Raw genomic sequence first — 57671 nt, 5'->3', positions numbered from 1 at the left:
CTTCTGCTTCCGCGGCTTCATATCCACCAACTCAAAATCGATGGTGTGTTCCTCCATGCTGACGCGGGAGATGCGTACTTTCACTTCATCGCCGAGGCGATAAATTTTGGACGTACGCTCTCCGATCAGCGCATGCTGCGCCTCATGGTAGTGATAATAATCGTCGTGCATATCGCTTAGTCGAATCAAGCCCTCAACCGTATTATCCAGCTCGACGAAAATCCCGAAGTTCGTCACGCTGCTAATAATGCCCTCGAACTCTTCACCGACTTTATCCATCATGAACTCAGCCTTTTTCAAGGCTTCGGTTTCCCGCTCAGCATCGACAGAGGCGCGCTCACGCTCGGAAGATTGCTTAGCAATATCCTCCATTCGCCCAGCCAAATATTCTAAGCGCTTATCATCCAACGTACCGGTTTCCAGCACCTCACGAATGACACGGTGAATAATCAAATCCGGATACCGCCGAATAGGAGACGTGAAGTGGGAATAAAATTCCGCCGCAAGCCCGAAATGACCCAAGCTTTGCGCGTCATAGCGCGCCTGCTTCATAGAGCGAAGCATAACGGTGCTAATGACCGTCTCTTCCTTCGTTCCTTTAATCTCTTCAAGCAGTGATTGAAGCGCACGCGGATGCACCGTATTTCCTTTACCGCGAACCACGTAGCCGAAGTTTGTAATGAACTCCATAAAATGCGCCAGCTTCTCCGCATCCGGGTCCTCATGAATCCGGTATAGGAATGGAACCTTCAACCAGTGGAAGTGCTCTGCCACCGTTTCATTGGCCGCCAGCATGAATTCCTCAATAATCATCTCCGCGATGGTACGGTCTCTTTTGATAATATCCGTTGGCTTCCCGTTCTCATCGACCAGAATCTTCGATTCCTGAAAATCGAAGTCGATAGCTCCGCGATTCATCCGACGGCTGCGCAGCTTCATCGCCAGCTCTTCCATCAGCTTGAAGTCATCCATCAAATAAGCGTAACGCTCAACCAGCTCTTCTTCTGCTTCGCCGGTTAGCAGCTTGCGCACATTTGAATAGGTCATACGCTCGCTCGTCTTGATTACGCTCGTGAAAATATCATGCCGGACGACATTCAAGCTCGGATCAAACTCCATCTCACAGGACATCGTCAACCGATCGACCTGCGGATTTAGCGAGCAGATCCCATTAGATAGCCGGTGCGGCAGCATCGGGATAACCCGGTCCACCAAATACACGCTGCAGCCGCGATTATAAGCCTCTCTGTCAAGCGGAGTGCCTTCCCGAACGTAGTAGCTTACGTCAGCAATATGCACGCCCAGAACATAGTTTCCGTTCGGCAGACGCTCTACATTGACCGCATCGTCCAAATCCTTGGCATCTTCACCGTCAATCGTCACGATACGTTTATTGCGCAAATCGCGTCGTCCAACCAGATCGCTCTCCGAGATCACCTCAGGCACTTCCATCGCTTGTTCCATCACTTCATCAGGGAACGCTTCCGGAAGCATATGTTTACGAATAATGGAAATAATATCGACTCCCGGATCATTTTTATGACCCAAAATTTCGATAACTTCCCCTTCCGCTGCTGCGCGGCCTTCAGGATATGAGACGATATTGACGACGACCTTATGTCCGTCCATCGCTCCATTAAAAGCATGCTTAGGAACAAAAATATCCCGTATCACTCTTTTATCGTCGGGAACAACAAAGCCGTATCCGCCTTCATGAGCTTGAAACAAGCCGACCATTTGCGTGTTAGCCCGAGTAACTACCCGAACAACCTCACCTTCCAGCTTGCCGCCATGCGTGCTTTTGGAAGTAATCCGAACCAGAATAATGTCCCCGTTCATCGCACCAGCCATATCATTGGCATGAATGTACACATCCGGGTGGTCCCGATCCTCAGGAATGAGGAAACCGAAGCCTTTAGCATGAGCCTGCAGCTTGCCTCTCAGCAAGTTCATCCTTTCAGGCACGCCGTATCGCTCTGTCCGTGTACGCAAAATCAGGCCTTCATTTTCCAATTCGTTCAACAGCTTAAGGAATTCCTTGAAATCCTGCGCACTGTCAATATGAAAATGCTTTTCCAACTCCTGATATGTCATCGGCTTGTAAGCCGTTTCCTTCATAAAATCCAAAACCGATTCTCTTGTAATCAACATTTCACCTTCCTTCTCTCTTTTATATAGTTTTACCCAATTCTCTATTAAGATAACACCGCACCGTCACTTGACCTGCCTAATGCACGCTCCAATGCCTCATGATGCTGCACCGTCATGACAAAACGATGAATATCCTCATATACCCTCTCCCGCTCTTCATCGAGCAGCACAGCATGGGAGGAATTCGGATAATAAGTAAGCTGCTTCATTTGCGACGAAACGTGCTGATAAATGTAGGCTGCGCTTTTGGGACGAACAACGCTGTCCAATTCCCCCTGTGCGACAAAAATCGGAGCATGCACTTTTTCCAGACGGGATTTGACTAGCTTCAGCAGCTTTCGCAAATCGACGATGCATGGAATGGGCATTTTGGTATATGTACATGCTTCTTCAATAATATGTGCGGCAACGGTAGGTTTTTTCTCAATATATTTCACTACGTACTTCAGCAGAACGGCCATCATCGTCTTGCGGCTCTTCAAGAACATGGGTGTCGAAACGGAGATAACTCCTTCCAGCCTTCGATCCATGGCCAGCATCATCGCCAACAAGCCTCCCATAGAATGGCCGATGACGATCACCTTCTTGCTGTTACGGTTTTTGATCGCATCATAATGCTTCACCACATGACCGGACCAATCGCGCCAGCCCGTTGTAATCATGTCCTCAGGCGACGTTCCGTGGCCTGGGAGCAAAATTCCATCCACCGTGTACCCTACATCATGTAAATAATAACCGAGCCGACGGAATTCCGCCGGTGAACTGGTAAACCCATGTATCATCATTATATGAGTCGAAGCACGTTCCCCGTGACCCTGTAGAAAAAAAGGTTCCGTTGTTTTATCAATGCGGCTCATGACCCGACCTCCGAAAACTTTGCTTGAACAAAAAAACAGCAGGAGTATCATTCCCCTGCTGCATGTGTTTTATGTTACCCTAATTTTACAAAGTAAGCAGCGACCAGCGACAGAATGAAGAATGCTGCTGCCAATCCGATCGTCAATCGCGATAAAAACAACTCCAAGCCGCGCGCCTTTTGCTTACCGAACAGATGCTCCGCACCTCCGGAGATGGCACCGGACAACCCTGAGCTCTTCCCTGGCTGAAGCAGTACAACCGCGATCAAGCCGAGAGAGGCGATGACCAGTACGATTTTCAAAACAAGTTCCATGTTTCCACCTCCTGCGAGCAATCATTCCTGATGAAACAAAGGCTACGGTATAGCCATAATAAGACCCTAAAATAGACAGCATTTGTATTATATCACAAACTTGTCCTACTGGCAAACATACACACCTTCTGTAGCTAACGGTACTCATTGAATCGAGGCTGCTCCGGTTGTCGAGTCGGCCTTGGCTTCTTGCGTTCCATAAAGGCAACAATCGCTTTCTTAGCACACCATAATCCAAAGAGACTGAAAAATACAGCCCAGCCTATAGCCGGTATAGGCGTAACTCTGCTTAGGTTTGCCGCATCACCTGCCGATGCCGGATTCTCAAGTGCGTACACGATAAGCGAGATCGGACCGACGACCGATTCTTCCAATGTTAGAAACGCCAGCAATAAGTAGTAGAAATCCGTCAGCCAGCGTGGAGATAAAGCCAGCATAATAATGTTCAAAGCGATAAAACCGACCAGCCACATGACGCCGAACTCGTTACGAACGAATAAAATGAGGGATAGGATGGCAAGCACCGTAATGACTTGAAGCCCTAGCCTCTGTCTGCCTCCAGCCCGCATTTTAAATAAGAAGACGGCGAACAAGGACGCTGTCATATAGCCGGCAAGAGACACCGGAATGGAGCTCCAATTGTTCATGATTTGTGAATAGGTAACTCCGCTGTGATTGGCGTACAGCTCAATGTACATGACCTTGCCCGAAAGCGCCAATGTAACTACAGCATGCCCAAATTCATGAATCATTGTATCTAAGTTGCGAAAAAAAGAAGAAAAGGGGATCAACCGTGTGAGAAAGGCTGACCCTATTAAAAATAATACAGTCTTTAACCCGTTGCCCAATGATGATCCCCCCGGAGGTGGTTGTATGAAAAGCCTAAACCACGATCGAAACCTGTGCTTTCGCCTGCGAATGCGACACTGCCTTCGGCGTCTGTTGAAAACAGGTTTTTTAATAACTTACCTTGCGGTAACAACCTGTTTTCAAAGGCCGCACGTAAACTCTCCGACAGTTGTCCCATTCTCCAGCTGAAGCGTTTCGATGAGAAAAGACTGTTCATACAACCCATTTATTATTAATTAAGCACAAAAGACGGATTTAAAACCCGTCTTTTGACTAAACCAAGTACTACTATCTTATTTGAAGTTCTTCAAGTTGTAGAACGCTTTTTTACCAGCGTATTGAGCTGTACTTCCCAATTGGTCTTCGATACGAAGCAATTGGTTGTATTTCGCTACGCGGTCTGTACGGGAAGGAGCACCTGTTTTAATTTGACCCGCGTTTGTAGCCACTGCGATGTCAGCGATAGTGCTGTCTTCGCTCTCACCGGAACGGTGGGAGATAACAGCTGTGTAACCAGCGCGTTTAGCCATTTCGATAGCATCGAAAGTTTCAGTCAAAGTACCGATTTGGTTCACTTTAACCAAGATGGAGTTAGCGATGTCTTGCTCGATACCTGTGGACAAACGAGCAGTGTTAGTTACGAACAAGTCGTCACCAACCAATTGTACTTTGCTTCCCAATTTCTCAGTAAGCAATTTCCAACCTTCCCAATCGTCTTCGGAGCAGCCATCTTCGATAGTGATGATTGGATATTTTCCAACCCAGTTAGCCAAGAAATCTACGAACTCAGCGGAAGTGTAGGATTTGCCTTCGCCTTCCAGGTGGTATTTACCGTCTTTGAAGAACTCAGTCGAAGCAACGTCCATACCCAAGAATACGTCAACGCCTGGTTTGTATCCAGCACGCTCGATAGCTGTCAGGATGGAAGTGATAGCTTCTTCGTTGGAAGCGAAGTTAGGAGCAAAGCCGCCCTCGTCGCCAACTGCTGTGTTCAAGCCTTTTTCTTTCAATACGGATCTCAGGCTGTGGAAAATTTCCGCGCCAGTACGAAGAGCTTCTTTAAATGTAGGAGCGCCTACTGGAAGCACCATGAACTCTTGAACGTCAACGTTATTGTCAGCATGAGCGCCGCCGTTGATGATGTTCATCATAGGTACAGGAAGTTGTTTTGCATTGAATCCGCCCAAGTAAACGTACAGAGGGATGTCCAAAGCTTCAGCAGCTGCACGAGCTACTGCCATGGAAACCGCCAAAATTGCGTTAGCACCCAATTTAGCTTTGTTAGGAGTACCGTCCAACTCGATCATTTTGTTGTCGATAGCTACTTGATCCAAAGCGTCCAAGCCGATCAATTCAGGAGCGATTGTATCATTAACGTTCTCAACAGCTTTCAGAACGCCTTTACCCAAGTAACGGGATTTGTCGCCATCACGAAGCTCAACCGCTTCATAAGCACCAGTGGAAGCACCGGATGGAACGATAGCGCGGCCTCTTGCGCCGGACTCAAGATAAACTTCTACTTCAACCGTTGGGTTACCGCGGGAATCCAATACTTCACGAGCATAAACATTAGTAATCATTGTCATGACTTCGAACACTCCTTAGTCTTTGTAGGATTTGAATTGAATTAAATTAAAGTTTTACCGGTCATTTCCTCCGGTTGCTGAACTTCGAGAAGTTTCAGCATCGTAGGGGCGATATCCGCCAAAATGCCATCGTTTCTTAGTGTAACATGTTTATTGGTCACAATAAAAGGCACCGGGTTGGTCGTATGCGCCGTATTGCGCGTACCATCCGGATTCGTAACCACATCGGCGTTTCCGTGGTCAGCTGTGATCAAGGCTACACCGCCTTGAGCCAAGATCGCTTCTACAACTTTGCCGAGGCATTCGTCCGTGGCTTCAATGGCTTTAATCGTAGGCTCCAGCAATCCGGAGTGGCCTACCATGTCCGGATTTGCAAAGTTCAGGATGATAACATCCTGGCGTCCGGATTCAATTTCCTTAACGGTTGATTCAGCCAGCTCGTATGCACTCATTTCCGGCTGCAAATCGTAGGTTGCCACTTTCGGCGAATTGATCAGAATGCGAGTTTCGCCAGGCAGCTCCACATCGCGGCCTCCACTGAAGAAGAACGTAACGTGCGGGTATTTTTCCGTCTCAGCCGTACGCAGCTGCTTCAGGTTGTTTTGTGCCAAAACTTCACCTAAGGTGTTATCCAGGTTCTTCGGTTTATAGGCTACAAAGCCATCTACGCTCTCACTGAACAGCGTCAAGCAAACGTAGTGCAGATTCGATGGGCATTTCGGTCCACGATCGAAGCCGCGGAAGTCGCTGTTCGTGAATACTTGAGACAGCTGAATGGCGCGGTCCGGACGGAAGTTGAAGAAGATAACGGAATCGCCTGATTCCACCAACCCTACAGGGGTTCCGTCAGCTTTCACGATCACCGTCGGCATAACGAACTCGTCAAATACCGATTTTTCATACGACTCAATGATCGCCTGCATTGGATCCGTGTAGGTTGGGCCATCGCCGTATACCATCGCTCTGTAGGATTTCTCCGTACGCTCCCAACGTTTATCGCGATCCATTGCGTAGTAGCGACCTTGAACCGTAGCGATTTTACCTACGCCAAGTTCGTTAATTTTGGACAGCAATCTTTCCATGTACGATTTTGCACTATCTGGAGCCACGTCGCGGCCGTCCAGGAAGGCATGAATGTACACTTCTTCGAACTGTTCCTTTTTGCATACTTCCAGCAGAGCGAACAGGTGCTCGATGTGGCTGTGAACGCCGCCATCAGACAGCAAGCCATACAAATGGAGCTTTTTGCCGTTCTGCTTCGCGCTACGAATCGCGTTCAAGATCGTCTCGTTATCGAAGAATTCGCCATCGCGAATCGATTTGGAGATACGAGTCAAATCCTGATATACCGTACGGCCTGCACCAATGTTCAAGTGGCCAACTTCGGAGTTGCCCATTTGTCCTTCAGGCAATCCTACCGCTTCACCGCATGCAGTTAAGGTCGTGTGTGGATACTCCGCCCAGTAACGGTCGTAGTTCGGCTTTTTCGCTTGCGCAACGGCGTTGCCCGTCACTTCACCGCGAAGGCCAAATCCGTCAAGAATAATCAGTGCTACCGGTTTCGGTCTGGACATCTTACTTCGCCCCCTCGACGAGTGCTATGTAGGAAGCCGGCTCCAAGCTCGCTCCGCCTACGAGAGCGCCGTCGATATCGGACTCCTGCATATATTCGCTGATGTTGTTTGGCTTCACGCTGCCGCCGTATTGGATGCGAACCGCATCAGCTGTAGCTTGACCGTACAAGCCTGCAACCAGCTCACGGATGTAGCTGATAACTTCGTTAGCATCTGCTGCCGTGGAGGATTTGCCCGTCCCGATCGCCCAGATCGGTTCGTATGCGATAACGACTTGAGCTGCTTGCTCAGCGCTAAGACCTGCAAAAGCCGCTTCTGTTTGCACTTTGCAAACGTCTTTCGTTTGACCCGCTTCGCGCTCTTCGAGCTTCTCGCCCACGCACAAGATCGGAGTCAAGCCGTGCTTGAATGCTGCTTGCACTTTTTTATTCACGATTTCGTCCGTTTCCGCAAAATAAGCGCGACGCTCGGAGTGTCCGATGATAACATAGTCTACGCCAAGATCCTTCAGCATGACGCCGCTAATTTCGCCTGTGAATGCGCCATTATCTTCGAAATGAAGGTTTTGCGCGCCGACTTTCAGCGTCGTTCCCTTTACAGCCTCAACAAGAGCAGGCAAGTTAGTGAATGGAGCGCAGATTACGCTATCCACGCCATCTACTTCTGCTTTGCCTTTGACTTCGTTAACGAAAGCTACCGCTTCGCTTACGGTTTTGAACATTTTCCAGTTACCAGCAATGATCGGTTTACGCATATTCGTCACTCCTTGTAGTTAGAATTCCGATGGATACCCTCAGGCAAGCCGGTGGATATTCACCGGTTAATTTGAAATTTCTTATTTATCGTTCAGAGCTACTACACCCGGAAGAGCTTTACCTTCCATGAACTCCAGGGAAGCGCCGCCGCCTGTGGAGATATGGTCCATTTTATCACCCAAGTGGAACTTTTCAACTGCTGCGGCAGAGTCTCCACCGCCAATAACGGTGTAACCAGCTGTGTTAGCGCAAGCTTCTGCAACCGCACGAGTACCATGGGAGAATGGCTCGATTTCGAATACGCCCATCGGTCCGTTCCATACGATCAGCTTGGATTCAGCGATGGTTTTTGCATATTTCTCACGAGTTTTCGGTCCGATGTCAATACCTTCCCAGTCAGCAGGAATTTCGTTGATCGAAACTTGGCGAGTGTTTGCCGTAGGGCTGAAATCGTCCGTTACAATGATATCTTCAGGAAGCAGGAAGTTAACGCCTTTTTCCTTTGCTTTGTTGATGAAGCTGAGTGCCAAGTCGAGTTTATCGTTGTCTACCAACGATTTACCGATCTCAAGACCTTGTGCTTTCAAGAACGTGTAGGACAACCCACCGCCGATGATGATATTGTCTGCAATGTTCAACAGGTTTTCGATAACATCGATTTTATCTTTAACCTTAGCGCCGCCTACGATAGCTGTGAAAGGACGCTCAGGATTGTTCAATGCTTTACCCAATACATCGAGTTCTTTCTCCATCAGAAGACCGGAAACAGCCGGCAAGTGATGCGCGATACCTTCTGTGGAAGCATGGGCACGGTGAGCAGCGCCGAACGCATCGTTCACATACAAGTCAGCCAGCTCAGCGAACGATTTAGCCAGTTCTGCATCGTTCTTTTCTTCACCCGCGTAGAAACGCACGTTTTCAAGCAACAGCACATCGCCTTCGTTCAATGCCGCTACTTGCGCTTTAACCGCGTCACCAATAGCTTCATCCGCTTTAGCAACCGGCTTGCCCAACAGCTCAGCCAAACGAACGGCAGCCGGAGTCAAGCGAAGCTCTTCCACAACTTGTCCTTTCGGACGTCCCATGTGGCTCGCCAAAATAACTTTAGCGCCTCTTTCCGCCAAATATTGAATCGTTGGAACGGTTTCGCGAATCCGAGTATCGTCAGTGATTTGTCCGTTTTCCATCGGAACGTTGAAATCTACCCGTACAAATACTCTTTTGCCTTTTACTTCTACGTCACGAACGCTTTTTTTGTTCATTTCTCCCGCGCCTCCTCTATGTTTTACCCGTAATCCCGTATCTACCCACACATAAAAAATGTGGTAATGACTGATTATCGTTTCGAAATGGCTTCGCAATAAAGCAAGAAGGGATGTACTTTAGAGCGTCAGCGAGGTTCCTTTGAGATTGTATTCATACCGATATGAAGTCTAATTCAAAGAATACATGCTCAACAGAACCCGAAAGTACATCCCTTTTGCATCAAAAGCGCGAAACGTTTTGAAACTTTTTCAGTTCATAACCACAATTTTTCTAGCTTACAGACCTTTTTTCGCGATGAAGGATACCAAGTCAACTACACGGTTGGAGTAGCCCCACTCGTTGTCATACCAGGAAACCACTTTAACCATGTTGTCGCCAACTACCATAGTCGACAATGCGTCGATTGTGGAGGAAGCTGGGTCGCCGTTGTAGTCGCTCGAAACAAGCGGTTCTACGGAGAAGTTCAGCACGCCTTTCAAAGGACCGTTAGCTGCTTCTTGCAATGCTGCGTTCACTTCGTCAACCGTTACGTTTACTTTCAATTCAGCAACCAAGTCAGTTACGGAAACGTTTGGAGTAGGAACGCGGAATGACATACCGTTCAATTTACCTTTCAACTCAGGAAGCACCAAGGAAACTGCTTTAGCTGCACCTGTAGTGGAAGGAATGATGTTCTCAGCCGCTGCACGAGCACGACGAAGATCTTTATGTGGAAGATCAAGAACGGATTGGTCGTTAGTGTAGGAGTGAATAGTAGTCATCATACCTTTAACGATACCGAACTTGTCGTTCAATACTTTTGCAAATGGTGCCAAGCAGTTCGTTGTGCAAGAAGCGTTAGAGATGATTGTGTGGCTTGCTGCATCGTATTTATCTTCGTTAACGCCAAGAACGATAGTGATATCTTCGTCAGTAGCAGGAGCGGAGATAATTACTTTTTTAGCGCCGCCTTTCAAGTGAAGGGAAGCTTTTTCTTTCGCTGTGAAAATACCTGTGGATTCAACAACGATTTCAACGCCGTTAGCGCCCCAAGGCAGGTTTTCAGGGTTACGCTCAGCAAATACTTTTACCGCTTTACCGTTAACGATCAAAGCACCTTCAGTAGCTTCTACTGTACCATTGAAACGGCCGTGAGTTGTATCGTATTTCAACAAGTGAGCCAATGTGTTAACATCTGTCAAATCGTTGATTGCTACTACTTCTACCTCAGGGTTATTAAATGCTGCGCGGAATACGTTACGACCGATACGTCCAAAACCGTTAATACCTACTTTAGTTGCCATGTGAAATAGCCTCCTAATATTTAGTCATTTGGATTTATGTCAAGACAGGATAACCTGTCAAGATGTCAATGTCTGAACAATGACTTGCGCTGCCGCTTCGTCAATGACGAGAATATCTTCTCTGCCAAAACGCAGCACCGCCGCGATCGCTTCGCCTTTGCTTTTGCCTCCGGCTACGCCAATCACACAGTCCATTTCTTGAATATCTTCAATTCTTAGCCCTACGGTGGGCATCTTATGAAGAATCTTGCCTCCGCGGTCAAAATAATAACCGAACGCTTCCGCCAAGGCACCGTCGTCTTGCAAACTGGACGTTGTTTCCGCGTCCACCTTTCGCCGTCTGGCCATCACCATAGCTTCACCTATACCGTGGATGACAATCCGGGCTTTGCGGATAAACTGGATAATTTCCAATATGGTGCTGTCCTGCATCAAGGTTTGATACGCTTCCTCGCCCAAATGATCCGGAACATGTAGGAGCCGATACTTGGCACCTGTCTTCTTAGCCATAGTTGAAGCAATCGTATTCGCCTGCAGCTCCACGCTTTCGCCTAGCCCGCCTCGGGCCGGTACGAACCAGCTGCCTTTGAGCGAAGTGGAAGAAGATAAATGATAAGCGACCTCAGCCATGGTAGAGCCTCCGGTTACCGCAATCACTTCATCCTGGGATACATACTTGCGAAGCACGGCGGCTCCGGCGCGTCCCAATTCCTTCTTCGTATGAGGGGAAGTATCTGAATCCCCAGGCACGATAACAACCTGCTTCAAGCCAAAATGCGCTCGTATCCGTTCTTCGAGCTCCGTCAAACCGAACAAGTCTTTCACTAACGGCTCGATCTTCTCGAGAAGCTGTCTTCCTGCCTCGCTGATCTTCATTCCCGATGCATCAACCTCTAAGAGGCCTTGGGCTTTCAGAAAATCGACCTCAGCACGCAAGATGCGCTCTGTCGTGTTCAGCGATACCGCCAGCGTTCTGCGACCGACGATACCGGATACCATGATGTGGTGCAAGATGGTATACCGTTCTTTCAGCGTGTCCAGCAAGTCCGGCAGAAGCTGCTTTTGAATATCGAGTATATCTCTCATAAAACACGCTCCCGCTGACCATTGGACTTTTTTCGTCCCAGTACTACATTTTTAGTCCCACAACTTCCAAAAAAACAACTAAGCTTTCACTTAGCTGAGTTTATTATATAAAATCTGAAAACCATTTTCAACTAAAAAAACACAAAATGGACAAAGAAAATGGTTCTGCCACAAAATCGGCCGATTTTTGCTCTAAGACAATCGTGTGACCGTAAGAAGCTCATCCTGCGTCAAAGCCTGTGCCCGCTGCGATAACGACCATTTCATCTCACGAAATTCCTCTTTATCTTCCTCCGTCATTGTACCTTCGCGTCCCTTTGCCAGAAAGTCATAAAACTTCATAGGCAAGAAGTCATCCTTCAAAGCTACCTCAACAGAAGCGCCCTCCGTAGTAGAAATCACATAGGCATAGGACTGTGCACGGTGCGGGTCATACTGAGCAGCCGGATAGTCGACATTCACCTGGTAGGCTCCGCGTGTAACGGCTCTCGTCACATATTCAAACGCATCCCGGAAGCCCGGACCGGCGTGACCAGATACGATGCTGATCGATTTTCTTTGCGGGATGTCATCACCGAACAACTCGGCAAACGCCGCCTGCAAGGAACGAAACCCTACTGCGACCGCCATAAGGGCCAGCTCTCCGTGATACTTGCGAATATCCTCGAAACCAATTTCCAAACAAGTTCTATCATCCATTACTCGAACTACAGACATGATGATGCCTCCTTATTACTTATAGATATTTTTTTAAGATTAGCTATGTCTTCCTCGATCCATGCCAAGTAGCCATCAAGGAATGTTTCGACCTTCGGAATAAACCCTTGTCCCATATGGTAATCTGGGTCCAGCGTCGTCATATACAGATTCCCTCGATGGGTTGTGCGGTCCACGTAAATAATCGACTCGCCGATTTCATTGACGAGAACCCGCTCCGCCTCTTCATGAGGCAGGAATACCCCGTGATAGTGCCATTTGGCGTCATCCACTGTAATATAGCGGAACAACGGATGGTCATCGTTAACTGCGTACAGCGGAAGATCCGCGCCGGGATTGACCCACCAATGGAAATTAGTCGGATAAAACTTCCACTTTACTCCCGAAACCCAGGGTCGATCGAAATCCCCAAAGCTGATCAAATGTCCTCCGCCATCCAGATACTCCTGAAACTTCGGAGCGTGCTCCACAAGCAAATCCTGGTTCATCCGGGTCAGCACAATGACATAATCGTAAACGCTGAGATCGGCCTTATGCAGATCCAACACATAAATGACGTCGGTAAATCTGCTTTTGTATTTATCGTTCTTATGATGGAGAAAAAAGTGCTGGTAGCTGACCCCGCTGTACAAAACTGCGCTCTTCATCGCCCATTAGCCCTCCTCTCAGCATCGATCCAGTCGATGAGCTGAAGTCCAATCCGGCGTGCGGTTGTCGTATCCCCTAACCCATATCCGAGAAGATCGGTTCCCGCACCCGCAAGAATCGTTCCCTTCGTGGTACTGCGGTCAATATACACGACGGTAGCCCCTTCGTTGTCCTTAAGTACGACTTCGGCACCTTCCGGAGCATCGAAGTACCCCCGCGAGAAAAACCCCTTCACACCGCGTCGGTAATTCAAATCATATTCAGTCACGCCTTTAAAAATAAGGTGTTCTGTATTAACGAGTACAGTCCTTGCATTAATACTGAGTGGACTGCGCTGCCACAGTGTCTTGTTCGGAAGCCAGGGAAGAAACGTCTGTGCAAACGAGATGACAATCCGGCCCAAGTCCAGAAAATCTGCGACACGTCCACGATGCTTATACAAAAATTCCTCATCGATATTGTTTGGTATGATTAGTGCCTCGTAGCTTTCCAGCGAATGCTGCTCCAGCTCATATAGTGGGACTCTCTCCAGTCGTTCGCGAAAAAATTCATGCTGATATACTCTGCCTGAGCTGTCCATATAGGTGTCCAGATAGGCGATATTTTTAGATTGATTCAATGGATTCTACCTCCTCCAAAGTGCTGCGTTCGGGTACTTGCATCTCCGCTCCTGAACCGCCTTTGAATTTGAAATCATAAGAGCAGGCCTGCAGAAGACGCTTCGTATAGGTCGAATGCGGGGAACCCCACACCTCTTCACAAAGGCCAGACTCTACAATTCTGCCGTCTTTCATTATGGCCAGCCTGTCCGCGAAGCCAGGCAGCGTCTCTAGTCGGTGCGTGATGAACAGAATGGACATCCCATACTCGCGCTTCAGCCCTATCAGAAGCTGCAAAATATCAAGCTCCGTCATGGGATCGAGCGCCGATGTGATCTCATCCGCTATAAGCAAGGTCGGCCGAACTGCCAGTGCACGGGCGATAGCAATTCGCTGCTTCTGTCCTCCAGAGCACTCTGCTGGGCTCCGATCGGCCAAGCTTAGAGGGAGCTGCACTAGCTCCAGCAGCTCGTCTACCCGCTTCATCGCCTCCGTCCGTTTCACCTTGTGCAGGAGCAAGGGTTCGGCAATAATATCCTTAACCTTCCAGTAAGGATTCAGGGAACGGTCCGGGTTCTGAAACACCATTTGAACATGACGCCAGTAATCGGGCTGACGCCCGATAGGCTGCCCTCTCCAGGAGATGCCCCCTTCATCCGGGCTTCTCATGCCAATGATCATTTCAGCGAGCGTGGACTTGCCTGAGCCGCTCTCCCCGGCCAAAGCAAAAACTTCGCTTTCTGCCAGGGTCAAAGAGACCTCTTTTACGGCATAGGCTTGGGCTGAGCCGCGGCCGAACTGCTTACTTATTTGATGGATCTCCAGCATCCGTCCTCACTTCCTATCCGTGGATCTATCGCAGTGAGCTTAGAAGCTCCCTGCTGTAATCGGCTTCCGGATCGTTAAGCCACTGTTCACGTGGTGAATGCTCCAGGAGCCGGCCTTCCTTCAAGACCATGACGTCATCCGCAACGTGAAGGGCAGCTCTGATGTCATGAGTGATGAGGAACAAGGTCATGCTGTGTTCCCGCACCTTAGCGGCAAGCAGCTCCAATATTTCGCGCTTCACGATCGGATCGAGCGCTCCGGTAGGCTCGTCCGCAATAAGCACAGACGGCTTGTTCACGAGCGCCAATGCGATTGCGACACGGCTCAGCATGCCCCCGCTTAGTTGATGCGGGTAGCAATCCAGCATCCGCTCGTCCAGCTGTACCTCGCGGAGCGCCTGCGCCGCTTCCTGGCGTTTAGCCGCTGCGGAAGCGGAAACACCGTCCCGGCCCTGCATCACTTCCCGAAACTGCTGATCTATCGTCAGCAGCGGATTGAAGCTCTGGCGCGGGTCCTGGAAGATGAACGCCGCATCATGCCAGCGGCGCATCGTATCCCCGCCGCCATAGATCCGCTTGCGGCTGACAAAGGCCTCACCCTGCACCGTGTGCCTCGGCTGCAGGCCATAGAGCGCCCGGGCCAACGTGGTCTTGCCCGAGCCCGACTCGCCGAACACCGCCGTGATGCTTCCGTCGGCGACGGTGAACGTCGCCGGCAGCAGCACGGTCCGCTCGCCGTAGGCGACGCTAAGCCCGATAGCCGCGACCGGCACATCGGGGCTGAACGCTACAGCAGGCTGCTCAGGCTTGTTGGCGCTGCGGCTGATCCTCTCGCTCCTCGGTTCACTTCCGACGGAGCTCACAGCTCCGTTCCTAGCCCGAGCCGATTCTCCCAGCAGCGCCAGCCCGACGGTAACGAGCAGCAGCGATAAGGCTGGCGGCAGAACCGTCCACTGCCAGACGGATGTCATCCACGTTTCATTTTGCTGAAACGCTTGCTCCAGCATTTTGCCCCAGGTTGCTTGATTCGGGTCTCCAAGACCGAGGAAGGACAAACCCGCTTCCATCGTTACCGCCTGGCGGAACGACATAATAAATTTGGTTCTGAGCAGCGGCCCGATGAAGGGAAGCAGATGCTTCCGCAAGATATAGCCGGGCTTCGCCTGAAACAGCTGCGCTGCCTTAACGAATTCCCGTTCCTTCAGGGATAATACGGAAGCTCTTATGAGCCGCATATAGCCGGGCCAGCTCAGCAGCCCGAGCGTCAGTATGAGCTGCACAATGCCTCCTCCTGTAAATGCCGCTACGAGCAGCATGAGCAGCAGAGAAGGGATAACGAGCAGCACATTGGCAATCCCGTTAATAACGGGATCCAGCCTCTTTGAATACCCGGCAGCAAGTCCAAGTGCTCCACTAAGACTAGTACTTAATATAGAGACCAAGAGTCCGATCAAAAACGTATTTCGGGCCCCATAGATCCATTGGCTGAATATGTCTTGGCCCAACGAATTTGTACCGAGCCAATGAACTCCCGAAGGGGCACTCAGCCGTTCTCCGTCGAAGGCAATCGGGCCGAACCGGGCAACCATGGGGCCGCCAACGGCTAGTAAAACAAATAGCGTGAGTACCACAATGCCTATCCATTTACTTTTATTCATCTCTGCTCACTCCGCCTTCCGGTCCGGATTCGCGGATCGAGCCAAGGATACAGCACATCCGCCACCACGTTCAGAAGCAACACGAACACCGTCAGCAGCAGAAACAAAGCATGCAGCAGCGGATAGTCCCGCGATAGAATCGCTTCCTGCAGCAGCTTCCCGATGCCAGGGTAGGAGAACACGGTCTCTGCCAGCACGGAGCCTGCCAATAGACCGCCAATCCTAAGCATGATCATTGTGACCATCGGCAGCAGCGCATTGCGCAGCACATGCCTTATGACGATAGCTCTGCTCCTGACACCCTTAGCCCGGGCAAATTCAACGAACGGCTCGCGCAGCACGCGGATCGCCTCGTTGCGCATCAGCAAGTACAGGCTCGCCAGATGAGCCACCGTCAACGTAACAACCGGCAGCAAAGCATGCTTCGTAATATCTAGAGCCCGCTCCCACCAAGCATCTGGCTTGAAGAACGGAGTCGCAGCTCCGCTCAGCGGGAACCAGCTCCACTGGACGCTGAAGCCGATCAGCAGCAGCATACCTACAAGGAATTCAGGCACCGCTCCGAGCCCAACCATGGTGAGCAGCAGCCCTCGATCCGTGCGGCTTGTATGCTTCCAAGCGGACAGCAGCCCAAGTACCAGGCCGATGAATATAGAGAGTACAGTAGCCGATCCAACGATCAGCAGCGTCCATGGAAGTCGATCTATAATGACTTCGAACGCCGGTGACTTATAGGTCACCGACAATCCGAAATCGAGTGTAAACACGCCTTTTACATAGTGCAGAAACTGAAGCCACATCGGTTCGTCCAGACGGTAATAACTAAGTATCGCTGCCTTTTGCGCCTCGCTCATTAGAACTGCGCCGTTATCGCCGCCTTGGATGTAATCAATCGGTCCTCCCGGAAGCAACCGAGGAAGGAAGAAATTCAACAATAGGACGAACAAAAGGACATTAATATAAGTAACGGCTTGCTTATTTACGGCCATCGATGAAGGCCGCCTTGTTATCCCACAAAGGAATGCCGTCTGCTATACCGCCGAAGGTGTTGAACCAACCGTTAAAATCGCTTTTCTTATACATCAAATAGAATGGACGGTGATATAAGACCAGTGTCGGAAGCTCATCGGATAGAATGGCTTGCATTTGGTTCACTTCCGCCTTACGTTTGACCGGATCCAGCTCCTGCAGCTGCGCTTCGGCTAGCTTTTGGAATTCCTCATTCGTGAACGACTTGCCTCTAGCTGCATAAGCATTGCTTGCAGAACCCATGAACCACAGTCTCAGGAAATCAGGGTCACCGCTTAAACCGATATGTCCGGTAATAGCCATATCATATTTATTTTCGCCCATTGCTGCTGTGAAGGTCGCCGTATCAACCTGTTGGATGTTAAGTGTAATACCTACTTTTTTCAGCATTTCCTGCATCATTTGCGCTTCTTTGGAAGTTGAAGATACCATCATATTCAGCTTGAGTGCTTCACGCACTCCGCTAGCATTTTTGGCATAACCCAATTGATCCAGCATTTCATCGGCTTTAGCCGTATTATAGTCGTATTTCAATACATCTTTGTTGTACCAGGTGGAATCTGGCGGAATGATTCCCGCACTGCCGACAAGCGGCTCTCCGCCTACGATCTTCTTCGCCATTTCGGAACGATCCAGCGCATAAGCGATCGCTTGGCGAAGCTTTTTATCCTTCAACTGCGAATGGTCGAGATTGAACACGACACGCACCGCGCTGCCGGTTTGATTGTTTTTCATAACATCGAAGCCTTCTTTTTGGAGCTGCTCGGCCTCAGGATAATTCAACGTCGTTCCAGCTGTGATTTCATTTTTTTGCAAGGACAACACTTTATTCTGAACATCCAGATAAGCTACATCCTTTACATTGACTTTGCCTTTGAAGTAATTATCATTGGCTGCAAACAAGTACTGTCCCGACTTCTCATCATACTCCTTCAGTGTGAACGGCCCCGTTCCAACGAGTGCGCTTGGGTCGCGATAAGCTACCGGCTTGTCCACCTTCTCCCATACATGTTTAGGAATGATAGGCATAATGCCGACCAGGTCGCTTAAAAATGGTGCGTATTTATTTTTCAACTTGAACACGACCGTAGTATCGCCAGTTTTCTTTACCGAATCAATTTGAGTAATATCCCCCGTCCAAGGGAACGGATTTTTCTTATAATAGTCAAACGTGAACACAACATCATCAGCCGTAAAAGCTATCCCGTCATGCCACTTCACTCCTTGCTCAAGCTCGAACGTATAGCTCAGCCCGTCATCCGATTGCTTCCACGATTTAGCCAACCAAGGAATGACACCTTTATCGTCTTTCCAGGTTAATGTATCGAACAAGAAGCTATTATGTAGATAGCCACCCGGACCCGAAGCGCTAAATGCAAATGGCGACGGATAGCCGCTTTTTTGCCACCCAATACGGATGGAAGGTTTCTCCATAGCTGTAGCTGCTTGATTCTCTGCTGGCTTATCCGACTTCGATGCAGATGGCGTGCTTGCCGTGCTGCAGCCGGATAAAATGACAATGGTACTTACCAATATGGCTAGGCCCCGTTTCGTTCGGGATAGCATGTAAACCCACTCCTTCTATGTTTGCAATGAAAATATCCAGGATGCTAGAAAGATCATAAATCTATTGATAATAATTATCAATATCAATTAAACTGGTATATTTGTGAAAAAGAAGCGTGTAACATTGTTTGAAATCGGTTTCATAGTGTTTTCTAATATGCGGATTAGGATCACTAATAATCCAGTCTGATTATATGATATTGATAATCATTATCATTTATAGTATACTTCCCTCTGAGCATATTCTATATTTCGGAGGCCGGATACATGAAAATTTTCGAAAAAATGGACACCTTCCTTACGCTTGCCGAATGCGGCTCCTTCACCGAAACAGCGAAGCAGCTGTACTGCTCGCAGCCTACTATCAGCGCTCATATTCAACAGCTAGAAGAAATGCTGGACGCCAAGCTGCTTATCCGATCGGGAAGATCGGTTAGCCTCACTCCGCAGGGAACGATATTTTATGAATATGCGCAGCGAATTACAAAGCTTTTCGATGAGGCCTCCGACCAAATCAAACAGTCGCTGCAAACTCATTCCATTCTATCCATTTATGCCAGCAACTATATGGGAGTCTATGTACTGCCGGATCTATTGCGGAAATTTCACGAGACGTATCCGAAGCAGCAGTTCGAGCTGCACACTTACGGCTATGACGAATTACATAGAATGCTGATGCAGAATAAAATTGATTTTGCTTTTATGCCTTTATACGATGACGATAAATATATCCAATCGGAGCTCAATCGCTATGTGCTGTTTGAGGATCGATTCATGCTTGTCCTCCCAACGGGACATCGCTGGTCCGAGAGGAAGACGCTCTACAGCCGCGATCTTGAGAACAGCACCTTGCTGCTTCCGCAAAGTCGTTTGCTGCAAAGCTGCATCCTTTCCCCTCTCAAAACCATGGGTATCCGATTATCTACCGTTTCGATGAGCAATTTTGAAGTGATAAAGGAAGCCGTCAAGACCGGCCTTGGTATCGCCTTCCTGCCTTATTACGCCGTACGCGATCAGATCGAAAAGGGTGAACTGCTGACCAAGCCCGTCTGCGGTCTTCGGATTGAGCGGAAAAACGGTCTGGTTTATCGGAAGAACAGCTCTCCAACCGAGGTCGAGCGCGACTTCTATGCTTGCGTGCAAACCGGCGTCATGCCGGGATACGACGCCGCTACTGTACTGTAGAACAGCCTGTGAATAACTGGAGGACATTTTTGTTCACAGGGTTGCTTTTTTATGTACAGTAGCATATAATAACTCTTGCTTCTCTTTTTCTGAGAACATTTAACATGCGCCCGTGGTCCAATGGATATGACGTAGGCCTCCGGAGCCTGAGATTAAGGTTCGATTCCTTACGGGCGCGCCATTCTACTACAACTAACCGAACCTCTACACCTTGCTTAAGCGCCAGGTTAGAGGTTTTTTTGCAAGCATTGTTTGACCTTCCTTGACCTTTGTTTGATTTTACGTTATGATGGTTATAGTGTTACCATACATGAACTTTAAGGAGGCTGCAGCTTATGAGTTTCATTCCAATGGTCGTTGAACCGGATGCAAGAGGGGAGCGCGCTTATGATATTTACTCCCGGTTGCTGAAGGATCGTATTATTTTCCTGGGAACTCCAGTCAATGATGTTGTGGCCAATGCAATTATTGCCCAACTGTTGTTCTTGGCCGCACAGGATCCGGATAAAGACATTCACTTGTACATTAACAGCCCGGGCGGTTCCATTACTTCTGGGATGGCCATCTACGATACGATGCAGTTTATTAAGCCGGACGTATCGACGATCTGCGTCGGTATGGCTGCTTCCATGGGTGCTTTCCTGCTCGCGGCAGGCGCGAAAGGCAAGCGTTTTGCGCTGCCTAATAGCGAAGTAATGATTCACCAGCCGCTTGGCGGAGCCGAAGGGCAAGCAAGCGACATCGAGATTCGCGCGAAACGCATTCTGAAAATGCGCGATAAGCTGAATCACATCTTGGCTGAACGTACAGGTCAATCGTTTGAGCAAATCGAGAAGGATACAGACCGCGACAACTTCATGTACGCCGAAGAAGCCGCTGCATACGGCTTGATCGATAAAGTAATTGAGCGCGTGTAATATGTGAAATAGGAAAAAGCCTGCGATGCCGATATTCGGCCATTTCGCAGGCTTTTTTCGTTTTCTTTGTTGCTTTCCCCAATCATTCAGTTCCTATCTGCGTCCACTTGGCCATTACTGGGTTATTCCAATGCTCTTGATCAATTCAAGATCGAAGGGAGCGGGATTCGAAATCCGCTGCAAATATCCAAGCGCCTTCGCTTTGTCACCCTTATCCTCGCGATCAATCCCATTTAGCATCATGATGGCAAGCGCCCTTAACGCATACGGATTATCGCCTTCGGCTTCATATGCCTTGATCGCTCCCTGGTAATCCCCCTGCAGTACCAGCTTGTCGCCAGACAGTTGGCCTTTATCGGAGACGGAGAAAAAAGGAACCTCGGCATTCAAGGAAGTGTAATAGCCTCTGGAGCTGCTAATCCGCTCCCCCTGGGCATTGAACGCATCCACTGACCAAATGAAATGGCCTCCGGGATAGACCACACCCAAAATGCCGGGAGAGCTGAGCCACAGCTCGGTGCTTGTATATGATTTACCCAAGCCGCGCGGATACGTCCGAAGCGTCTCGATGTCGTATTCCGCTTTAGGCTCTGTCCATACCTCTTCCAACTCAATGGATGAGGTTCCTCTGGTAGAACCGTTCTGCCCTGGCTCCAGCGCCGTCAGCGATAGCTTATAGCTAACTGCCCCAGGATACGGCTCCCAACTGAATTGAAGCTTGCCGGAAGTCAGCATTTCCTTGTTCGTAGGCTGGCTCACCTTTACCTGCGGCACAAATCGTAAATCATAATGGGCCGTGCCACCTGTTTGAATGTTCACCGTGTCGGTTCCCTGATCACTAAGATAATAGCCGCTGACCGCCTCCGCCTCAACGCCCACACCAACGTCATACTCATCCGGAGAGACATCGTAAAACCGGAAGGTCCCTTCACTATCCGTCATTGTCATCGGATAATGCCCGAATGGAGGAGACATCCAGCCGTTATCCGTCTTGCGATGGAGTACGACAACTGTGTCTGCCGCTGGTCTTCCCCCTATCAGGACCTTCCCTGTCAAGGAAAGCCCTGAGCCTTCCTTCACTCCGTTCCATGAGGCAAGCAGCTTGGCGTAGTCCGCCGCTTCCTTGCTTTGACTATCTCCCTTGCCGTTATCGGCAATGCTCCTAAAGAGTGATTCCGCCCGCTCATACTCCTTCTGGGCAAAATATATATTCGCGAGCTTCCACCTGGCCTGACCACTCAGTTCATACCTTGGGTATTCCTCGAGCAGCTTCTCCAGCTTCTCTTTGGCATAAGCCAATTGCTGCTGCGAAGCATTCCCTGAAGAAGAGTACGAAGACGAGCGATGAAAAATATAAATGCGGTTATCCGTCGGATTCGGCACTGCCTCTTCAGCCGCCCAGTACAATGCCTGAGGCACTTGATTGCTTCTCGGAAAATAATCTAGAATCACGTCATACTTCTTCCAATCCAGCAGCTTCTGGGGCAGCTCAACGAAAACCACAAGGGCCGAAACCAACAGCAATAAAATACTTAGAGCCAGCGTCTTGTACTTGATCCGGATCACGGGGACCACCCCTGGGTCAAATCCTCTTTCCGGAAGACGTTGCCAGCCAAAGCCACATAACCCTGCTGCTCATCCTTGCCAATGTTTTGCTGTACGGAATGCCTCGCACCGTCAGCTGAACGTTCAGAGGAGAAGGTCGGGTTAGATGGAGAAATGATCCATAGACACAGCACTACGATGAATAGTCCAACTCCCGCGGCAGCAGGTACCGGTATGGCGAGTTCCCGTTCCCAGAACGGTGTCTTTGCCTCACCCAGTCTCCTCATCACATTATGTTTCATCTCTTCGCTAAAGCGCACTTCGGCAAGCTCGGCCTCCAGTTCCTTACGAACTGTATCATTCCCATGCTTCGCCATTATCGTTCCACCCCCCTGTCTCCAGCACTCTTCTCAGCAGCTTCTTGCCACGGGAGAGCTTGCTTTTTACGGTCCCTTCCGATTCCCCGAGCAGTTCCGCTATTTCCCTTGTCATCATATCCCGATAATAATAAAGAACAATGACTTCCCTGTATTTGTAAGGCAGTTGTTGAATCGAGGCCATCAAGGAGTCGTTCACTGCTTGTTCCTCTGGCCCTTTGTCTGAACTGCGCAATTGCTTTTGCTGCTCAAGCCCAAAGAAAACGAGCCGTTTCCATGAAGCCCGACGCATCCGGCTCCTGCACAGATTTACAGTAATCTGCAGCAGCCAGCCTCGCAAAGTTCCTTCACCCCGATACTGCCTGATTTTTTGATAAGCTGCCAGAAAAACTTCCTGGCTGATATCTTCTGCCCAATGAGGGTCTTTGATAAGCAGCGCGGCCGTGCGGAATACTTCATGGCCGTACCGGTCCATCAACGAAGTCAAGCCGGAACCATCCCCCTGACGCATTCGTGTAACCCAATCCTGTTCGGGGTTCATGGCTCCCCCTCCTCTTCACCCTTATAGATGCGGTTCCCCCCATAAAAGGTTGCAAAGTCGAGAAATATTTAACAGCAACAAAAAAACGGACCCCCTTACAAGAAGGGAGCCCGGACGGATTATTATTTATTTATTCTTTATCATCTAAAGGATAGAAGATGAGATCGATTGGGAAGGCCGAGCCTGCCGGAGGTGTAAATTCGATATCCAGCGATTTTTCTTTGCCTGTTGTTTTAGCTAAAATTTGCATGCCGTCAAATGCAGTCAATACACCGGATTGCGGCACGAGATGCATTTCGCCATTAATTTTAAACGGTCCTTTAAACACACCGCCGTAAGCCAAGATCATAATGGCCATTTTCCGCGGCTTATCGGAGTGAATTTTGTAAACCACGCCGTAGTTACCTTCATTTTTTACATTCTGCTTCCTCATCGGGTCATAGCCCGGCTGGAAGGGATCCGTCTCGCCATCGCCGATAATAATTCGGGAAGGTGTTGTAAACGAGCTTGCGTCAATATTCCAGTTCACTTCAGAAACCGGGAACGTACCTCGCACATGACCGGTAAACGGCAGCAGCGGAAGCTGGGTCAATGTGTTTTGCGTAACTTTATCCGTAGCAACAAAGGAAAATTGAATTTCCCCATCCGTTTCTACATCGTAGAACAGGTTTACACCTTGTCCTGGGTAGAATTCCGGCATTTGTGAGTAAATCAAAGTCTGATTAGCTGGGATAACCATTTCGTCGTTGCGCGGATCTTTCATCAAGAACTCAACTGACGCTTCATTACCGATCAAATTGGCATACACAGAAGGCCACACTTCGCCTTTGTTGGTCGTTTTGATAGTCACCGGCTTGTTGGTCGTATTCTTAGCCAAAATGGCCATAGTGACCTTTTCCTTCGTTCCATTCACGTGATCAGCGTACAGTCTACCTTTACCGTTCACCGTATCCTGATATAAAATTCCTTTTTCCGTGAATTCCTCCGGACTGTCACTTACGAGCAGTTTTCTTGTAGAATCTGCTGTTACCTGTTTTGCCAGCTGCGGCAGGTTCCAGAAGTTCCCCCACAGCATGCTCCAATCCGCTTTGATAAAGCTGCCTGGAGGCTTCATGTAGATAGGATATTCAACTGCGCTTAAGTACGTTTCACTGCTTATCGTTATGTTGCGTGTATACGGCTCGCTTTTATTTCCATGAGCGTCCCATACCGTTAGAGTAACGGGATAGGTTCCCGGCGTAAAGAAGGCCTCATTATTGCCGGTCCATTCGAACCTTGCAATCCCTTCCGCATCCGGATCATAGCTTAGATCTACATATTTCACCGGCTCGCCGATCTTGTAGGTGTCTTTGGCAAAAGCGAACTTCGCTACCGGATTCGAATTACCCAAGTTTGGAATGTAAATTCCGGTCGGGGTTTTCGTGTGGATAATTTCTACGCGTCTTAATTCGTCATTATACGTGTAGCGAGCACCCATGTAATCTGCTAACCAAGTCAGCTTGATCAACAATTTTCCTTGAGGACTAATTGAGGCTACAGAGTCGAATGGCTCCATAACGCCATTAATCCATACGGATTTACGGTCGCTGTCTAACACAATATTGAAACCGGGGGTCGTCATTTCAATCTGTCTTGTCTTTTCGTTCCATTCCACCTTCAGACCCATCGCATCCCCCAGAAACTTGGCAGGCACAAACATTTTGTCTTTAATGATCGTAGCTGGGGATTCTAACGTTACCTGTTTGCCGTTCAAAAACGCCTCCGATTTATCGACATAGAGCAGCACGTAGGTCGAAGTCGACGCAACGCCCTGAGCTGATGCCAACGGAGAGAAGAGAACGGTGCATAACAAGGTGATGATCATCATCAAAGACATTTCTCTTTTCATCTGGTTCATCTCTCTTACTCCTTCTAGAAATAAAAATATAAATAAGGACAGCAAAAAACCTTTTCTGCAGAAGACACGTCATTATAGACGCTCCGCTCAAGAAAAGGTTGCGCTTTTCTTTGCATCCCATACCACCCATTGTCTTCCATTGGCGGTGAGAAAACCTCTATCGATGTCTTTCAAGGAAGAACGACCGCGGTCAACGGTTGGTTTCAACGCCAAATAGGAAATACTTTTCGCTACGCTAACGCCTAAGCGAACTTTAGCTTTCCTACGCGGTAAAAAAGCTTCCTTGCGGAAGCCTGTGGCGGTTGTTATTGATTCTCCAGTTCCTCTTTGCTGACCAAAGCGACTAAAGCGTTTACAGCCTGCTCGGCATCCGAACCTTCTGCACTAATGTACACTTCCGTACCTGTACTGATAGCCAAACTCATAATACCCATAATACTTTTGGCGTTGACTTTCTTTTCGTCCTTCTCCACGAAGATCTCAGAAGAAAACTTATTTGCTTCCTGTACGAAAAGTGCCGCTGGTCTGGCATGAAGGCCTGTTTTCAACTTTACGACTACTGGGCGTTTCGACATTCCAACCCATACCCCCTACTTCTTAATAGCAAATGACCATTTGCATAAATGACCATGAAAAAGCGATTTTTCAAATATTATACCATTTATCAACCCGATACACTAGGCGTATCGTAAAATAACACAAAAAATCTATATTTTCCACATGTGTTATGATTTACGAATTTTTTCCGCCAGCTCATCAATTTTGCGCAACCGATGATTCACACCGGATTTGCTGACATTTCCTTTTAACAAGTCACCGACTTCTTTTAAATTCATGTCCGGGTGCTTCAGACGAATTTCCGCAACCTCCCGAAGCTTATCGGGTAAGTTTTCAAGGCCGATTTCCTTCTGAATCAGACGAATATTATCGATTTGCCTTACTGCCGCGCCTATCGTCTTGTTCAGGTTGGCCGTCTCGCAATTGACCAGTCGATTGACAGAATTGCGCATATCCTTCATGATACGCACATCCTCAAACCGAAGCAAAGCCTGGTGCGCCCCGATCAAATTAAGAAATTCGATGATTTTCTCGCCTTCCTTAATGTAGAAGACGAAGCCCTTCTTCCGTTCGATGCAGCGCGCATTCAAATCGTATTCGTTTGCCAATCGGCATAATGACTGGCAATGCTCCTCATACATCGAAGATATTTCAAGATGGTACGACGAGCCTTCGGGATTGTTGACCGAGCCGCCGGCAAGGAATGCTCCTCGCAAATATGCACGCTTGCAGCAGTCCTCTTTAATAATATCTTCAGCAATGCCAGGAGTAAACATAAACCCTTCGGACACGATCTGCATCTCGGACAATATTTCCTGCACCTGATTAGGCACACGGACGATGTAGACGTTATTTTTTTTCAACCGCATTTTCTTACGTACCAAAAGTTCGGTATGAACATTGAATTTCTTCTTCAACAGCGTGTACATACGACGTGCAATAGCCGCATTCTCGGTTGAAACATCCAGAACGATACGCTGATTCGTAAGCTGAACGGAACCGTTCATGCGAATAAGCGCGGATAGCTCAGCCGTTTCACAGCAATCAGCATCGGACTGGATCATCGTCAGTTCTTTTTTCGTTTGTGCGGCGAAGGACATGGTAAATCACCTCTTCTTGTGCATCCAGCTCTCCACCAGTTGATATATGTGATGACTTAGCTTTACAGCGTCATGACGCAAATAAGTGCGAAATAAAACAAGCTGATCGCCAATGACCTTGTATCCGTTCTTCGTTACTTCCTCGAGATCCAATGGGACCACCTTGGCTCCCTTTTCGGCATATCGGCTCTGCACTTGGGCGGGAATTTCTCCGTTATTGACTATAACATAATCGAACAAGTGCTGCCCTACGTGATGGTGTATGGCCTTCAAATGATCGCTTACCGTATAATTGTCGGTCTCTCCAGGCTGGGTCATTACGTTGCAAATAAACATTTTGAGTGCCTTGGATTCCACAATAGTACGGGTTATTTCAGGAACAAGCAGGTTCGGCATAATGCTCGTGTACAAGCTGCCGGGACCGACGAGAATCGCATCCGCCTGCTTCAACGCTTCGATAGCTTCGTCCAGCGGGGCAACATCGGACGGCTCTATAAATACACGCTTAATGACTTTTCCGGCTTTCGGTATTTTGGATTCACCTACGACAATGGTTCCATCGGTCATCTCTGCCTTAAGAACAATAGCGTGATTGGCGGCGGGAAGAACACGCCCCCGGACGGCAAATACACGGCTTAGCTCGCGGACACCTGTGACGAAATCACCGGTAATATCTCGCATAGCTGCCAATATTAGATTGCCCAAACTATGTCCGGCTAATCCTTGACCTTTTTCAAAGCGATATTCGAGCATATTGCCTAGCAGTGGCTCTACATCAGCCAATGCCGTCAATACGTTGCGAATATCGCCTGGAGGAACCATTTCCAGCTCGGAACGTAGGATGCCGGAGCTGCCTCCGTCATCCGCTACAGTAACGATAGCCGTTATATCCAATGGTTTCTCTTTCAAGCCACGAAGCATAACCGATAAGCCGGTGCCTCCGCCTATCACAACGATATTAGGGCGTGCACTCTCGAGACGGCTATCCGTCATTTCTTCACCTCAACCCGATCACGTTCAGAATCACGATGGCTGACCCGAACCGTTTCCGTCTCACTGTTACCCATTACTTTACCAAGGTATTCAGCAATAGCAACGGAACGGTGTTTGCCCCCCGTACAACCGATGCCTACGACAACCTGGCTCTTGCCTTCTTTTTTATATTGGGGAACGAGGAAGTTAAGCATGTCGAGCAGCTTGCTAAGAAACTCCTGCGTCTCGCTCCACTTCATCACGTAGTCGTATACTTCAGGATCTTGGCCTGTATTAGGCCGAAGCGCATCCACATAATGCGGGTTCGGAAGAAACCGCACATCGAAGATTAAATCGGCATCGATGGGAACCCCATATTTAAAGCCAAAGGAAATGACGTTGATAGAGATACCATCTGATTCAAGATTGGTAAACCGTGACACAATCCGTTCTTTCAGCTGAGCAGGCTTCAGATTACCGGTATCGATAACCTGGGTCGCCATTCCTTTGAGCTCCTCCAACAGCTTCCGCTCCTGCATGATGCCTTCCAAAGGAGCACCTGTCGGAGCCAGAGGATGTTTACGTCGGCTTTCCTTGTAACGTTGAACAAGAACCGAATCCGTAGCATCAAGGAACAAAATTTCATAAGTCAGCGTATGGTTTTCCTGTACATAACGAAGCGATTCCGACAAGGAAGTAAAAAACTCTCTCCCCCGCAGGTCGATAACAAGGGCTACTTTACCTATCCGACCTTTGGACTGCTCGATCAATTCAGCAAACTTCGGGATGAGCACGGGAGGAAGATTATCCACGCAGAAAAAGCCCAAGTCCTCCAAGCTTTGCACCGCAATCGTTTTACCTGCACCTGACATGCCTGTAATAATAACCAGTTTGCCTAAGGTATGCATTTCTTCCATGGGATTGCCACCTCCAGGGCGCTCGGAATCCATCATGCTGCCGACGAATCCAAGCTGTTTCATTACTTATTGTGAGAAAGCATTCTACTTATTCTATATTTATATTAAACTATTAACTCTATAATGACCGTAAATTCAAACCAGCGGCGCCAACTACTCCAGCATCGTTGCCCAAGCTTGCAGGTACGATATCTACGCCCTCTTTAGCCGATTCCTGAGCAAACTCGTAAAAATACTTGCGAATAGCATCAAACAAAATATCCCCTGCCTTTGATACTCCGCCTCCCACAATAAACCGCTGTGGGTTCAGCACTACGGACACGGCAGCCATTGACTTGCCCAGATACAGCGCCGCACGATTGATTGTTCTAAGAGCGACTTCATCACCGGATTTGGCTGCATCAAAAACATCTTTAGCCATAATGTTCTCTACTAATGCTAGCGAAGTATGCTCGCCACGCTCTACTGCTTCCTTAGCCATGCGAATAATGCCTGTTGCCGACGATACGGTTTCCAAGCATCCTTTTAGACCACAACCACATTGAATAGCTTCCAGATCCGGAACGACGACCATATGGCCCAATTCTCCAGCCATTCCTTTATAGCCTTGAAAGATACTTCCGTTAATAATAATGCCTCCGCCAACACCGGTTCCAAGGGTATAGCATACGAGGTTCGGGATGCCCGCCCCCGCGCCGCTCCAGGCTTCTCCCAACGCTGCGACATTCGCATCATTATCGATTTTCACGGTTTTACCGAGCTTCTCTTCGAGAATTTGTTTAATAGGCACGTTACGCCAGCCCAAGTTGGGGGATAGCTTAATAAAGCCTTCAGGGATATCCATAAATCCGGCAATGCCAGCTCCGATCCCGGCAACCTGCTCCCATTCATATGGAGAATCCACTACCAGCTTGCGCACATACTGTGCGATGTTCTCCAATACGACGTCGACACCTAGTTCCGTTCCTGTCGGTCCTTCGAAGGTTTGCAGCAGCTTTCCATTTTCGTCGCAAAGCCCTACCTTAATGGACGTTCCTCCCAAATCGACACCAACGTACACTTTCTCTCCCATTATCCTGGTCACCTCATAAACGTTTGATCACGTACTGCTTCCTGTTCCAACTATAAGCCAACCCTATCCACAGGTCAAGAAGCCGAAACGAAAAAACGTGGAACCCTGGTCCCACGTTTTCCTTGCTGTTACAGCGTTTGACTCCAGTCGTGAACAGCATGTCCTTCCAAAAACTTCTCACAGTCAAGAGCCGCCATGCATCCGCTGCCCGCAGCTGTGATGGCTTGGCGATATTTCGTATCCTGCACATCGCCGCAAGCAAAAACACCCTCAACATTTGTTTGCGTCGTTCCCGGCTTAACAACAATATAGCCGTGTTCGTCGATAGTAATTTGACCGCCTAGGAAGTCTGTGTTCGGTCTATGTCCGATAGCAACGAAAATGCCGTCTGCTTCAATAATTTCTTCTGCTCCGGTTTCATTGTTCTTCACTTTCAAACCGGTTACCCCTTTATCACCCGATACAACGGCAAGCGGAGTATTGTTCAGGCTCCATGCCACTTTCGGATTCTCGCGTGCACGATCCTGCATGATTTTGGATGCGCGAAGTTCGCTGCGACGATGCACCAAGCGTACTTCCGTGGCAAAACGAGTCAGGAAGTTAGCTTCTTCCATGGCTGAATCGCCTCCGCCGACAACGATAATTTTCTTCCCGCGGAAGAAAAAGCCGTCACAGGTTGCACAGGTACTTACACCACGGCCGATACTTTCTTTTTCATTCTCGATGCCCAGCAGCTTTGCAGTTGCCCCGGTCGAGATAATAAGAGTTTCCGACTCGATATCCCCCATACCTTCAACAGAAAGCTTGAACGGGCGTTTGGAAAGATCTACTTTGTTCACCCAACCGGTTTTGAACTCAGCTCCGAACCGTTCCGCCTGCTTGCGCATATTATCCATTAGTTCAGGACCCATGATACCTTGAGGAAAACCAGGGAAGTTCTCAACTTCCGTAGTCGTAGTCAATTGTCCGCCCGGTTCAGGACCTTCAATGACCAAAGGATTCAAATTCGCACGAGCCAAATAAATGGCTGCTGTCAGTCCGGCAGGGCCGGTTCCGATAACTATTGCTTTGTACATATTCAGTTCCTCCTTAGGGTCCTCTTCGTAACCGTTTTGTCCAAGTCTTATTTACCTTTATTATCAAAGCTTGAGAACGTCGGGAAAATAGCTTCCATCTTTTCTCGGATACCGCAAGCCTCGTCGATCATTTTTACGTTCTTGCTGATGGTACCTGCAGAAACTTGATAACGATTTGCCAGCTCATGAAATGAGATGGCACGGCGATGCATTTTGGCCGTCAAATACTCCAATGCGGCAGCCCAGCCCTCACCCTTCGTTATTTTCGGCACATTCGGGTACACTCTCGATAAATATTCTACCCATAATGTTTGCAAATCGTACTGCTGTACCATATCATACCTGCGACTCATTTCCTGCATGGCACAGTCCATAATTTCCTGCCATTTGCGCTCCCAGACAGGTAAGTTCGGCGAGAACGGCGAAGCTGGAATCGTCAATTGATTTCCATCCAGTACTGCAGTTACAGGTTCACGCAAGCCAATGTTGCGCAGAACAAAGATGGCTACCTTTTTCAAGTAATCATCCTCATTCGGCTCCTGAATGAACTCCAGCAGCGCTTCCTTCACTTCGCCGTCCCCTATCAAGCCAAAAGCTTGAATAACCTGCAATTTGGTCTCCGTATCCCCGTGGCGCAGTGCCCAGAAGAAGGACGAACGGACCAGAGGATCCCGCTTCATATGATCAGGCAAGCCTTCCGCGGACTTTTCCAAGCCGCGAAATTGCTCTTCAAAAGGAAGATGATAATGGTAGCTAACCGCAGGCTTTACTTCCTCCGTACGCGCCTTTTGCAGTTGGCTTAAATAAAACTTCGGAATTTCCGATCCGGGATCGAATTTATCTGCCTGACGCCATTGACGCTCCGCCTCGTCGTACCGTTTGGTATTATAAGCCGCGACCGCCGTATAGTGAAATAGGCAAGGATCAAGTCCCGCTTCGCCCGTCTTAAGCAGCCTTTTGAACAAACGATAGGCCGTCTCATGTTCGCTTAAGATCCCCATTGTAGTGGCCAGCTTAAACACATGATCCTGATGGAACGGGTACGTTTTGCGCAGCACTTCCAGAAGCTCGGATAAATTCTCCTTATCGCCGAAATGCTGGTAAAATATCGCCAAATTGCACAAGCCGTGCAAATTACCGTGATCCAGCTCAAGCACCTGACGTATCATATCAACGGACTTATCAAAATGCCCCATGTAGTAATAGGCTAAAGCCAAATTATTACGCGCGGCCATGAAATCCGGATGTTTTTTTATAATTTTCTCCAAAATACGAACCGCTTCCGCAAATTTACCCTCTTCCAGCATACTGCGTGCACGATCATGCTCGAACATACCTTCCCGGCTTTTGATCGATGTCAGCTTGGTTGGCCGATCCAGCTCATAGCTGAGCAGCTCGATCATTTCTTCGGATTCCTCGAGGAATTGTCCTGTAGGATCGTTTTCCAGGTAATGAATAATCGCCTTTTCTGCCGATTCGTAGTTTTCCATGTTGGCAAAATTATTCGCCATGTAAAAATAACATTCCGTCATGCTAGGATCGATCTGGTCCAGCACATGCTGAAGAATGCGGTTGGATTCCTCGTAATTCCCCATCTCCGAAAGCAATCCCGCCAAGTTGCAATGATTCACCGGGTTCTCCGGCTCGTAATCTGCTGCCCGACGAAAATACTTTAATGCCTTATCGTAATGATATCGGTCCAAGGACTGAACGGCTCTTTCGAAAAAGAACGTGGCATCCATTTTCATCGGAATGACTTTCTCATGCTGAGTTGGGTTAACACGCTTTTTCTTCTCCATTAAGTAAGGCACCTCCGGTTCCGACTGGAATTCACAAAGGAAACCAGCGTTTTTTGATACGAAAAGTATAGCATAAAGAGCATGAAAACCATAAACCAATTACACCTTAGACTCCACCGTATTTGAACAAGGAGCTGATGGAGCCGCCGTCTTTAATAATCCGAATCGCATTGGATAATAACCCGGCTACAGAGAGCACCTGAAAACGGGATGAGTGATCGTCCGGAATCGCAATGGAATCGGTAATAACGACTTCTCTAATATTCGGGTGATCTAAACGCTGAAGGGCAGGTCCAGAGAATACCGGATGCGTCGCACAGATGAAGACGTCATTCGCGCCTCGTTCCTTCAAGCCTTCGACTACGTTTACAATTGTCGTTCCCGTATCGATCAAATCCTCGAAAATAACCGGTGTTTTACCTTTTACGTCCCCGATGACGTGAGTTACAACCGCTTCGTTATGCGCATAGCGCTTCTTAAACATCATAGCAATAGGAGCTTCCAGCACGTTAGCCAGATTCTCTGCTCTAGTTACACCGCCAGCATCCGGGGATACGACGATCAGGTCATCGATTTCTTTCTTCTTAATATGAGCGCTCAACAAATCCAGGGCAGTCAAATGATCGACCGGAATGTTGAAAAATCCTTGAATCGCAGGAGCATGCAAATCAATTGTGATAACACGGTCCGCACCAGCAGCGTTCAACAGATCCGCAACCAATTTCGCAGAAATCGGTTCGCGTGGAGCCGCTTTACGCTCTTGACGGGAATAACCATAGTAAGGAATGACAAGATTGATTGTTTTGGCCGACGCACGTTTGGCCGCATCCATCATCACCAAGAGCTCCATAAATTGCTCGTTAATCGGATGGGAAAAAGTTTGTACCAAAAACACATCACAGTTCCGAATCGTTTCTTCGTAGCAGCAGTAAATCTCCCCGCACTTGAATCGGGAAAGCTTGACTTGGCCTAATGGAACACCCAGCTCGTTACTGATCCGTTCAGCTAGCTTAGGGTTGGATGATCCGGAAAAGATTTTCAATTTGTCGCTATACATGGTTACAGGTTACCTCCGCTATGGAATGTTTACGTAAATTTTCGTGGGTTGTTTTCCGATGCATCTATAACATCAAAAGTCATTATACAATAAAAATGTCCACAACCCCAGTATACATGAAAATATTCATTTTATAAAAAGGCATTTCCGTGAAAAAAAGGCGATAAAGTGCATAACAATGCGCTTTTTTCCATTATAAGGTGTTTTGTGCAATGATTTTTTTCATTTGCCAGGCTTTCCCTCTATTACACAGAGCAAGGGCATAGGTTTCAGGCTACTCGTTAAACGGTTGGCCTTACACTCCATGCCCTTTGTACTAATATCGGCTTGACACCGGTCAAGAGCCTGCAGCGAGCTTGCTTTTCAGAAAAAATCAGCCCTACTAAGTTGTACGCTGCGCCCTATCGGGTGGTTTCGGTTATTTTTTATGTCTTCTATCCAATTCACGCATCACATCATCCAATGGCAGCTTTGCTTCACGAAGAAGCACCATTAAATGGAATATCAAGTCGCTTGATTCGTACCGAAGCTCATCGTTATCACGGTTTTTCGCGGCGATAATCACTTCGGCCGTTTCTTCGCCGACTTTCTTCAATATTTTATCGATTCCTTTTTCGAACAAGTAGGTTGTATAAGCTCCTTCAGGACGCTCCGCTTCACGCTGAGCAATAACTGATTCCAGCTTAGACAGCATGGCGAAACGATCACTCGCGCCAGCCGCCTCTTCAGAGACCGTCTGACCCTTCACAGGAACATCGTTGTAGAAGCAGCTGTAGCTACCCGTATGACACGCAGGGCCGTTTTGATTGACCTGAACGAGGAGAGTGTCTCCATCACAGTCATATTTCATCGCACGAACCTTTTGTGTATGGCCCGAGGTGGCACCTTTATGCCATAGCTCACTGCGAGAGCGGCTCCAGAACCAAGTTTCTCCTGATTCCAGTGTCAGCTTCAGCGATTCCTGATTCATGTAAGCCATCATCAGGACGTCTTTGCTTGCCGCATCCTGCACAATCGCCGGTACCAGGCCCTGTGCATCCCACTTTATGGAGGCTGTCAGCTCTTCCCAAGAAAGCTCGGCTTGTTGTTCGTTGTCCACGTTACTCATCGCACTTCGACCCCTTTTTGTCTGAGGTTGCTCTTGACCTCATCGATAGTAAGCTCTTTATAATGAAAAATCGTTGCGGCCAATCCCGCATCCGCTTTGCCTTCTGCAAACACATCGTAAAAATGGTCCTTCGTACCCGCACCGCCGGAAGCGATGACCGGAATACTTACCAGCTCCGATACTGCGCGAGTCAGCGCCAGATCAAACCCATCCTTCGTTCCGTCAGCGTCCATACTGGTTAACAGAATTTCTCCTGCACCCAGTTGTTCCACCCTTTTCGCCCATTCCAGCGCCTTGATACCGGTGCCATTGCGTCCGCCATGGGTGAACACTTCCCATTCGCCCCATGCCTCGTTATAACGAGCGTCGATCGCTACGACAATACACTGCGAGCCGTAACGGCGTGCGCCGTCGGAGATGAGCTGCGGGTTTTTGACAGCGGCCGTGTTGATACCGATCTTATCCGCCCCTGCACGAAGCAGCCGCTTCATGTCATCTACGCTAGAGATACCGCCTCCCACTGTAAATGGGATTGTAATCTCGCCGGCGGTTTTCTTAACCACTTCGACCATGGTCGCGCGGCCTTCGACGGAAGCAGAGATGTCAAGAAATACAAGCTCGTCGGCACCTTCTCGATCATAGATCGCAGCCAACTCGACAGGATCGCCCGCATCGCGCAAATTGACGAAGTTCACGCCTTTGACAACCCGCCCGTCCTTTACGTCCAAGCAAGGAATAATACGTTTGGCTAGCATCGGTTCGAATTCCCCCATTCCCTTGAAAATTTGTTTGGCTTTGCTTTGCAGTCATGACAATGATTCGTTCCGTCAGATCTAGCTAGCAGCTACTAACGTTTGCATAGCTCGAGAAAATTACCTAGCAGCCTCATACCGATACTGCCGCTTTTCTCCGGATGAAACTGCATGCCATAAACCTGATTCCGTCCCACAATAGCCGTTACTTGCTGATAGTAATCCGTTGTCGCAAGCAAGTCCGACGACTGCTCCGGTTGAACATGGAAGGAATGGACAAAGTAAACGTGGCCTTCCTCGATCCCTTTGAAGAGAGGACTCTGCTGCACGAATTGCAGCCGGTTCCAGCCCATATGCGGCACCTTGTAGCTGCCTTGGAACCGAACCACGCTGCCGGGCAGCAGGTTCAACCCTTCGTGAGAGCCGTGCTCCTCGCTGCGGCTGAACAGCAGCTGCATGCCGAGGCAGATGCCCAGAAGCGGCTTCCCGGTCTCTGCGAACCGCTTCACCGTTCCGTCCAGCTGCGATTCACGCAGATGCTCCATCGCATCGCCGAAGGCGCCTACGCCAGGCAGGATGGCTCCGTCTGCAGCCATAATCTGCTGCTCGTCGGAGGTGATGACCGCTTCATATCCGAGACGTTCAACCGCTTTGCTCACGCTGTGCAGATTGCCCATGCCATAATCGATAATGGCGATCATGCTACAGCACTCCCTTCGTAGAAGGGACGCCTTTCACGCGCGGATCGATGCTCGTCGCTTCGTCCAGCGCGCGGCCGAGCGCCTTGAATATCGCTTCGATCATGTGATGCGTGTTTTGCCCGTAGTGGACAATAACATGCAAAGTAATGCGGGCTTCCAGCGCGAATTTCCACAAAAATTCATGGACCATTTCCGTCGAGAAGCTGCCGACTTGAGTGGAAGGATACTGCGCACGGTATTCGAAGTGCGGGCGGTTACTGATGTCGATCACGACTTGAGCCAGAGCTTCATCCATTGGGATGAATACGTTAGCGTACCGTTTGATCCCCTTCTTATCTCCAAGCGCATCGCGCAGCGTTGAGCCCAAGCAAATCCCGATATCCTCTACCGTATGGTGGTCATCGATATCAATATCTCCGATGGCCTTAACTTGAAGATCAAATTGGCCGTGCTTCGTAAACAAATCGAGCATATGGTTTAAGAACGGCACATCGGTCTCAATCTCCGAAACGCCAGAGCCGTCTACGTTAAAGTTCAGTTGAATGTCCGTTTCATTGGTCTTGCGGGCAATGTTTGCCGAGCGAGTCGCTTGCTGTTGTTCAGCCACGGGAGTTCCCTTCTTTCTCAAGTCGTATTTGTATCGCCCTTGCATGGGCTTCAAGCCCTTCGTGACGGGCTAATGCAATAATTTTATCCCCGTTCTTGAACAGCGCTTCCTTACTGTAATAAATGACGCTGGATTTCTTCATGAAATCATCCACATTCAGAGGGGAAGAGAATCGTGCCGTTCCATTTGTGGGCAATACATGGTTCGGACCTGCGAAATAATCGCCTACCGGCTCCGAGCTGTATGGTCCAAGGAAGATGGCACCGGCATTCTCAATAGCACTCAAGTACTGGAAAGGCTCTTTCACGATGATCTCAAGGTGTTCAGGCGCAAGGCGGTTAACTGCACTCACACCTTCCTCAAGACTATCAACCGTGAGGATGGCTCCGTAATCGCGAATCGATTGCGATGCGATATCCCGCTTCGGCAGCGTCTCCAGCTGGCGTGCCACTTCCGCCTGCACCGCTTCTGCAAGCGTCTGCGACGGTGTAATGAGAATTGCCGAAGCCATTTCATCGTGCTCAGCCTGCGAGAGCAGGTCGGCCGCAACGTAAGACGCATCGGCCGATTCATCGGCCAGCACCACGATTTCGCTCGGGCCGGCGATGCTGTCAATGTCCACTGCACCGAACACGTAGCGTTTGGCCAACGCTACATAGATATTACCAGGCCCTACGATCTTATCGGCTGCCGGGATCGACTCCGTGCCGTAGGCTAGAGCAGCTACCGCCTGCGCTCCTCCGACACGATAAATCTCCTTGACTCCCGCTTCCGCTGCCGCTACAAGGATGTGAGGATCAATTCCCTCAACACCGGCCGTAGACGGAGGCGTAACCATCACAATCTCAGGCACTCCCGCTACCTGTGCAGGAATGGCGTTCATCAATACGGAAGACGGATAGGCCGCCTTTCCGCCAGGGACGTACAATCCGACCCTGCGCAGCGGGCGGATCACTTGTCCGAGAATGCTGCCGTCTGGCTGCAAATCCATCCAGGACGTACGCATTTGCTTCTCATGGAAGCGCCGTATGTTATCCGCCGCCTCCCTAATGGCTGTGAGGAAGCTCTCATCTACATTCGCATAAGCAGCTTCAATCTCCGCATCGCTAACACGCAGCTCATCGACGGTGATTTTGTCGAACTGCTGAGCGAACCGCCTCAACGCTGCATCACCTTCGCTGCGCACACTCTCAATAATGCTTTTGACTCGCTCGTTTTGCTCCTCCGAGCCATATTCGACTTCACGCTGAAGCGCAAATTCGCTTGCCCGCATCATTTTCATCACGATATCCCCCTCTGCTATTACTTTGAACCAACCTATTTTAAAGATGGCTCCGTCGCACTTCTATTTCCCTGTAGATGCCATCATTTGCTGAAGCTTATCGCATAACACCTGTATCGATTCGTTCTTCATCCGGTAGCTGACCCGGTTGGCAATCAACCGGCTTGTAATCGAGATGATTTCTTCCTGCTCGACCAGCCCGTTCTCCTTCAGCGTTTGCCCAGTCTCAACAATATCCACGATTCGATCAGCAAGGCCGATCAATGGAGCCAGCTCGATGGAACCGTTCAGCTTGATAACTTCCACCTGCTGTCCGCGTTCGCGGAAATATTGCGAAGCCACATTCGGATATTTGGTAGCGACTCGCGGGTTCAGCACAGGCTCCCAATCGGGAAGGCCGATCACCGATATCCGACAGCGAGCAATACCAAGGTCCAGCAGCTCATACACATCACGGTTCTCCTCCATCAGGACGTCCTTACCCACAACACCGATATCGGCAACACCATATTCCACATAAGTCGCTACATCGACCGGTTTAGCCATAATAAATTCCAGCCCGGCTTCAGGTACGGGAATAATCAGCTTGCGGGAATCGTCCATATCGTCCTGAATCGGAAAACCTGCTTCGAGGAACATTTTGGAAATCTGCTTATATATACGCCCTTTGGGCATCGCCACTTTCAATACATCCTGCATATCCATGCTCCTTTATCCAAACTCGATGACGTTATGATACAAAGCTCCGTTGACGGAAAATGTTCCATCTTCTTTACGAACCGCTTCTAATCCGTTCGATGTGTCCGGTATCAAGCGGGTCTCCACCTTTGAACCGTCCTGCAAGCGCAATTCCTGTGCTTTCTTGAACGCAGCCGCACGTTGAGATGCTGTATAGGCTATCAGCACCTTGGCAGGCGATTCAATCGGCTGCTTGCTCACAGCCTCCAGAATCCGGTTCGTTTTCAAGGCAAAGCCTGTAGCCGGTGCCGGACGACCGAATTGGGTCAACAGATTGTCATATCGGCCCCCGCTGCATACCGGGAATCCAAGGTCTGCTGCATACCCTTCAAACGTCATACCCGTGTAATAAGAAAAGTCACCGATCATGGTCAAGTCAATTAATACGTGTTCACTGACTCCATAAGCCTCCAGCACATCCCAAACCTCGCACAAGTGCTCGATTGATTGCTGTGCCACTGGATCGCGAGCGACTTTTTTCGCTTGAGCGCATATTTCTTGACCGCCGCGCAGACGGAGAATACCTTCTAGTTCCTGCTGCACTTCAGCCGCTAGTCCAAGCGACTTAATCGTATCCCGGTATCCCACATAGTCACGATTCAGCAAGCATTCCTTTAACACTTGCTGAGCTTCGATCCGTTCCTGCAGCGTGTCATTGAACAACCCGCTCAAAAATCCTACATGGCCCAGCGCGATTTTGAATCGCTCTACTCCCGCTGCCTGCAAGCTGGCAATAGCCAGTGCAATAACCTCGGCATCGGATTCCGAGGAAGCATCACCAACCAACTCAACGCCTGCTTGGAAAAACTCGGCATCCCTTCCCGCTTCCGCCTCAAAAGCCCGAAACACGTTAGCGTGATAGGACAACCGAATCGGAAAAGGCTGCTCCTTTAATAATGAAGACACCACTCGTGCAATGGGAGCCGTTACATCTGAACGCATAACTAAAGTCGTTCCATTACGGTCTAGCAGCTTGAACAGCTTACGATCCTCTGTAGAGCTGGCCACACCGACAGTATCATAGAACTCCAATGTAGGAGTTATAATTTCCGAATAACCCCAGCGCTCCATGCATTTAAGTACATTAGTTTCAATAGAGCGGAGTTTTGCTGCCGCCTCTGGAAGATAATCTTTAACTCCGGTCGGTTTTTCAAACACTTTTGGTTTCGACACCGATCTTCACCCGCCTAATAGTAACAGTCATCTTTTTTCAACGTATTCGCTTTAGTTCGCTAATATGCTACCATACTACCAAAATAAAGAATGTATTCGTAAGTGTACCACCGAACACCAGTCGCGTCAATGAATACACGGCAAAAAAATGATGAAAAAATCATGGTAAAATCGCTGTGGTCGTATGCTTTTCACCTAGCGCCAAACAACACGAATTCGCGACAATCTTCTAATGCATATTGGAGTAAGCTACCACGTCTTTGTAGGATAATTTCCCGCCGAAAATATCCAGAGCACTTCCGATTGTAATATCCATTTTCCCATCACTTAGGGAACGGAACAGCTCCATATCCTCCATGGATCTGGCTCCACCTGCATAAGTGGTAGGGATCGTCACACAGCGGGATAAGTGACTTACCAAGCTTTGTTGAATACCGGACTGTTTGCCCTCCACATCTACGGCGTGAACTAGGAACTCATCGCAAAATTGCTCCAAGTAGCGTATGTTGTCATGAGTCAGTTCGAAATTGCTGAATGTCTTCCACTGGTTCGTTACAACGTACCACTGGCCATCCTTCTCTTTACAGCTTAAGTCGATAACCAGACGGTCCTTGCCAACCTCGGATACGATACGGTTCAGATTGCCGACATTCAATTCTCCATCACGGAATATATAAGAGGTTACGATAACATGAGATGCGCCTTGCTCCAAATAAAAAGTCGCGTTTTCGGATGTAATACCGCCACCGATCTGAAGTCCTCCTTCATACTGATGCAGTGCTTTCACGGCCGCCTCTTCATTGCCGCCGCCTAACATAATGACATGTCCGCCCAACAACCGATCCTTCTTAAACATCTCTGCATAATAAGCGGAGTCATGCTCAGATACGAAATTTTCTACAACACCCTGCTGGCCGGTGTTCAAGGTTTCCCCCTACGATTTGTTTCACTTTTCCTTGGTGAAGATCAATGCACGGTCTAAACTTCACTATCGCTCCCCGTCCCCTCTTTGGATTGTTCCTCTCTCACATCTTCCTTAATAACACGCAGCGGATTACCTGCAACAAAGCTGTATGGAGCTACATCCTTATGTACCACCGAACCTGCCCCAATAACTGCATGATCACCGATGGTTACCCCCGGGAGCACCGTCGTATTTGCTCCAATCATCACATTCGAGCCGATCCGTACCGTTCCAATCCGGTATTCTTTTATTAAGTATTCATGCGTCAATATGGTCGTATTGTAGCCGATAATGGAATTGCTGCCGACCTCGATTCGCTCCGGGAAAAACACATCCACCATGACCATTAACGCAAAGGAGGTATGCTCTCCCACCTTCATCCCAAGCACATGGCGATAAATCCAGCGCTTAAAGGATAAGAAGGGTGCATACCGTGTCAATTGGATAAAAATAAAATTGCGGACCGCCTTCCAAAAGCTAACGGTTCGATACATTTGCCACAATGAATTCGGCCCCTCGACCGAAAATCTATCGGTTTGTCTCAATCGAACTCTCCTCGACTCCTGCAATTGGTAGCAGTTCCCTAATATCGTCAATGATATAGGTTGGATTGTACTGTTTTAAATAAGCGACGCCTTTCAAGGACCATGCAACACCTACGGATGGAATTCCCGCATTACTTGCTGCCTCCAGATCGTAATGACTGTCCCCTACCATTAATGCTCCTTCAGCGTCAGATCCAAGCTTCTTCAACGCTTTGCGTATGCCTTCAGGGTCCGGTTTCGCCCGTTCCACTTCGTCGACCGTCACGATAGCACCGAAGTAATCATAAATTCCGCAGAGCTTCAATCCCATCTCCGTGGTTACCCTTACCTTGCTTGTTACGACACCCAGTTTGATGCCTGCGGCATTCAAATGACCAAGGGTTTCGCGAACATATGGGAACTCCTTAACCAACGCATCATGTCTTTCAATATTGAATTTGCGGTATTTTTGAACCAGATCGTCAACCGCATCTCTGCCTGAAAAAAACTGCATTTGCTCTACGAGTGGCCGCCCCATATTGGGAATAATATGATCCCGAGTTACCGGTTCCTTCGTCACTCCTTCAAACGTATGCAAAAACGATTGAATAATGAGCTCATTCGTATCAAGTATCGTTCCGTCGAGATCAAATAACATCGTATGAATCATCACTCATGCTCCTTTATCATGCTGTACAATTATAAGCAAGCCCACTGGCTCGTTTTTCTTACTAATGATCCGTCGTAGGATCGGATGGTTTAGTCGAAGAGGATGATTCCACCGTATCCGTTGGACCGCCTTGTTGACCGTCTTGAGTATCTTTTCCTTTCAGACGCTCGATAGGATCCGCGTAACGTACCGAAGCGGCTCCCGTTTTTCTGCGGATGAAAATAAGAATAAACGCCGCGATAACGATCAGCACAGCCAGCAGCTGTGAAATCCTTACATTACCGCCATAAGTCATAAAGCCAGACTCAAAGCCCATCCAAGTCATCGGCGCCCACAAGCCATTCATTAAGGAAGCCAACCAATCTGGACCCGTAAAGTCTAGACTATCTGTTCTAATACCTTCCACGAAGAAACGTCCGATGGAATACCAGATGAAATAGCTCATAAACAGCTCGCCTGCACGCAAGAAAGGTCTTCTACGCAGCACAAGAAGCAGCAATAGCCCTACAATATTCCACACTGATTCATATAGGAAGGTCGGATGGTAGAACTGTCCGTCTATAAACATCTGATTTACAATAAAATCAGGTAAGTGCAGGGAGTTTCTCAAGAAAGCTTCGCTGACCGGTCCTCCATGAGCTTCCTGGTTCATGAAATTGCCCCAACGTCCGATAGCTTGGCCAACAATCAATCCTGGTGCGCAAATATCAGCAATTCGCCAGAACGAATATCCTTTTCTCCGAACGTAAATGACAGCCGCTATAATGGCACCGATCAAAGCGCCATATATAGCGATCCCACCGTGCCACACTTTAATAATTTCGGACAAATTGTCTCTATAATCTTCCCATTTGAACGCTACATAATAAATTCGCGCCCCGATAATGGCTGAAGGAACCCCTATCAGCACGAGATCCATGAAAAAATCAGGGTTCATCCCGAACCGTTTGCCTTCTTGAATAGCTAACAGCAAGCCTACCAAAGCCGCCGTACCCAATATAATTCCGTACCAATGCACCTGCAGGGATCCTATGCCGAACGCGATAGGATTAATGGCCAGCAACATGTTGCTCCTCCTCAATACGAATGATCCAGCATTCTATTTATTCCATATCGTCAATATCTTCGGACAGCGATTCGGTCAGCTTATTCGTGAATTGCAGCGCCGCATTGTAACCCATACGTTTCAAACGATAGTTCATCGCCGCTACTTCGATAATGACCGCCAAGTTACGTCCAGGGCGAACCGGAATGGTAACTAAAGGAATGTCGGTATCGATAATCCGCGTCGTTTCTTCATCCAGTCCAAGGCGATCGTATTGTTTCTCCTGCTGCCATGTCTCCAGCTTAACAACAACGGAAATTTTCTTTATATTACGGACCGCCCCTGCTCCGAACAGTGTCATCACATTAATAATACCGACACCCCGAATTTCAAGCAAATGTCGTATAAGTTCAGGTGCGTTTCCGTTCAAAATATGATCTGCCGTCTGACGAATTTCAACCGCATCATCCGCGATCAATCGATGTCCCCGCTTCACCAGCTCAAGCGCCGTTTCACTCTTACCGATACCGCTGCTCCCCGAGATAAGCATCCCAATCCCGTAGACGTCTACGAGAACACCGTGAATCGTCGTAGAAGGCGCTAATTTATTTTCAAGGAATCCAGTAATTCGGCTGGCCAAGATGGTTGTCGACACTTTGGTACGCAGCACCGGTATTTGACTATCATTGGCGGCAGCCAACAGTTCTATCGGCACATCCAACCCGCGGCTGATTAGAATACAAGGCGTATCCTGCGGCTCGCACAGCTTGCTCATACGGTTCATGCGTTCTTCAGATGAAAGTCCATCAAAAAATGTCAATTCCGTTTTACCGAGAATCTGTACCCGTTCTGTCGGGTGAAATTCATAGAAGCCCGCCATAACCAATCCAGGGCGATACAAGTCAGCGACCGTAATGGGACGTTTGAGACCGCCCTCACCGCAAATCACTTCGAGGTGAAACTCTTCAACCAAGTCAGACACTTTTACTTTTCTAGGCATCTCTGTTCCGTCTCCTTCGTTTTCCCAATAATCCCATCGTATAAAAAATACAAGCATAAATCAACCAACACTAGGGATTTCACATATGTAGTTTTTCGTACAGCTACAATTGAAATTGTCTAAGCTTCTGTATGAACATTTTGGACGCCATTGTCTCTACTGCTGTCTTCCTGTCTTGAACGATCCTGAAATCGCGAACTAATCGGGTATTTTTCACCATAATGCTGCATAATTCTCCCGCTTCCAGATCCTTACGCACGACAAGTCTGGACAGCATAGCAATACCAAGTCCTGCAACAACTGCTTCTTTGACCCCTTGGCTGCTGTTGAATACATAAGAACGCTTCATCCGAATCCCCAATTTCTCCATGAACTGATCGCTGAATGCTCTTGTCCCGGAGCCACTTTCCCTAAGCACCCATACATAATCCTGAAGCAGTTCCGAATCGACACCTTTTTTCGCGGAACACAGGGGATGATCTGTCGATGCAACCAGAACCATATCATCTGCCATAAAAGGAGGCTGTAGCTCAATTTCGGCATGCTCCACTCTGCCTTCAACCAATCCAATATCCAGCTCATTTGCCCGCACCGCTTGGGCAATTTCTTCTGTGTTGGCGATCATAACGCTAATGTCAATCTGCGGATATTGGTAGGTAAACTCTGCCAAAAATCGAGGCAGTACGTATTCCCCGATAGTTAAGCTTGCTCCTACCTTTAACGTACCGGCTACTTCATCCCGCAATTGACGTATATCTTCCTTTGCCGTATCGTATAGCGCCAGCATTTGCTTGGCCTGTTTGTACAAAATAGCTCCCGCTTCCGTTACCTTCACATGCTTGGAGGAACGATGAACGAGCTTGGTACCGAATTCATTTTCCAAATTGCGTATATGCAAACTGACCCCCGGCTGAGAAAGATTCAGCAACTCAGCGGCCCTTGAGAAATGACTCTGTTCAACCACCATGACAAAAACTCTTAATGTATCTACGACCATGACTTGCTCCTCCGATGTCTGCAATGCAATGACATGCCTAACCTACTGGTATTCATTGTATCCTTTTCATAAGACCGGAACAATCCCGTATAAGTCTGGCTTCAAGCATAACAATAACTAATAGTACGCATAGCATATCGGTATTTCACTTTTCAACCTGCTCATCATATAGTTAGAGGCAAGTTACAGTAGAAGGAGTCGATACAACCATGAGTCACGCCCAAGCGCTGTCCTCTCAAAAACAAAGCAAACCGTGGATCGGATTCCTGATCGGTATCGCTTTAACTCTGCTGATAGCTCTGGCAGCTAAATATTTAGCCGGTTTTCCGTTTCTAAGCATTATGGGCCAGTTGGTTATCGCCATATTAATAGGGATCATCTGGCGAGCATCTATCGGCGTACCAACCAGAGCAGTTGCAGGAACCCAATTTTCAAGTAAAAAACTTCTTCGATTAGGGATTATCCTACTTGGTATGCGCCTCAATCTGGTAGACATCGTCCATGCGGGACCGAAAGTATTTCTGCTTGCCGTTATCGTCATTGCCTTTACGTTGAGCGTTGTCTATGGATTGACCCGTTTGTTAAAGGTAGACAAAGGCCTCGGCATGCTGACAGCCTGTGGCACTGCCATTTGCGGAGCTGCTGCGGTTGTCGCCATAGCTCCCCAAATTAATGCAAAGGACGAAGAAACGGCGATTGGCGCTGCGATCGTAGCTATCTTGGGAACTCTATTCACCTTGCTGTATACATTCTTGTTCCCTGTCCTGGGTCTCTCTTCTCTTGGATATGGTGTTTTCTCAGGCGCAACCTTACACGAAATCGCGCATGTCATTGCTGCCGCGGCTCCTGGAGGCAATCAAGCTGTCGATATGGCCGTTATCGTTAAGCTGACCCGTGTCGCACTGCTTGTTCCAGTGGCTATATTGATCGGTATTTGGGCAAATCGTGCCCAACGTAAAGAAGCTGGCTCCACTGCCAAGACTTCTTGGAGATCCATTCCTATTCCTTGGTTTATTCTCGGATTTCTTGTCGTGAGCGGTATTCATTCGCTTAACATCGTACCGGAAGCTGTTGCCAGTGCTTTGGTTACGGCAGCTTACATGTTGATTGCAATGGCTATGGCTGGACTCGGCCTGGGAGTTGATCTGGCTACTTTTAGAAGACTGGGCATGAAATCCTTCGCAGCTGGATTAATCGGATCGGTCTTGCTGTCCGGATTAGGCTTTATATTAGTCCACCTGCTTCATCTTGCTTAGAAGCTATTCAATAAGCAGCTCCCTTGTGGCCCATCTGTTGGGAATAAGGGGGCTGCTTTTGTTTATCATCATCCTTCCGGATTGGTCCCCTTCAACTATCTATGTTACTTGAGTTTCTTTACTTGCAGGCTCGGCTTCACCCATTCTCAGGGCGTACTGACATGCAGATATGAAAAAAGGCCAGTCACTGTGACTGGCCTTTCTGCTATATGAATTAGTTATTTGCAAGGATGGACAAAGTCGTTTGTTGATCGAAGAAGTGAACTTTGTTCATATCGATCGCCAATTTAACGTTTGTACCTTCTTTAAATCCTGCACGGCCATCAACACGAGCAACTACGCTGTTTTTGCCAATACCGTTCAAGTACAAGAACATTTCGTGACCCAGGTTCTCAGAAACCTCGATGTGCGCGTTCACGATTGTGTTAGGGGAAGCTTCCAGGAATACTGGCTCTTCGTGGAAATCTTCAGGACGAACGCCCATAACGACTTCTTTACCAACATAATCACGAAGCGATTTTGCTTTGCCTTCAGGTACTTCTACGTTAACACCGTTTGCTTTGAAGTAGATGCTGCCGCCTTGATCTGCCAAAGAACCTGTTACAAAGTTCATGGAAGGAGATCCGATGAAGCCCGCAACGAACATATTCAACGGGTAGTTGTAGATTTCTTCAGGTGTAGCTGCTTGTTGAATAATCCCTTTATCCATAACAACGATACGATCGCCCATGGTCATAGCTTCTGTTTGGTCATGCGTTACGTAGATGATCGTTGTTTCAAGACGTTTGTGCAATTTGCTGATCTCAGCACGCATTTGTACGCGCAATTTAGCATCCAAGTTGGACAACGGCTCATCCATCAAGAACACTTGCGGTTCACGAACGATCGCACGACCCAAGGCAACACGTTGACGTTGACCACCGGAAAGAGCCTTTGGTTTACGATCCAGCAAATGCTCGATATCAAGGATTTTTGCAGCTTCGCGTACGCGAGCGTCGATGTCAGACTTTTTGAATTTACGAAGCTTCAAACCAAAAGCCATGTTTTGATACACGTTCATGTGTGGATACAAAGCGTAAGATTGGAAAACCATCGCGATGTCGCGGTCTTTAGGTGCAACGTCGTTTACCAAACGGTCGCCAATGTAAAGTTCGCCTTCAGTGATCTCTTCCAAACCTGCAATCATACGAAGAGTTGTGGACTTACCGCAACCGGATGCGCCTACAAGAACCAAAAACTCTTTATCTTTGATTTCAAGATGAAAATCTTTCACTGTCGCTTCTTCAGCACCTGCGTATCTTTTAACGATGTGGTTTAAACGTACACCTGCCATGGTTATTCCCCCTACGAGTTTAGTATCAAGTTATATTGTTATCTTACCGTAGGAATGGATTTGTGACTATGCACAATCTTCACAAAAAAATCACTTTCTTTTCGTTACTTTGTACAATAGCAATGCAATCTTGACCAAAACCGCGTCATTAAAGGTCCGGACATCCAGTCCGGTCTCCTGCTTAAACTTGTCCAACCGGTACAAAAGCGTATTCCTATGAATGTAAAGCTTCTTGGCCGTTTCGCTAACGTTGCAGTCCAATTGAAAAAATTGCTCGAGCGTCGTCATGGTCTCCGTATCGAGTACCGCATCGAGCCGCTTCAGCACGCGTTCGAGAAAGCTCGCTTTTTCCCCCTCAGGAATCAGGTTAATGAGCTTCTCCAGCTGCAGCATCCATGGAAGATGCATATTACTGCCCATGTGATAAGTGCGTCCGAGCATCATCGTTTCTCTTAGCTGCAGCACGGTTGCATAGAGGGATTTGGCAGGCATAATCGGATAGTGAATAGCCAAGTGGCTGTCGCCAACCCATTCGTTTTCAAGCATTTCGTGAAGGCCATAGCCAATAGCAGCCAACGTATCTTCTATGCTGTCTTCTTCTCCAAAGTCCCTATCATCGTTGGTATCCATCGTCAGCATTTTTTCCGAACCGAGTATTAGCCACTCCTTATCCATTAAGGGAACCAGAATCATCTCTGCATCAAAAAATGACTCCAGCAGCTTCTTGAGCTCCTGGTAGCTGACTCTCCGGGATTGCGAATAGTCGCCGTACAATAACAGCGGAATTTTAGTTGAATAAAGCGATAGCTGCGAGACAAGCGAATCCGGCATCTCCGCATGGCTCAATCCTAAGTCTTGCTGCTGCTTGAACCAATCTCGGACCATCCCTACCTTGCGCTCTTCTTCACTTATAGATGCGAGAGGCTTCTTCTCCTGCAATCGATTCGATTCCAGCATGAGCTCCACCAATTGACGCTCCGCTTGATTAACGCGGTCCGCTTCAATACTTAGAACTAACGCATCCGAACCATCCTTATGTAATAAAAAAACAAACTGCTGCTCCTTTTGCAAGCTTTTGGGTGGCGCACCCTTGCCTAATGCTTCGGTATCCGCCTCTCTTAGCCATTGTTCCCATGTCCATCTCGCCAACCTTACGGGTGCATCAAATATTTGTTCAAGCTGCTGCCTTAGCGGTTCCCAGTCCATACCCGAACTCCCAACGTAAGTGTATTTATCTATATAATTCAATCATAGCAAAAAAAGCCACAGCATAAAACAAAAAAAGCTTTTCGGTTCCTTTGAAACCTTTTGTTTAAACCCGTCCCCTCTTCTTTTTCAAACCAATCTTTCTGCAACCAAACCAAAATCCAATATTTCACATACGCCTATTACTTAGAATGGGCTTATACTCTAGGATATTTTCGATGCTATTGGTAATAATTGAATTGTTCGAATATCAACATAAGAAGAGGCTGCCATGTTTCATTTACCCTACGGCAAGACGACCCTACCTCTCTCAGTACCTGACACTCTGCCAATAGATACGATAACCTACCGTATGGCCGAAGAGGACGGATCGCTCCAATCATCACAAAATCGGATTGCACACGCCTTGTCCAAGCCTATTGGCACGGCTAAACTTTCTGAGCTTGCAGTAGGGCGCGATAGCGCGGTTATTATCATCAGTGATGGAACCCGCCTTTGCCCAAGCCATCTGCTGCTTCCGCCGCTTCTGCAGGAGCTTAATCAAGCTGGTATTCCAGACGTGTCTATCGATATTATTATTGCTTTGGGGATGCATCGGAAACACACTCCTGAAGAGATGAAAAATTTGGTTGGATCTTCTGTATACGGACGAATCCGTGTTCACAATCATTCAGCCGCTTCCGAAGATTGCATTCTGCTCGGAACAAGTTCATCAGGTACACCGATTGAAATCAACAGGCTGGCTGTAAAAGCAGACCTTAGGATTGTCACTGGCAATATCGAGCCTCATGCCCTGGCAGGGATTTCAGGAGGTATCAAGGCACTTATCCCGGGCATCGCCTCCCAAAGGTGCATCGAGCATAACCACAGCTTGTCGCAGCACTATAAGGCCGTGCCTGGCGAGCCGGATAATCCGATTCATAAAGATATGGAAGAAGGGCTCCGTTTTCTTTCAGTCGATTTTTTGCTCAATGTTGTAGTCAATCATGAAAAGCATGTACTGGAGGCTGCCGCAGGCGAGGTCATAGCTGCCCATAGAACGCTGATTAGCCGTGCTTCATCCCGTTTTTTGGTTCCTGTCCCGCACGCTTACGATATGACCATAGTCTCTCCTGGCGGCCATCCCAAAGACCTGCAATTGTATCAGGCTATCAAAGCGCTGCGTAATGCATCCACGCTTACGAAGAAGGGCGGTACCATCATCATGGTTGCGGAATGCTCAGAAATGCTGGGGAATGGCGTTTTTCAGTTTTGGGTAGAAACCATGAAAGACCGTCAGAGCATGGTTGAGAAGCTGCAGCAGCAATTTCAGCTCGGAGCCCATAAAATTCTTCATTTAGATGAGGTTCTTTCCAAGCAGCGCGTATATTTATATTCAGCTGTGCCTCGTTCCATCGTCGAACTGCTCGGGCTGCTGCCTACAGACGACATCCAGCAAGTCTTCGACGAGTTTATCTCCACAAAAGGAAAAACCGTTGCACTGATGCCTTACGGCTCTTTAACGTATCCTCAGTTGCCCCAAAACACCGTCTGACGAATGGAGGAAAATTAAGTGCAGCACTGGACCTATTGGACACTGGATCGTATGGTCATTTTATTTGTAGGGATCGCCTTTATCGCCATAGGTGCTCAAGTTACGCTGTCCCATTATCGGCAAAATTTCCATCATAAGTCCATGTGGCTGCCTGTCGTAACCGCTCCATTGTTCAGTCTTACCGGCATTGTACTGGCGCTAATACGAGTCGAATGGCTATTCTTACTGTTTACTGCACTTATGTGGATGGGTGTCGTCATTGGCTCCGTAGGCTTCTACTATCATTTCCATGGAGTCGGCGTAAGAGTTGGAGGGTTTAACATGCGTAACTTTTTAGTCGGTCCTCCCGTCATTCTACCTGTTCTATTCATCGCCATGTGCGCTCTAGGCTTACTAGTTATGTATTGGAGGTGACTCATATGAATCCAAAAATCAGCCGGTACCCAACCTACGATATTATGTCAGCTCAGCATGAATGGGATCAAAATACCCGTTCCATTGTGAACGAAAGGCTGCATACAGGCGGGGATTACTCGTTCTTGTCCGTCATGGAGGCAGAGATGCTTCGAGCCTGGTGTTCCTTTCTGATGGATGACGATCGCGGTGAAATCATACAATTTGTCATTGAACATATCGATCGAACCTTATCTGCAGGCATCGAGAGCGAGAGAAAGTCAGGCGTCCCTAAAGCCGCTGTTCTAATCAGGGCCGGTATGGGGGCGCTTGATGATGCGTGCCAGGTTCTTTATACTGAACGCTTCTTTCATCTTGAAGCAGAGCGACAACAGCAAGTCATGACTTCCGTCAGTGAAGAAGACGCTTTGCCACACGACATGTGGAAGCACGTCCCTCAAAAGGTATTTTTCCAAAAACTGCTCGATCTAACTACCGAAGCGTACTATTCTCATCCCCGCGTATGGTCAGAGATCGGGTACGGCGGGCCTGCTTATCCTCGAGGATATGTGCGTATGCATCCCGGACAATTGGACCCGTGGGAGGCGAAGCCTAAGTATGAAGCGTAAATATGAAGGACAAGAAGTCGATATTGTTATTGTAGGTGCTGGGGCAGCAGGCGGAGTCCTTGCCAAAGAACTGAGTGAAGCCGGGATGAGTGTCGTCGTTCTGGATGCAGGCCCCTTTCTCGATCCACAAAAAGATTTTGCTAGCGACGAACTGTCCATGCAGCGGTTAGGATGGCAGGATACCCGTATCGTTGCCGGCGAAGATCCTTTACAGATGGGCCACAATAACTCCGGAAGAGGCGTTGGAGGAGGCACAGTCCATTTTACAGGCGTCTTTCTCAGGTTTCATGATACTGACTTTCAAGCTAAGACACTCGACGGCATTGCCGAGGACTGGCCTATTCGTTATGAAGATCTAGCTCCATACTACGAAAAAGTGGAAAAAGAAATTGCAGTCGCCGGGCCCAGGCACTTTCCATGGGGCAATTTTCACGGTCCTTATCCCTACCCAGAGCGCGACAGACTAAGCCCCAACGCATTTATGTTTCAAAAAGGCTGTGAAAAACTGGGCATCCGCTCGGCCGTTACACCGTTAGCTATTTTGTCGGCACCCTTCGAGGATAGGCCCCCCTGCATTAATAGAGGGTTCTGCAATCAAGGCTGCATGCCTAATGCCAAATTCAGCACCCTCATCGTACATATTCCAAAAGCAATCCGTGCCGGAGCGGAAGTGCTCGCCGACTGTATGGTAACTCAAATAGTAATGAAAGCGGATGGAAGAGCCGCAGGCGTTAGCTTCATTCATAACGGAACGACGTATGAACAGAAGGCCCGGACGGTTATTCTCTCTGCTTATGTTGTAGAGACCCCTAGACTGCTTTTCAATTCAGCTAATGCCCAATTTCCTGACGGTCTTGCGAACAGCAGCGGATGGGTTGGAAAAGCCATCATGACCCATAGCAGTCACGACGTTTACGCCAAATTTAAAGAGGACATTCGACTGTACAAAGGAACTCCAGTATTGGCTAGTACACAGGATTTCTATAAAACCTCTTCTGAACATGATTTTGTAAGAGGCTATACTTTACACTCTCATGGGGCGCGACCTGTCAGTTTTGCTCGAGGAGTAACTCAATCATCCAGCAGCCCTGTGTGGGGCTCACGTTTGCGGCAAATCATGCTTGACTATAACTATTACGGACGAGCCACTATGGTTGGTGAAGTTCTTCCTAATCCTAACAATCATATTGCATTAAGCAATGAGATAGATGAACACGGACTCCCCAGAGCCAAGGTGACCTTCAGCTATGGGGACAACGATCGTCGGTTAATCCAGCATGCCGTAAATAAAATGAAAGCTATTCTAGAAGCGGCAGGCGGAGAGCCGGAAATGACCGTACCCGATACCGCTCATCTGATGGGGGGCTGTCGAATGGGAAATGACCCTACGTCGTCTGTTGTAAACTCATTCGGGCAAACCCATGATATCCCCAATTTATTCGTTTGCGATGCGAGCCTATTCGTCACATCCGGCGCAGGGAATCCAACGAATACCGTAATGGCTTTAGCGGCCCGAACAGCGGAGTATATCCGAAATAAAGCAGCACGCTTTGAGCTTTGATAGGCCTCTTCCCTTCGTCACAGGGCAAGAGGCTTTTATTTGCTGCGCTGCGCACGAAAGGATACAATAAAAGGGACAAAGTAAACCCTTTTAGGCAGGAGGAATTCTTCATGGCAATTGTAGAATTCACTATTATCCCTATTGGCACAGCAACACCCAGCTTAAGCCAATATGTAGCAGATATTCAGGAAGTCCTTGAGCAAGCGTCTGAGCCAATTCATTATGAAATGACTTCCATGAGCACAATTATCGAAGGGGAGCTGGACGACTTAATGGTGGTTATCCGCCGTCTTCACGAGGTGCCATTCAATCATGGTGCTCAGCGGGTATCTACTGCCATCAAGATTGATGACCGTAGGGACAAGGCTGCTTCCATGGAGCAAAAGATGAAATCGGTAGCAGAGAAAATGAGAAAATAGGCGGATCCACACGGATTCGCCTTTTTTTATTGCTATTCAAATTTGCGTGTTTTTGAAACTATAGAAACAAAAAAAGACCCTTACAGGTCTTATTTGGATGAGTCATGTAGGATTCGAACCTACGACACCCTGATTAAAAGTCAGGTGCTCTACCAACTGAGCTAATGACTCAAAGGAAATGGTGGAGGCTGATGGATTCGAACCACCGAACTCGATGAGAGCAGATTTACAGTCTGCCGTGTTTAGCCACTTCACTAAGCCTCCATATGTGGGCTGATCTGCATCTGCAGAGAGCCTATGGTGGCTCGGGACGGAATCGAACCGCCGACACGAGGATTTTCAGTCCTCTGCTCTACCGACTGAGCTACCGAGCCTTACAAACTATATCTTGTCCAATTTCGTTCATTTCTATTAAGGAAATGGCGGAGCCGACGGGATTCGAACCCGCGGTCTCCTGCGTGACAGGCAGGCATGTTAGGCCTCTACACCACGGCTCCGCATTAGACAAACATGGTGCCGTCGAGAGGACTTGAACCCCCAACCTACTGATTACAAGTCAGTTGCTCTACCAATTGAGCTACAACGGCATATTTATATGGTGGAGGCTGACGGGATCGAACCGCCGACCCTCTGCTTGTAAGGCAGATGCTCTCCCAGCTGAGCTAAGCCTCCATGTGACACAAGTCGAATCATATCATACTTTGTCATAAAAAATCAAGAGAAATTATGGTAGCGGCAGAGGGGATCGAACCCCCGACCTTACGGGTATGAACCGTACGCTCTAGCCAGCTGAGCTACGCCGCCACAGTAATAAAATCAACTACGGAGAGAGAGGGATTCGAACCCTCGCACCACTTACGCAGTCTAACCCCTTAGCAGAGGGTCCCCTTATAGCCACTTGGGTATCTCTCCATGAGACTTAAGAAAACAAGTTAGCTTGTTCCCTGAAAACTAGATACGAAATAAATGCGCGTTGGTTGAGCGATACTTCTGCATGTTGTACACATCACAGAATCTTGGATAAGCCCTCGACCGATTAGTATTCGTCAGCTCCACACGTTACCGTGCTTCCACCCCGAACCTATCAACCTCGTCGTCTTCAAGGGGTCTTACATACTGGGAAATCTCATCTTGAGGGGGGCTTCACGCTTAGATGCTTTCAGCGCTTATCCCGTCCGTACGTAGCTATCCAGCCGTGCTCCTGGCGGAACAACTGGTACACCAGCGGTACGTCCATCCCGGTCCTCTCGTACTAAGGACAGCTCCTCTCAAATTTCCTACGCCCACGACAGATAGGGACCGAACTGTCTCACGACGTTCTGAACCCAGCTCGCGTACCGCTTTAATGGGCGAACAGCCCAACCCTTGGGACCTACTTCAGCCCCAGGATGCGATGAGCCGACATCGAGGTGCCAAACCTCCCCGTCGATGTGGACTCTTGGGGGAGATAAGCCTGTTATCCCCAGGGTAGCTTTTATCCGTTGAGCGATGGCCCTTCCATTCGGTACCACCGGATCACTAAGCCCGACTTTCGTCCCTGCTCGACCTGTATGTCTCGCAGTCAAGCTCCCTTATGCCTTTGCACTCTTCGAATGATTTCCAACCATTCTGAGGGAACCTTGGGGCGCCTCCGTTACTTTTTAGGAGGCGACCGCCCCAGTCAAACTGCCCACCTGACACTGTTCCCCGACCAGTTCATGGCCGCGGGTTAGAACTCCGATACGATCAGGGTGGTATCCCAACGTCGCCTCCACACAAGCTGGCGCTCATGCTTCACAGGCTCCCACCTATCCTGTACAGATCGTACCAAAGTCCAATATCAAGCTGCAGTAAAGCTCCATGGGGTCTTTCCGTCTTGTCGCGGGTAACCTGCATCTTCACAGGTATTAAAATTTCACCGGATCTCTCGTTGAGACAGCGCCCAAGTCGTTACGCCATTCGTGCGGGTCAGAATTTACCTGACAAGGAATTTCGCTACCTTAGGACCGTTATAGTTACGGCCGCCGTTTACTGGGGCTTCGGTTCATAGCTTCGGGATTGCTCCCTAACCACTCCCCTTAACCTTCCAGCACCGGGCAGGCGTCAGCCCGTATACTTCGCCTTGCGGCTTCGCACAGACCTGTGTTTTTGCTAAACAGTCGCTTGGGCCTTTTCACTGCGGCCCCCTCGGGCTATTCACCCTACCGAGGCACCCCTTCTCCCGAAGTTACGGGGTCATTTTGCCGAGTTCCTTAACGAGAGTTCTTCCGCGCGCCTTAGCATGCTCTGCTCGCCTACCTGTGTCGGTTTGCGGTACGGGCACCTTCTCCCTGGCTAGAGGCTTTTCTTGGCAGCCTGAACTCATGACCTTCGCTACTGCAATTTTCGCTCCCCATCACAGACCAGCCTTATCGATGTGCGGATTTGCCTACACATCAGCCTCTCTGCTTGGACGGGCATCCATCAGCCCGCGTCACTATCCTTCTGCGTCACCCCATCGCTCATAACGGTTCACGGTGGTACAGGAATTTCAACCTGTTGTCCTTCGACTACGCCTTTCGGCCTCGCCTTAGGTCCCGACTTACCCTGAGTGGACGAGCCTTCCTCAGGAACCCTTAGGCTTTCGGCGGACAAGATTCTCACTTGTCTTTTCGTTACTCATACCGGCATTCTCACTTGTGTACTGTCCAGCGCTCCTTACGGTACACCTTCAACCTATACACAACGCTCCCCTACCCAAGAACATTACTGTCCTAGCCATAGCTTCGGTGGCGTGTTTAGCCCCGTTACATTTTCGGCGCAGAGTCACTCGACCAGTGAGCTATTACGCACTCTTTCAATGGTGGCTGCTTCTAAGCCAACATCCTGGTTGTCTGTGCAACTCCACATCCTTTCCCACTTAACACACACTGGGGGACCTTAGCTGATGGTCTGGGCTGTTTCCCTCTTGACAATGGATCTTAGCACTCACTGTCTGACTCCCGGGATGAAAGTATGTGGCATTCAGAGTTTGACTGGACTTGGTAACCCTTGGCGGGCCCCGCACCCAATCAGTGCTTTACCTCCACTACTCATCTCCCGAGGCTAGCCCTAAAGCTATTTCGGGGAGAACCAGCTATCTCCAAGTTCGATTGGAATTTCTCCGCTACCCCCACCTCATCCCCGAATTTTTCAACATTCGTGGGTTCGGGCCTCCAGTGCGTGTTACCGCACCTTCACCCTGGACAGGGGTAGATCACATGGTTTCGGGTCTACGCCCACGTACTAAATCGCCCTATTCAGACTCGCTTTCGCTGCGGCTTCGGCTCTTCACCTTAACCTTGCACGGGAACGTAACTCGCCGGTTCATTCTACAAAAGGCACGCCATCACCCATGAACGGGCTCTGACTTCTTGTAAGCACACGGTTTCAGGTTCTATTTCACTCCGCTCCCGCGGTTCTTTTCACCTTTCCCTCACGGTACTGCTTCACTATCGGTCGCTAGGGAGTATTTAGCCTTGGCAGATGGTCCTGCCTGCTTCCCACGAGGTTTCACGTGTCTCGCGGTACTCGGGATCCGTCTAGCGATACGTTCGTTTTTGGCTACAGGACTTTTACCCTCTCTGGTCGGCCTTTCCAGACCGCTTCACCTAACCAACTTTTCGCACATTGACGTCCCACAACCCCAGAGGGCAAGCCCCCTGGTTTGGGCTATTCCGCTTTCGCTCGCCGCTACTGACGGAATCACTTTTGTTTTCTTCTCCTGAGGGTACTTAGATGTTTCAGTTCTCCTCGTATGCCTCCAATGCAGCTATGTATTCACTACATGGTAACTGAGTATTACCTCAGTTGGGTTCCCCCATTCGGACATCCCCGGATCAAAGCCTGCTTACGGCTCCCCGAGGCCATTTCGTCGTTCGCCACGTCCTTCTTCGGCTCCTAGCGCCTAGGCATCCTCCGTGTGCTCTTATTAGCTTAACCAGCTAATGATTCGATTCCGAAGAATCGTCACTACGTGTATTGCTCTACGCATTTATTTCGAT

51 protein-coding genes, 9 tRNA genes, 1 rRNA gene and 1 pseudogene (1 of these 62 only partly in view) are annotated in these 57671 nt (G+C 48.7%); 9 read left to right on the top strand and 53 right to left on the bottom strand.

Annotated features, from left to right (window positions below; genetic code table 11):
- The 17 genes from rnr to QMA13_RS01115 all read right to left on the bottom strand — a co-directional run.
- On the bottom strand, window positions 1–2148 hold the 5' portion of the coding sequence (gene rnr, locus QMA13_RS01195) for a ribonuclease R (RefSeq protein WP_282943196.1). The gene continues 393 nt to the left of window position 1, outside the view; 2148 of the gene's 2541 nt are visible here — the first part of the coding sequence; it begins with the start codon at window positions 2146–2148; the stop codon falls past the left edge of the window.
- 47 nt (window positions 2149–2195) lie between these two features.
- Window positions 2196–3008, bottom strand: a complete 813-nt coding sequence (locus QMA13_RS01190) for an alpha/beta hydrolase (RefSeq protein WP_282938943.1) — start codon at window positions 3006–3008, stop codon at window positions 2196–2198.
- Between the two features lie 74 nt (window positions 3009–3082).
- Complete coding sequence (gene secG, locus QMA13_RS01185; RefSeq protein WP_028548996.1) at window positions 3083–3322, bottom strand: preprotein translocase subunit SecG; 240 nt, start codon at window positions 3320–3322, stop codon at window positions 3083–3085.
- Between the two features lie 134 nt (window positions 3323–3456).
- Window positions 3457–4170, bottom strand: coding sequence for a M50 family metallopeptidase (locus QMA13_RS01180; protein WP_282938942.1), 714 nt, complete (start codon window positions 4168–4170; stop codon window positions 3457–3459).
- 294 nt (window positions 4171–4464) lie between these two features.
- Window positions 4465–5757: a phosphopyruvate hydratase gene (gene eno, locus QMA13_RS01175; protein WP_282938941.1), complete on the bottom strand. Its 1293-nt coding sequence runs from the start codon at window positions 5755–5757 to the stop codon at window positions 4465–4467.
- Between the two features lie 41 nt (window positions 5758–5798).
- On the bottom strand, window positions 5799–7331 hold the full coding sequence (gene gpmI, locus QMA13_RS01170; RefSeq protein WP_282938939.1) for a 2,3-bisphosphoglycerate-independent phosphoglycerate mutase: 1533 nt from the start codon (window positions 7329–7331) through the stop codon (window positions 5799–5801).
- Between the two features lies 1 nt (window position 7332).
- Window positions 7333–8085: a triose-phosphate isomerase gene (gene tpiA, locus QMA13_RS01165; RefSeq protein WP_282938937.1), complete on the bottom strand. Its 753-nt coding sequence runs from the start codon at window positions 8083–8085 to the stop codon at window positions 7333–7335.
- Between the two features lie 81 nt (window positions 8086–8166).
- Window positions 8167–9348, bottom strand: a complete 1182-nt coding sequence (locus tag QMA13_RS01160) for a phosphoglycerate kinase (protein WP_282938936.1) — start codon at window positions 9346–9348, stop codon at window positions 8167–8169.
- A gap of 279 nt (window positions 9349–9627) precedes the next feature.
- Complete coding sequence (gene gap, locus QMA13_RS01155; RefSeq protein ID WP_282938935.1) at window positions 9628–10635, bottom strand: type I glyceraldehyde-3-phosphate dehydrogenase; 1008 nt, start codon at window positions 10633–10635, stop codon at window positions 9628–9630.
- Window positions 10636–10692: 57 nt separating this feature from the next.
- Window positions 10693–11721 carry a sugar-binding transcriptional regulator gene (locus QMA13_RS01150; RefSeq protein WP_282938934.1) on the bottom strand — a complete coding sequence of 343 codons (1029 nt, stop codon included), beginning with the start codon at window positions 11719–11721 and terminating at the stop codon, window positions 10693–10695.
- Between the two features lie 192 nt (window positions 11722–11913).
- Window positions 11914–12438 carry a hypothetical protein gene (locus QMA13_RS01145; RefSeq protein ID WP_282938932.1) on the bottom strand — a complete coding sequence of 175 codons (525 nt, stop codon included), beginning with the start codon at window positions 12436–12438 and terminating at the stop codon, window positions 11914–11916.
- The gene (locus QMA13_RS01140) at window positions 12429–13085 is read right to left on the bottom strand and encodes a hypothetical protein (protein ID WP_282938931.1); all 657 of its coding nucleotides are present in this window, start codon (window positions 13083–13085) and stop codon (window positions 12429–12431) included. Before QMA13_RS01140 ends, QMA13_RS01145 begins: the two co-directional genes overlap by 10 nt.
- Window positions 13082–13705 carry an aspartate/tyrosine/aromatic aminotransferase gene (locus tag QMA13_RS01135; RefSeq protein ID WP_282938930.1) on the bottom strand — a complete coding sequence of 208 codons (624 nt, stop codon included), beginning with the start codon at window positions 13703–13705 and terminating at the stop codon, window positions 13082–13084. The genes QMA13_RS01140 and QMA13_RS01135 overlap by 4 nt, the downstream gene beginning before the upstream one ends.
- Window positions 13692–14513 (bottom strand): ABC transporter ATP-binding protein, encoded by an 822-nt coding sequence (locus tag QMA13_RS01130; RefSeq protein WP_282938928.1) that lies wholly within the window; start codon window positions 14511–14513, stop codon window positions 13692–13694. The genes QMA13_RS01135 and QMA13_RS01130 overlap by 14 nt, the downstream gene beginning before the upstream one ends.
- Window positions 14514–14538: 25 nt before the next feature.
- Window positions 14539–16170 (bottom strand): dipeptide/oligopeptide/nickel ABC transporter permease/ATP-binding protein, encoded by a 1632-nt coding sequence (locus QMA13_RS01125; protein WP_282938926.1) that lies wholly within the window; start codon window positions 16168–16170, stop codon window positions 14539–14541.
- Window positions 16167–17159, bottom strand: coding sequence for an ABC transporter permease (locus QMA13_RS01120; protein WP_282938925.1), 993 nt, complete (start codon window positions 17157–17159; stop codon window positions 16167–16169). Before QMA13_RS01120 ends, QMA13_RS01125 begins: the two co-directional genes overlap by 4 nt.
- Window positions 17146–18765 carry an ABC transporter substrate-binding protein gene (locus QMA13_RS01115; RefSeq protein ID WP_282938923.1) on the bottom strand — a complete coding sequence of 540 codons (1620 nt, stop codon included), beginning with the start codon at window positions 18763–18765 and terminating at the stop codon, window positions 17146–17148. The genes QMA13_RS01120 and QMA13_RS01115 overlap by 14 nt, the downstream gene beginning before the upstream one ends.
- A 267-nt stretch (window positions 18766–19032) precedes the next feature.
- Here QMA13_RS01115 and QMA13_RS01110 point away from each other — a divergent pair, with 267 nt between their 5' ends.
- The 3 genes from QMA13_RS01110 (at window position 19033) to clpP (ending at window position 20867) form a co-directional block, all read left to right on the top strand.
- The gene (locus QMA13_RS01110) at window positions 19033–19950 is read left to right on the top strand and encodes a LysR family transcriptional regulator (protein WP_282938922.1); all 918 of its coding nucleotides are present in this window, start codon (window positions 19033–19035) and stop codon (window positions 19948–19950) included.
- A 106-nt stretch (window positions 19951–20056) separates the two neighbouring features.
- A tRNA-Arg gene (locus QMA13_RS01105) sits at window positions 20057–20131 on the top strand.
- Window positions 20132–20285: 154 nt separating this feature from the next.
- Window positions 20286–20867: an ATP-dependent Clp endopeptidase proteolytic subunit ClpP gene (gene clpP, locus QMA13_RS01100; RefSeq protein ID WP_282938921.1), complete on the top strand. Its 582-nt coding sequence runs from the start codon at window positions 20286–20288 to the stop codon at window positions 20865–20867.
- Window positions 20868–20981: 114 nt separating this feature from the next.
- Here clpP and QMA13_RS01095 read toward each other — a convergent pair whose 3' ends face one another.
- The 25 genes and pseudogenes from QMA13_RS01095 to QMA13_RS00975 all read right to left on the bottom strand — a co-directional run bounded on the left by QMA13_RS01095 (window position 20982) and on the right by QMA13_RS00975 (window position 45339).
- Window positions 20982–22433 (bottom strand): carboxypeptidase-like regulatory domain-containing protein, encoded by a 1452-nt coding sequence (locus QMA13_RS01095; protein WP_282938920.1) that lies wholly within the window; start codon window positions 22431–22433, stop codon window positions 20982–20984.
- Window positions 22430–22789, bottom strand: a complete 360-nt coding sequence (locus QMA13_RS01090) for a hypothetical protein (protein WP_282938919.1) — start codon at window positions 22787–22789, stop codon at window positions 22430–22432. The genes QMA13_RS01095 and QMA13_RS01090 overlap by 4 nt, the downstream gene beginning before the upstream one ends.
- Complete coding sequence (locus tag QMA13_RS01085; protein WP_282938917.1) at window positions 22770–23330, bottom strand: RNA polymerase sigma factor; 561 nt, start codon at window positions 23328–23330, stop codon at window positions 22770–22772. The genes QMA13_RS01090 and QMA13_RS01085 overlap by 20 nt, the downstream gene beginning before the upstream one ends.
- A 130-nt stretch (window positions 23331–23460) precedes the next feature.
- Complete coding sequence (locus tag QMA13_RS01080; protein WP_282938915.1) at window positions 23461–25227, bottom strand: stalk domain-containing protein; 1767 nt, start codon at window positions 25225–25227, stop codon at window positions 23461–23463.
- Window positions 25228–25532: 305 nt separating this feature from the next.
- Window positions 25533–25802 (bottom strand): HPr family phosphocarrier protein, encoded by a 270-nt coding sequence (locus tag QMA13_RS01075; RefSeq protein WP_028548982.1) that lies wholly within the window; start codon window positions 25800–25802, stop codon window positions 25533–25535.
- Between the two features lie 150 nt (window positions 25803–25952).
- On the bottom strand, window positions 25953–26885 hold the full coding sequence (whiA, locus tag QMA13_RS01070) for a DNA-binding protein WhiA (protein ID WP_282938912.1): 933 nt from the start codon (window positions 26883–26885) through the stop codon (window positions 25953–25955).
- A gap of 6 nt (window positions 26886–26891) precedes the next feature.
- Window positions 26892–27878 (bottom strand): gluconeogenesis factor YvcK family protein, encoded by a 987-nt coding sequence (locus tag QMA13_RS01065; protein ID WP_282938910.1) that lies wholly within the window; start codon window positions 27876–27878, stop codon window positions 26892–26894.
- Window positions 27875–28774, bottom strand: coding sequence for an RNase adapter RapZ (gene rapZ, locus QMA13_RS01060; RefSeq protein ID WP_282943194.1), 900 nt, complete (start codon window positions 28772–28774; stop codon window positions 27875–27877). Before rapZ ends, QMA13_RS01065 begins: the two co-directional genes overlap by 4 nt.
- Window positions 28775–28892: 118 nt before the next feature.
- The gene (locus tag QMA13_RS01055) at window positions 28893–29846 is read right to left on the bottom strand and encodes an ROK family glucokinase (protein WP_282943193.1); all 954 of its coding nucleotides are present in this window, start codon (window positions 29844–29846) and stop codon (window positions 28893–28895) included.
- Window positions 29847–29974: 128 nt separating this feature from the next.
- Window positions 29975–30922, bottom strand: a complete 948-nt coding sequence (trxB, locus tag QMA13_RS01050) for a thioredoxin-disulfide reductase (protein ID WP_282938908.1) — start codon at window positions 30920–30922, stop codon at window positions 29975–29977.
- A gap of 47 nt (window positions 30923–30969) precedes the next feature.
- Complete coding sequence (locus QMA13_RS01045; RefSeq protein ID WP_282938906.1) at window positions 30970–32721, bottom strand: tetratricopeptide repeat protein; 1752 nt, start codon at window positions 32719–32721, stop codon at window positions 30970–30972.
- A gap of 106 nt (window positions 32722–32827) precedes the next feature.
- The gene (locus tag QMA13_RS01040) at window positions 32828–33778 is read right to left on the bottom strand and encodes a ribose-phosphate diphosphokinase (protein ID WP_282938905.1); all 951 of its coding nucleotides are present in this window, start codon (window positions 33776–33778) and stop codon (window positions 32828–32830) included.
- A gap of 418 nt (window positions 33779–34196) precedes the next feature.
- A complete protein-coding gene (gene hisIE, locus QMA13_RS01035) occupies window positions 34197–34886 on the bottom strand; it encodes a bifunctional phosphoribosyl-AMP cyclohydrolase/phosphoribosyl-ATP diphosphatase HisIE (RefSeq protein ID WP_282938904.1) in 690 nt (229 codons plus the stop codon).
- On the bottom strand, window positions 34883–35641 hold the full coding sequence (hisF, locus tag QMA13_RS01030) for an imidazole glycerol phosphate synthase subunit HisF (RefSeq protein WP_282938902.1): 759 nt from the start codon (window positions 35639–35641) through the stop codon (window positions 34883–34885). The genes hisIE and hisF overlap by 4 nt, the downstream gene beginning before the upstream one ends.
- A gap of 92 nt (window positions 35642–35733) precedes the next feature.
- A complete protein-coding gene (hisH, locus tag QMA13_RS01025) occupies window positions 35734–36339 on the bottom strand; it encodes an imidazole glycerol phosphate synthase subunit HisH (protein WP_282938901.1) in 606 nt (201 codons plus the stop codon).
- A 1-nt stretch (window position 36340) separates the two neighbouring features.
- Window positions 36341–36991 carry an imidazoleglycerol-phosphate dehydratase HisB gene (gene hisB / locus QMA13_RS01020; RefSeq protein WP_282938900.1) on the bottom strand — a complete coding sequence of 217 codons (651 nt, stop codon included), beginning with the start codon at window positions 36989–36991 and terminating at the stop codon, window positions 36341–36343.
- Window positions 36939–38228: a histidinol dehydrogenase gene (gene hisD / locus QMA13_RS01015; RefSeq protein ID WP_282938898.1), complete on the bottom strand. Its 1290-nt coding sequence runs from the start codon at window positions 38226–38228 to the stop codon at window positions 36939–36941. Before hisD ends, hisB begins: the two co-directional genes overlap by 53 nt.
- 63 nt (window positions 38229–38291) lie before the next feature.
- Complete coding sequence (gene hisG / locus QMA13_RS01010; protein WP_282938896.1) at window positions 38292–38927, bottom strand: ATP phosphoribosyltransferase; 636 nt, start codon at window positions 38925–38927, stop codon at window positions 38292–38294.
- 12 nt (window positions 38928–38939) lie between these two features.
- Window positions 38940–40139: an ATP phosphoribosyltransferase regulatory subunit gene (locus tag QMA13_RS01005; RefSeq protein WP_282938894.1), complete on the bottom strand. Its 1200-nt coding sequence runs from the start codon at window positions 40137–40139 to the stop codon at window positions 38940–38942.
- Between the two features lie 229 nt (window positions 40140–40368).
- Window positions 40369–41128 (bottom strand): annotated as a pseudogene (hisA, locus tag QMA13_RS01000) (phosphoribosylformimino-5-aminoimidazole carboxamide ribotide isomerase).
- Window positions 41118–41648 carry an acyltransferase gene (locus QMA13_RS00995; RefSeq protein ID WP_282938892.1) on the bottom strand — a complete coding sequence of 177 codons (531 nt, stop codon included), beginning with the start codon at window positions 41646–41648 and terminating at the stop codon, window positions 41118–41120. The pseudogene hisA and the gene QMA13_RS00995 overlap by 11 nt, the downstream one beginning before the upstream one ends.
- Window positions 41632–42297, bottom strand: a complete 666-nt coding sequence (ppaX, locus tag QMA13_RS00990; protein WP_282938890.1) for a pyrophosphatase PpaX — start codon at window positions 42295–42297, stop codon at window positions 41632–41634. Before ppaX ends, QMA13_RS00995 begins: the two co-directional genes overlap by 17 nt.
- Window positions 42298–42358: 61 nt before the next feature.
- Window positions 42359–43363: a prolipoprotein diacylglyceryl transferase gene (gene lgt / locus QMA13_RS00985; RefSeq protein WP_282938888.1), complete on the bottom strand. Its 1005-nt coding sequence runs from the start codon at window positions 43361–43363 to the stop codon at window positions 42359–42361.
- Between the two features lie 37 nt (window positions 43364–43400).
- Window positions 43401–44342 (bottom strand): HPr(Ser) kinase/phosphatase, encoded by a 942-nt coding sequence (gene hprK / locus QMA13_RS00980; protein WP_282938887.1) that lies wholly within the window; start codon window positions 44340–44342, stop codon window positions 43401–43403.
- Between the two features lie 103 nt (window positions 44343–44445).
- A complete protein-coding gene (locus QMA13_RS00975; protein WP_282938886.1) occupies window positions 44446–45339 on the bottom strand; it encodes a LysR family transcriptional regulator in 894 nt (297 codons plus the stop codon).
- 209 nt (window positions 45340–45548) lie between these two features.
- Between QMA13_RS00975 and QMA13_RS00970 the strand changes: the two genes are divergently transcribed.
- The gene (locus QMA13_RS00970) at window positions 45549–46595 is read left to right on the top strand and encodes a YeiH family protein (protein WP_282938885.1); all 1047 of its coding nucleotides are present in this window, start codon (window positions 45549–45551) and stop codon (window positions 46593–46595) included.
- Window positions 46596–46809: 214 nt separating this feature from the next.
- Here QMA13_RS00970 and QMA13_RS00965 read toward each other — a convergent pair whose 3' ends face one another.
- On the bottom strand, window positions 46810–47928 hold the full coding sequence (locus tag QMA13_RS00965) for an ABC transporter ATP-binding protein (RefSeq protein ID WP_282938884.1): 1119 nt from the start codon (window positions 47926–47928) through the stop codon (window positions 46810–46812).
- A gap of 90 nt (window positions 47929–48018) precedes the next feature.
- Window positions 48019–49134, bottom strand: coding sequence for a PucR family transcriptional regulator (locus QMA13_RS00960; protein ID WP_282938883.1), 1116 nt, complete (start codon window positions 49132–49134; stop codon window positions 48019–48021).
- Window positions 49135–49405: 271 nt separating this feature from the next.
- Here QMA13_RS00960 and QMA13_RS00955 point away from each other — a divergent pair, with 271 nt between their 5' ends.
- The 5 genes from QMA13_RS00955 to QMA13_RS00935 all read left to right on the top strand — a co-directional run bounded on the left by QMA13_RS00955 (window position 49406) and on the right by QMA13_RS00935 (window position 53670).
- Entirely contained in the window at window positions 49406–50668 is a 1263-nt protein-coding gene (locus QMA13_RS00955) for a nickel-dependent lactate racemase family protein (protein ID WP_282938881.1), read from the top strand.
- Window positions 50669–50719: 51 nt separating this feature from the next.
- Window positions 50720–51082: a hypothetical protein gene (locus QMA13_RS00950; RefSeq protein ID WP_282943191.1), complete on the top strand. Its 363-nt coding sequence runs from the start codon at window positions 50720–50722 to the stop codon at window positions 51080–51082.
- Window positions 51083–51087: 5 nt separating this feature from the next.
- Complete coding sequence (locus QMA13_RS00945) at window positions 51088–51690, top strand: gluconate 2-dehydrogenase subunit 3 family protein (protein WP_282938880.1); 603 nt, start codon at window positions 51088–51090, stop codon at window positions 51688–51690.
- Window positions 51680–53251, top strand: a complete 1572-nt coding sequence (locus QMA13_RS00940) for a GMC family oxidoreductase (protein ID WP_282938879.1) — start codon at window positions 51680–51682, stop codon at window positions 53249–53251. Before QMA13_RS00945 ends, QMA13_RS00940 begins: the two co-directional genes overlap by 11 nt.
- 110 nt (window positions 53252–53361) lie before the next feature.
- Window positions 53362–53670, top strand: a complete 309-nt coding sequence (locus QMA13_RS00935; RefSeq protein ID WP_282938878.1) for an MTH1187 family thiamine-binding protein — start codon at window positions 53362–53364, stop codon at window positions 53668–53670.
- Window positions 53671–53768: 98 nt separating this feature from the next.
- Here QMA13_RS00935 and QMA13_RS00930 read toward each other — a convergent pair.
- The 9 genes from QMA13_RS00930 to QMA13_RS00890 form a co-directional block, all read right to left on the bottom strand.
- A tRNA-Lys gene (locus tag QMA13_RS00930) sits at window positions 53769–53841 on the bottom strand.
- Window positions 53842–53849: 8 nt separating this feature from the next.
- Window positions 53850–53934, bottom strand: a tRNA-Tyr gene (locus tag QMA13_RS00925).
- Between the two features lie 34 nt (window positions 53935–53968).
- Window positions 53969–54044 (bottom strand) — tRNA-Phe (locus QMA13_RS00920).
- Window positions 54045–54090: 46 nt separating this feature from the next.
- Window positions 54091–54167: transfer RNA gene (locus tag QMA13_RS00915), tRNA-Asp, on the bottom strand.
- 14 nt (window positions 54168–54181) lie between these two features.
- Window positions 54182–54257 (bottom strand) — tRNA-Thr (locus QMA13_RS00910).
- Between the two features lie 9 nt (window positions 54258–54266).
- A tRNA-Val gene (locus QMA13_RS00905) sits at window positions 54267–54342 on the bottom strand.
- 55 nt (window positions 54343–54397) lie between these two features.
- Window positions 54398–54474 (bottom strand) — tRNA-Met (locus QMA13_RS00900).
- A gap of 19 nt (window positions 54475–54493) precedes the next feature.
- Window positions 54494–54582, bottom strand: a tRNA-Ser gene (locus tag QMA13_RS00895).
- A gap of 104 nt (window positions 54583–54686) precedes the next feature.
- A 23S ribosomal RNA gene (locus QMA13_RS00890) occupies window positions 54687–57609 on the bottom strand.
- Window positions 57610–57671: the final 62 nt, after the last annotated feature.

Source organism: Paenibacillus sp. RC67 (assembly GCF_030020805.1).
GTDB lineage: Bacteria > Bacillota > Bacilli > Paenibacillales > NBRC-103111 > Paenibacillus_S.
Note: the sequence above shows the minus strand (reverse complement) of the source record. Positions and strands in the feature narration are given on the sequence as shown.

Coding starts and splice junctions, on each gene's coding strand:
- QMA13_RS01190 (WP_282938943.1), bottom strand. CDS start 3,008: ATGAGCCGCATTGATAAAACAACGGAACCTTTTTTTCTACAGGGTCAC.
- secG (WP_028548996.1), bottom strand. CDS start 3,322: ATGGAACTTGTTTTGAAAATCGTACTGGTCATCGCCTCTCTCGGCTTG.
- eno (WP_282938941.1), bottom strand. CDS start 5,757: ATGACAATGATTACTAATGTTTATGCTCGTGAAGTATTGGATTCCCGC.
- gpmI (WP_282938939.1), bottom strand. CDS start 7,331: ATGTCCAGACCGAAACCGGTAGCACTGATTATTCTTGACGGATTTGGC.
- tpiA (WP_282938937.1), bottom strand. CDS start 8,085: ATGCGTAAACCGATCATTGCTGGTAACTGGAAAATGTTCAAAACCGTA.
- QMA13_RS01160 (WP_282938936.1), bottom strand. CDS start 9,348: ATGAACAAAAAAAGCGTTCGTGACGTAGAAGTAAAAGGCAAAAGAGTA.
- gap (WP_282938935.1), bottom strand. CDS start 10,635: ATGGCAACTAAAGTAGGTATTAACGGTTTTGGACGTATCGGTCGTAAC.
- QMA13_RS01150 (WP_282938934.1), bottom strand. CDS start 11,721: ATGAGAGATATACTCGATATTCAAAAGCAGCTTCTGCCGGACTTGCTG.
- QMA13_RS01145 (WP_282938932.1), bottom strand. CDS start 12,438: ATGTCTGTAGTTCGAGTAATGGATGATAGAACTTGTTTGGAAATTGGT.
- QMA13_RS01140 (WP_282938931.1), bottom strand. CDS start 13,085: ATGAAGAGCGCAGTTTTGTACAGCGGGGTCAGCTACCAGCACTTTTTT.
- QMA13_RS01130 (WP_282938928.1), bottom strand. CDS start 14,513: ATGCTGGAGATCCATCAAATAAGTAAGCAGTTCGGCCGCGGCTCAGCC.
- QMA13_RS01125 (WP_282938926.1), bottom strand. CDS start 16,170: ATGAATAAAAGTAAATGGATAGGCATTGTGGTACTCACGCTATTTGTT.
- QMA13_RS01120 (WP_282938925.1), bottom strand. CDS start 17,159: ATGGCCGTAAATAAGCAAGCCGTTACTTATATTAATGTCCTTTTGTTC.
- QMA13_RS01115 (WP_282938923.1), bottom strand. CDS start 18,765: ATGCTATCCCGAACGAAACGGGGCCTAGCCATATTGGTAAGTACCATT.
- QMA13_RS01110 (WP_282938922.1), top strand. CDS start 19,033: ATGAAAATTTTCGAAAAAATGGACACCTTCCTTACGCTTGCCGAATGC.
- clpP (WP_282938921.1), top strand. CDS start 20,286: ATGAGTTTCATTCCAATGGTCGTTGAACCGGATGCAAGAGGGGAGCGC.
- QMA13_RS01090 (WP_282938919.1), bottom strand. CDS start 22,789: ATGGCGAAGCATGGGAATGATACAGTTCGTAAGGAACTGGAGGCCGAG.
- QMA13_RS01085 (WP_282938917.1), bottom strand. CDS start 23,330: ATGAACCCCGAACAGGATTGGGTTACACGAATGCGTCAGGGGGATGGT.
- QMA13_RS01080 (WP_282938915.1), bottom strand. CDS start 25,227: ATGAACCAGATGAAAAGAGAAATGTCTTTGATGATGATCATCACCTTG.
- QMA13_RS01075 (WP_028548982.1), bottom strand. CDS start 25,802: ATGTCGAAACGCCCAGTAGTCGTAAAGTTGAAAACAGGCCTTCATGCC.
- whiA (WP_282938912.1), bottom strand. CDS start 26,885: ATGTCCTTCGCCGCACAAACGAAAAAAGAACTGACGATGATCCAGTCC.
- QMA13_RS01065 (WP_282938910.1), bottom strand. CDS start 27,878: ATGACGGATAGCCGTCTCGAGAGTGCACGCCCTAATATCGTTGTGATA.
- rapZ (WP_282943194.1), bottom strand. CDS start 28,774: ATGGAAGAAATGCATACCTTAGGCAAACTGGTTATTATTACAGGCATG.
- QMA13_RS01055 (WP_282943193.1), bottom strand. CDS start 29,846: ATGGGAGAGAAAGTGTACGTTGGTGTCGATTTGGGAGGAACGTCCATT.
- trxB (WP_282938908.1), bottom strand. CDS start 30,922: ATGTACAAAGCAATAGTTATCGGAACCGGCCCTGCCGGACTGACAGCA.
- QMA13_RS01045 (WP_282938906.1), bottom strand. CDS start 32,721: ATGGAGAAGAAAAAGCGTGTTAACCCAACTCAGCATGAGAAAGTCATT.
- QMA13_RS01040 (WP_282938905.1), bottom strand. CDS start 33,778: ATGTATAGCGACAAATTGAAAATCTTTTCCGGATCATCCAACCCTAAG.
- hisIE (WP_282938904.1), bottom strand. CDS start 34,886: ATGAGTAACGTGGACAACGAACAACAAGCCGAGCTTTCTTGGGAAGAG.
- hisF (WP_282938902.1), bottom strand. CDS start 35,641: ATGCTAGCCAAACGTATTATTCCTTGCTTGGACGTAAAGGACGGGCGG.
- hisH (WP_282938901.1), bottom strand. CDS start 36,339: ATGATCGCCATTATCGATTATGGCATGGGCAATCTGCACAGCGTGAGC.
- hisB (WP_282938900.1), bottom strand. CDS start 36,991: ATGCAAGGGCGATACAAATACGACTTGAGAAAGAAGGGAACTCCCGTG.
- hisD (WP_282938898.1), bottom strand. CDS start 38,228: ATGAAAATGATGCGGGCAAGCGAATTTGCGCTTCAGCGTGAAGTCGAA.
- hisG (WP_282938896.1), bottom strand. CDS start 38,927: ATGCAGGATGTATTGAAAGTGGCGATGCCCAAAGGGCGTATATATAAG.
- ppaX (WP_282938890.1), bottom strand. CDS start 42,297: ATGATTCATACGATGTTATTTGATCTCGACGGAACGATACTTGATACG.
- lgt (WP_282938888.1), bottom strand. CDS start 43,363: ATGTTGCTGGCCATTAATCCTATCGCGTTCGGCATAGGATCCCTGCAG.
- hprK (WP_282938887.1), bottom strand. CDS start 44,342: ATGCCTAGAAAAGTAAAAGTGTCTGACTTGGTTGAAGAGTTTCACCTC.
- QMA13_RS00975 (WP_282938886.1), bottom strand. CDS start 45,339: ATGGTCGTAGATACATTAAGAGTTTTTGTCATGGTGGTTGAACAGAGT.
- QMA13_RS00970 (WP_282938885.1), top strand. CDS start 45,549: ATGAGTCACGCCCAAGCGCTGTCCTCTCAAAAACAAAGCAAACCGTGG.
- QMA13_RS00965 (WP_282938884.1), bottom strand. CDS start 47,928: ATGGCAGGTGTACGTTTAAACCACATCGTTAAAAGATACGCAGGTGCT.
- QMA13_RS00960 (WP_282938883.1), bottom strand. CDS start 49,134: ATGGACTGGGAACCGCTAAGGCAGCAGCTTGAACAAATATTTGATGCA.
- QMA13_RS00955 (WP_282938881.1), top strand. CDS start 49,406: ATGTTTCATTTACCCTACGGCAAGACGACCCTACCTCTCTCAGTACCT.
- QMA13_RS00950 (WP_282943191.1), top strand. CDS start 50,720: ATGGTCATTTTATTTGTAGGGATCGCCTTTATCGCCATAGGTGCTCAA.
- QMA13_RS00945 (WP_282938880.1), top strand. CDS start 51,088: ATGAATCCAAAAATCAGCCGGTACCCAACCTACGATATTATGTCAGCT.
- QMA13_RS00940 (WP_282938879.1), top strand. CDS start 51,680: ATGAAGCGTAAATATGAAGGACAAGAAGTCGATATTGTTATTGTAGGT.
- QMA13_RS00935 (WP_282938878.1), top strand. CDS start 53,362: ATGGCAATTGTAGAATTCACTATTATCCCTATTGGCACAGCAACACCC.